Source organism: Achromobacter sp. GW823-FHT04E03 (genome assembly GCF_058796095.1).
The window spans coordinates 505,917-561,482 of sequence record NZ_JBXAIJ010000002.1 but is presented as its reverse complement, the minus strand read 5'-3'; the positions used below and the strand labels follow the sequence as shown (position 1 = coordinate 561,482).

General features: G+C 65.7%; 58 protein-coding genes (2 of these 58 running past the window's edge). 41 read left to right on the top strand and 17 right to left on the bottom strand.

Translation table 11 applies throughout. The features are described 5' to 3' along the window. From cyoE to AC1RHV_RS13920, 4 genes are all read right to left on the bottom strand, one after another. Positions 1–426 carry the 5' portion of a heme o synthase gene (gene cyoE / locus AC1RHV_RS13935; RefSeq protein WP_492301099.1) on the bottom strand. The gene continues 468 nt to the left of window position 1, outside the view, so the window shows 426 of its 894 coding nt (coding positions 1–426); its start codon is at positions 424–426; its stop codon lies beyond the left edge, outside the window. 13 nt (positions 427–439) lie between these two features. Further along, positions 440–1,474, bottom strand: coding sequence for a COX15/CtaA family protein (locus AC1RHV_RS13930; protein WP_054455925.1), 1,035 nt, complete (start codon positions 1,472–1,474; stop codon positions 440–442). Between the two features lie 71 nt (positions 1,475–1,545). Further along, complete coding sequence (locus AC1RHV_RS13925) at positions 1,546–2,127, bottom strand: SCO family protein (protein WP_054455444.1); 582 nt, start codon at positions 2,125–2,127, stop codon at positions 1,546–1,548. Positions 2,128–2,217: 90 nt separating this feature from the next. Continuing rightward, on the bottom strand, positions 2,218–3,024 hold the full coding sequence (locus AC1RHV_RS13920) for an SURF1 family protein (protein ID WP_054455446.1): 807 nt from the start codon (positions 3,022–3,024) through the stop codon (positions 2,218–2,220). A 39-nt stretch (positions 3,025–3,063) separates the two neighbouring features. On the opposite strand from AC1RHV_RS13920, the gene AC1RHV_RS13915 reads away from it, so the two are divergent. After that, positions 3,064–3,264, top strand: a complete 201-nt coding sequence (locus AC1RHV_RS13915; RefSeq protein WP_006224570.1) for a twin transmembrane helix small protein — start codon at positions 3,064–3,066, stop codon at positions 3,262–3,264. A 101-nt stretch (positions 3,265–3,365) separates the two neighbouring features. Here the strand turns inward: AC1RHV_RS13915 and AC1RHV_RS13910 are convergent, their stop codons facing one another. The 5 genes from AC1RHV_RS13910 to coxB form a co-directional block, all read right to left on the bottom strand. Further along, entirely contained in the window at positions 3,366–4,241 is an 876-nt protein-coding gene (locus AC1RHV_RS13910; protein WP_042795688.1) for a cytochrome c oxidase subunit 3, read from the bottom strand. Between the two features lie 38 nt (positions 4,242–4,279). Continuing rightward, positions 4,280–4,504 carry a DUF2970 domain-containing protein gene (locus AC1RHV_RS13905; RefSeq protein WP_013390978.1) on the bottom strand — a complete coding sequence of 75 codons (225 nt, stop codon included), beginning with the start codon at positions 4,502–4,504 and terminating at the stop codon, positions 4,280–4,282. A gap of 9 nt (positions 4,505–4,513) precedes the next feature. Next, entirely contained in the window at positions 4,514–4,639 is a 126-nt protein-coding gene (locus AC1RHV_RS13900; protein ID WP_013390977.1) for a cytochrome oxidase small assembly protein, read from the bottom strand. Between the two features lie 31 nt (positions 4,640–4,670). Further along, positions 4,671–6,278, bottom strand: coding sequence for a cytochrome c oxidase subunit I (gene ctaD, locus AC1RHV_RS13895; RefSeq protein WP_054455447.1), 1,608 nt, complete (start codon positions 6,276–6,278; stop codon positions 4,671–4,673). A gap of 104 nt (positions 6,279–6,382) precedes the next feature. Then, positions 6,383–7,540, bottom strand: a complete 1,158-nt coding sequence (gene coxB / locus AC1RHV_RS13890) for a cytochrome c oxidase subunit II (RefSeq protein WP_054455449.1) — start codon at positions 7,538–7,540, stop codon at positions 6,383–6,385. A 288-nt stretch (positions 7,541–7,828) separates the two neighbouring features. Here coxB and AC1RHV_RS13885 point away from each other — a divergent pair, with 288 nt between their 5' ends. Then, a complete protein-coding gene (locus AC1RHV_RS13885; RefSeq protein WP_054455451.1) occupies positions 7,829–8,641 on the top strand; it encodes an NUDIX hydrolase in 813 nt (270 codons plus the stop codon). Between the two features lie 28 nt (positions 8,642–8,669). Here AC1RHV_RS13885 and AC1RHV_RS13880 read toward each other — a convergent pair whose 3' ends face one another. After that, positions 8,670–11,384 (bottom strand): cation:proton antiporter, encoded by a 2,715-nt coding sequence (locus AC1RHV_RS13880; protein ID WP_054455453.1) that lies wholly within the window; start codon positions 11,382–11,384, stop codon positions 8,670–8,672. Between the two features lie 184 nt (positions 11,385–11,568). Between AC1RHV_RS13880 and cpdA the strand changes: the two genes are divergently transcribed. After that, positions 11,569–12,408, top strand: a complete 840-nt coding sequence (gene cpdA, locus AC1RHV_RS13875) for a 3',5'-cyclic-AMP phosphodiesterase (protein ID WP_054455455.1) — start codon at positions 11,569–11,571, stop codon at positions 12,406–12,408. A gap of 343 nt (positions 12,409–12,751) precedes the next feature. On the opposite strand, the gene rpoH is transcribed toward cpdA, so the two are convergent. The 3 genes from rpoH to fghA form a co-directional block, all read right to left on the bottom strand. Then, on the bottom strand, positions 12,752–13,636 hold the full coding sequence (rpoH, locus tag AC1RHV_RS13870; protein WP_492301096.1) for an RNA polymerase sigma factor RpoH: 885 nt from the start codon (positions 13,634–13,636) through the stop codon (positions 12,752–12,754). A gap of 213 nt (positions 13,637–13,849) precedes the next feature. Beyond that, a complete protein-coding gene (locus tag AC1RHV_RS13865; RefSeq protein WP_054455459.1) occupies positions 13,850–14,539 on the bottom strand; it encodes a hypothetical protein in 690 nt (229 codons plus the stop codon). A gap of 93 nt (positions 14,540–14,632) precedes the next feature. Then, the gene (gene fghA, locus AC1RHV_RS13860) at positions 14,633–15,499 is read right to left on the bottom strand and encodes an S-formylglutathione hydrolase (protein WP_125472879.1); all 867 of its coding nucleotides are present in this window, start codon (positions 15,497–15,499) and stop codon (positions 14,633–14,635) included. Positions 15,500–15,734: 235 nt separating this feature from the next. On the opposite strand from fghA, the gene AC1RHV_RS13855 reads away from it, so the two are divergent. The 4 genes from AC1RHV_RS13855 (at position 15,735) to AC1RHV_RS13840 (ending at position 23,911) form a co-directional block, all read left to right on the top strand. Then, positions 15,735–16,496, top strand: a complete 762-nt coding sequence (locus AC1RHV_RS13855; RefSeq protein ID WP_119449865.1) for a hypothetical protein — start codon at positions 15,735–15,737, stop codon at positions 16,494–16,496. A gap of 366 nt (positions 16,497–16,862) precedes the next feature. Continuing rightward, on the top strand, positions 16,863–21,602 hold the full coding sequence (locus AC1RHV_RS13850; RefSeq protein WP_054455466.1) for a glutamate synthase-related protein: 4,740 nt from the start codon (positions 16,863–16,865) through the stop codon (positions 21,600–21,602). A gap of 8 nt (positions 21,603–21,610) precedes the next feature. Further along, positions 21,611–23,077, top strand: coding sequence for a glutamate synthase subunit beta (locus AC1RHV_RS13845; RefSeq protein WP_054455468.1), 1,467 nt, complete (start codon positions 21,611–21,613; stop codon positions 23,075–23,077). A gap of 195 nt (positions 23,078–23,272) precedes the next feature. Further along, complete coding sequence (locus AC1RHV_RS13840; RefSeq protein ID WP_054455471.1) at positions 23,273–23,911, top strand: OmpW/AlkL family protein; 639 nt, start codon at positions 23,273–23,275, stop codon at positions 23,909–23,911. 34 nt (positions 23,912–23,945) lie between these two features. On the opposite strand, the gene AC1RHV_RS13835 is transcribed toward AC1RHV_RS13840, so the two are convergent. Continuing rightward, positions 23,946–24,818 (bottom strand): LysR family transcriptional regulator, encoded by an 873-nt coding sequence (locus AC1RHV_RS13835; RefSeq protein ID WP_192330600.1) that lies wholly within the window; start codon positions 24,816–24,818, stop codon positions 23,946–23,948. A gap of 65 nt (positions 24,819–24,883) precedes the next feature. Between AC1RHV_RS13835 and AC1RHV_RS13830 the strand changes: the two genes are divergently transcribed. The 26 genes from AC1RHV_RS13830 to AC1RHV_RS13705 all read left to right on the top strand — a co-directional run bounded on the left by AC1RHV_RS13830 (position 24,884) and on the right by AC1RHV_RS13705 (position 44,971). Then, positions 24,884–26,107 carry a YbfB/YjiJ family MFS transporter gene (locus AC1RHV_RS13830; protein ID WP_192353711.1) on the top strand — a complete coding sequence of 408 codons (1,224 nt, stop codon included), beginning with the start codon at positions 24,884–24,886 and terminating at the stop codon, positions 26,105–26,107. Between the two features lie 25 nt (positions 26,108–26,132). Next, complete coding sequence (locus AC1RHV_RS13825) at positions 26,133–27,110, top strand: Bug family tripartite tricarboxylate transporter substrate binding protein (protein ID WP_175212848.1); 978 nt, start codon at positions 26,133–26,135, stop codon at positions 27,108–27,110. A gap of 18 nt (positions 27,111–27,128) precedes the next feature. Beyond that, positions 27,129–28,190 (top strand): NAD(P)H-dependent flavin oxidoreductase, encoded by a 1,062-nt coding sequence (locus AC1RHV_RS13820; RefSeq protein ID WP_192353710.1) that lies wholly within the window; start codon positions 27,129–27,131, stop codon positions 28,188–28,190. 242 nt (positions 28,191–28,432) lie between these two features. After that, complete coding sequence (locus AC1RHV_RS13815) at positions 28,433–29,269, top strand: ABC transporter ATP-binding protein (RefSeq protein WP_054455481.1); 837 nt, start codon at positions 28,433–28,435, stop codon at positions 29,267–29,269. Further along, positions 29,266–30,054, top strand: a complete 789-nt coding sequence (gene mlaE, locus AC1RHV_RS13810) for a lipid asymmetry maintenance ABC transporter permease subunit MlaE (protein WP_054455483.1) — start codon at positions 29,266–29,268, stop codon at positions 30,052–30,054. Before AC1RHV_RS13815 ends, mlaE begins: the two co-directional genes overlap by 4 nt. A gap of 12 nt (positions 30,055–30,066) precedes the next feature. Beyond that, a complete protein-coding gene (gene mlaD, locus AC1RHV_RS13805; RefSeq protein ID WP_054455485.1) occupies positions 30,067–30,564 on the top strand; it encodes an outer membrane lipid asymmetry maintenance protein MlaD in 498 nt (165 codons plus the stop codon). An 81-nt stretch (positions 30,565–30,645) separates the two neighbouring features. Beyond that, positions 30,646–31,452: an MlaA family lipoprotein gene (locus AC1RHV_RS13800; RefSeq protein WP_054455487.1), complete on the top strand. Its 807-nt coding sequence runs from the start codon at positions 30,646–30,648 to the stop codon at positions 31,450–31,452. A gap of 37 nt (positions 31,453–31,489) precedes the next feature. Then, on the top strand, positions 31,490–32,119 hold the full coding sequence (locus AC1RHV_RS13795; protein ID WP_054455489.1) for an MlaC/ttg2D family ABC transporter substrate-binding protein: 630 nt from the start codon (positions 31,490–31,492) through the stop codon (positions 32,117–32,119). A gap of 169 nt (positions 32,120–32,288) precedes the next feature. Next, positions 32,289–33,101, top strand: a complete 813-nt coding sequence (locus AC1RHV_RS13790) for an ABC transporter ATP-binding protein (protein ID WP_054455490.1) — start codon at positions 32,289–32,291, stop codon at positions 33,099–33,101. Beyond that, positions 33,098–33,910 (top strand): ABC transporter permease, encoded by an 813-nt coding sequence (locus AC1RHV_RS13785; protein ID WP_042795704.1) that lies wholly within the window; start codon positions 33,098–33,100, stop codon positions 33,908–33,910. The genes AC1RHV_RS13790 and AC1RHV_RS13785 overlap by 4 nt, the downstream gene beginning before the upstream one ends. Positions 33,911–33,915: 5 nt before the next feature. Beyond that, on the top strand, positions 33,916–34,161 hold the full coding sequence (locus tag AC1RHV_RS13780; protein ID WP_013390953.1) for a BolA family protein: 246 nt from the start codon (positions 33,916–33,918) through the stop codon (positions 34,159–34,161). Then, positions 34,161–35,426: a UDP-N-acetylglucosamine 1-carboxyvinyltransferase gene (murA, locus tag AC1RHV_RS13775; RefSeq protein ID WP_192352929.1), complete on the top strand. Its 1,266-nt coding sequence runs from the start codon at positions 34,161–34,163 to the stop codon at positions 35,424–35,426. Before AC1RHV_RS13780 ends, murA begins: the two co-directional genes overlap by 1 nt. Then, positions 35,423–36,100, top strand: coding sequence for an ATP phosphoribosyltransferase (gene hisG / locus AC1RHV_RS13770; RefSeq protein ID WP_054455497.1), 678 nt, complete (start codon positions 35,423–35,425; stop codon positions 36,098–36,100). Before murA ends, hisG begins: the two co-directional genes overlap by 4 nt. A gap of 53 nt (positions 36,101–36,153) precedes the next feature. After that, positions 36,154–37,458 carry a histidinol dehydrogenase gene (gene hisD, locus AC1RHV_RS13765; protein ID WP_054455499.1) on the top strand — a complete coding sequence of 435 codons (1,305 nt, stop codon included), beginning with the start codon at positions 36,154–36,156 and terminating at the stop codon, positions 37,456–37,458. Next, on the top strand, positions 37,455–38,543 hold the full coding sequence (gene hisC / locus AC1RHV_RS13760) for a histidinol-phosphate transaminase (RefSeq protein WP_492301090.1): 1,089 nt from the start codon (positions 37,455–37,457) through the stop codon (positions 38,541–38,543). The genes hisD and hisC overlap by 4 nt, the downstream gene beginning before the upstream one ends. Position 38,544: 1 nt before the next feature. Further along, a complete protein-coding gene (gene hisB / locus AC1RHV_RS13755) occupies positions 38,545–39,132 on the top strand; it encodes an imidazoleglycerol-phosphate dehydratase HisB (protein ID WP_492301089.1) in 588 nt (195 codons plus the stop codon). A gap of 35 nt (positions 39,133–39,167) precedes the next feature. Then, entirely contained in the window at positions 39,168–39,863 is a 696-nt protein-coding gene (hisH, locus tag AC1RHV_RS13750) for an imidazole glycerol phosphate synthase subunit HisH (protein ID WP_054455503.1), read from the top strand. 56 nt (positions 39,864–39,919) lie between these two features. Beyond that, positions 39,920–40,660 (top strand): 1-(5-phosphoribosyl)-5-[(5-phosphoribosylamino)methylideneamino]imidazole-4-carboxamide isomerase, encoded by a 741-nt coding sequence (gene hisA, locus AC1RHV_RS13745; protein ID WP_054455505.1) that lies wholly within the window; start codon positions 39,920–39,922, stop codon positions 40,658–40,660. After that, a complete protein-coding gene (gene hisF / locus AC1RHV_RS13740) occupies positions 40,657–41,475 on the top strand; it encodes an imidazole glycerol phosphate synthase subunit HisF (RefSeq protein ID WP_054455507.1) in 819 nt (272 codons plus the stop codon). The genes hisA and hisF overlap by 4 nt, the downstream gene beginning before the upstream one ends. Positions 41,476–41,758: 283 nt before the next feature. After that, entirely contained in the window at positions 41,759–42,163 is a 405-nt protein-coding gene (gene hisI, locus AC1RHV_RS13735; RefSeq protein WP_054455509.1) for a phosphoribosyl-AMP cyclohydrolase, read from the top strand. Then, the gene (locus tag AC1RHV_RS13730; RefSeq protein ID WP_054455510.1) at positions 42,160–42,510 is read left to right on the top strand and encodes a phosphoribosyl-ATP diphosphatase; all 351 of its coding nucleotides are present in this window, start codon (positions 42,160–42,162) and stop codon (positions 42,508–42,510) included. The genes hisI and AC1RHV_RS13730 overlap by 4 nt, the downstream gene beginning before the upstream one ends. A gap of 17 nt (positions 42,511–42,527) precedes the next feature. Beyond that, entirely contained in the window at positions 42,528–42,896 is a 369-nt protein-coding gene (locus AC1RHV_RS13725) for a histidine triad nucleotide-binding protein (RefSeq protein ID WP_492301085.1), read from the top strand. A 14-nt stretch (positions 42,897–42,910) separates the two neighbouring features. Further along, a complete protein-coding gene (gene tatA / locus AC1RHV_RS13720; protein ID WP_054455514.1) occupies positions 42,911–43,141 on the top strand; it encodes a Sec-independent protein translocase subunit TatA in 231 nt (76 codons plus the stop codon). Positions 43,142–43,212: 71 nt separating this feature from the next. Beyond that, positions 43,213–43,737 (top strand): Sec-independent protein translocase protein TatB, encoded by a 525-nt coding sequence (tatB, locus tag AC1RHV_RS13715; RefSeq protein WP_054455516.1) that lies wholly within the window; start codon positions 43,213–43,215, stop codon positions 43,735–43,737. Next, positions 43,734–44,525, top strand: a complete 792-nt coding sequence (gene tatC, locus AC1RHV_RS13710) for a twin-arginine translocase subunit TatC (RefSeq protein WP_054455518.1) — start codon at positions 43,734–43,736, stop codon at positions 44,523–44,525. Before tatB ends, tatC begins: the two co-directional genes overlap by 4 nt. A gap of 77 nt (positions 44,526–44,602) precedes the next feature. Continuing rightward, on the top strand, positions 44,603–44,971 hold the full coding sequence (locus tag AC1RHV_RS13705; protein ID WP_054455520.1) for a helix-turn-helix domain-containing protein: 369 nt from the start codon (positions 44,603–44,605) through the stop codon (positions 44,969–44,971). 26 nt (positions 44,972–44,997) lie between these two features. Here the strand turns inward: AC1RHV_RS13705 and AC1RHV_RS13700 are convergent, their stop codons facing one another. Further along, the gene (locus AC1RHV_RS13700; protein WP_054455522.1) at positions 44,998–46,158 is read right to left on the bottom strand and encodes a trypsin-like peptidase domain-containing protein; all 1,161 of its coding nucleotides are present in this window, start codon (positions 46,156–46,158) and stop codon (positions 44,998–45,000) included. A gap of 19 nt (positions 46,159–46,177) precedes the next feature. Here AC1RHV_RS13700 and AC1RHV_RS13695 point away from each other — a divergent pair, with 19 nt between their 5' ends. The 3 genes from AC1RHV_RS13695 to AC1RHV_RS13685 all read left to right on the top strand — a co-directional run bounded on the left by AC1RHV_RS13695 (position 46,178) and on the right by AC1RHV_RS13685 (position 49,231). Then, the gene (locus AC1RHV_RS13695) at positions 46,178–46,954 is read left to right on the top strand and encodes a Nif3-like dinuclear metal center hexameric protein (RefSeq protein ID WP_492301081.1); all 777 of its coding nucleotides are present in this window, start codon (positions 46,178–46,180) and stop codon (positions 46,952–46,954) included. Positions 46,955–47,222: 268 nt separating this feature from the next. Then, positions 47,223–47,849, top strand: coding sequence for a glutathione S-transferase family protein (locus AC1RHV_RS13690; RefSeq protein ID WP_492301080.1), 627 nt, complete (start codon positions 47,223–47,225; stop codon positions 47,847–47,849). A gap of 50 nt (positions 47,850–47,899) precedes the next feature. Continuing rightward, positions 47,900–49,231 (top strand): MFS transporter, encoded by a 1,332-nt coding sequence (locus AC1RHV_RS13685; protein ID WP_175180346.1) that lies wholly within the window; start codon positions 47,900–47,902, stop codon positions 49,229–49,231. Between the two features lie 33 nt (positions 49,232–49,264). On the opposite strand, the gene AC1RHV_RS13680 is transcribed toward AC1RHV_RS13685, so the two are convergent. Continuing rightward, on the bottom strand, positions 49,265–50,293 hold the full coding sequence (locus AC1RHV_RS13680; protein WP_054455530.1) for an AraC family transcriptional regulator: 1,029 nt from the start codon (positions 50,291–50,293) through the stop codon (positions 49,265–49,267). Positions 50,294–50,437: 144 nt separating this feature from the next. Between AC1RHV_RS13680 and AC1RHV_RS13675 the strand changes: the two genes are divergently transcribed. Further along, positions 50,438–51,205, top strand: coding sequence for an aldolase (locus tag AC1RHV_RS13675; RefSeq protein WP_054455532.1), 768 nt, complete (start codon positions 50,438–50,440; stop codon positions 51,203–51,205). Between the two features lie 117 nt (positions 51,206–51,322). Here AC1RHV_RS13675 and mscL read toward each other — a convergent pair whose 3' ends face one another. Beyond that, complete coding sequence (mscL, locus tag AC1RHV_RS13670; RefSeq protein ID WP_042795720.1) at positions 51,323–51,769, bottom strand: large conductance mechanosensitive channel protein MscL; 447 nt, start codon at positions 51,767–51,769, stop codon at positions 51,323–51,325. 140 nt (positions 51,770–51,909) lie between these two features. Between mscL and petA the strand changes: the two genes are divergently transcribed. The 4 genes from petA to AC1RHV_RS13650 form a co-directional block, all read left to right on the top strand. Further along, the gene (petA, locus tag AC1RHV_RS13665; RefSeq protein ID WP_054455534.1) at positions 51,910–52,545 is read left to right on the top strand and encodes a ubiquinol-cytochrome c reductase iron-sulfur subunit; all 636 of its coding nucleotides are present in this window, start codon (positions 51,910–51,912) and stop codon (positions 52,543–52,545) included. Positions 52,546–52,619: 74 nt separating this feature from the next. Beyond that, positions 52,620–54,008, top strand: coding sequence for a cytochrome b (locus AC1RHV_RS13660; protein ID WP_054455536.1), 1,389 nt, complete (start codon positions 52,620–52,622; stop codon positions 54,006–54,008). Between the two features lie 23 nt (positions 54,009–54,031). Next, on the top strand, positions 54,032–54,883 hold the full coding sequence (locus AC1RHV_RS13655) for a cytochrome c1 (protein ID WP_054455538.1): 852 nt from the start codon (positions 54,032–54,034) through the stop codon (positions 54,881–54,883). 154 nt (positions 54,884–55,037) lie between these two features. After that, on the top strand, positions 55,038–55,566 hold the 5' portion of the coding sequence (locus AC1RHV_RS13650) for a glutathione S-transferase N-terminal domain-containing protein (RefSeq protein WP_006388039.1). The gene runs 83 nt beyond the window's last position; 529 of the gene's 612 nt are visible here — the first part of the coding sequence; it begins with the start codon at positions 55,038–55,040; its stop codon lies off the right edge, out of view.

The following is a 55,566-nucleotide window of genomic DNA, read 5'->3' as shown; positions in this document are numbered from 1 at the left end:
CGGCGTACGCGGCTTCAGGATGACGGTATAGATGACGGCGTAACCCACGAAGGTGGCGAAGGTCAGCCACATGGTCAGCGGGTTGACCAGGTGATACAGCACGAACATGCCGGCGCCGCCCAGCAGGCCGGACATGCTCAGCACCTGGAAAGCCGAAATCGTGCCGCGCGCCGTGCCGCGGCGCGCGGTACGCAGCATGCGGGCGTCGATTTCCTGTTCGATCAGGCAATTGATGGCGAAAGCGGCCGCGGCCAGCAGCCAGATGCCCAGGGTGCCGAACAGCACGCGGCGCATGTCCGGAATGCCGGGCGCCGCCAGGAACATGCCGATCACGGCGCAAAACACCGCCAACTGCGTCACACGCGGCTTGGTGAGGACGAAATACTGGCGGAACAATCCGGGCTGGGGAGCGGCAATACTGGTCATAGTGGGCCCTATTTTAAACGCGCACCGAATTGGGGCCGTAGCCCCCGGCGGGCGCACGTCCAGCTGTGGACAAACGCACCATCAACACCACCGCGGCCAGGGTCAGGCCGGCGGCGCCTCCATTGTGCAGCACCGCGATCAACAGCGGCCACTGGAAAAAGATCGTGGTCAAGCCGGTCAGCAGCTGCGCGCCCAGCAGCGCCAGCATCAGCGTGGCCGGTCCGCGCAAGCCGGGCTCGGCGCGCAGGCGCCAGGCCAGTATGCCCAGGTACAGGAACACCACGAAGGCAAAATTGCGGTGGACCCAGTGGATCGCGGTCAGCGCCGGCTGGGAAATCATCTCGCCCGATGGCAATTCGCCCAAGGCCCGGATGATCGAATAGCCGCCATGGAAATCCATTTCCGGCACCCAGGCTCCGTGGCACATGGGGAAATCCATGCAGGCCAGCGCGGCGTAATTGGTGCTGACCCAACCGCCCAGGGTCACCTGCACCAGCAGCAGCGCAAACCCCCCGGCCACCCAGGGTTTCCAGCGTGCGGCCGCAGCCGCCACGGCCAGGTGCGGACGCTCGCGCGCCGACAGCCAGGTCATCAGCGCCAGCACCGACAGGCCGAACACCAGGTGCGCGGTCACGACAACGGGCATCAGCTTGTGGGTCACGGTCCAGGCGCCGAACGCGCCCTGCACGCAAACCGCAATCAGCGTCACGACGGCCAACTTGGGCGAACGGCCCAGCTGGCCGCGGTAACGCCACGCCATGTAGACGATGCCGATGATCAGCATGCCCAGGATGGTGCCGACATAGCGGTGGATCATTTCGATCCAGGCCTTGGACAAGGTGACCGGGCCGAAAGGCATGGCCTGCGATGCCTCGTGGATGTCGCCCATCGCGCCCAGCGGCGTCACGCTGCCGTAGCAGCCGGGCCAATCGGGGCAACCCAGGCCGGAATCCGTCAACCGCACGAAAGCGCCGAACATGATGAGGTCCAGCGTCAGGAACCAGGTAAAGAAAACAAGCTTGCGATAACGCGCTTTGATGCGTTCGATTTCCATAAACATCCAATCTGCAACGCCGCGCGCGATGCGCGCGACGCATTGAAACCATGCCAGCCCGAGGCTCAGCCTATTCTCGAGCTGTAGACCAGCTTGCTGATGTCCTTGCGCACCTTCACGCCATCGGCCTCGGCAGGGTACTGCATCATCAGGTTGCCCAGCGGGTCGATCACCCAGATCGGCGCCTCCAGCCCGGGCTGGCCCGCCGCAGTATCGCGCGCCAGCAGGAACCGCGCCAATTGGTCTGGATTGGCGCGCACCATGACCGTGCCTTTGTAGGCTTCCAGCACCTTGTCCGGCACGGGCGCATCGTCGGTGATGAACCAGACGCGCGCCAGCCGGTCAACGTTCTTGCCCTGGCTGGCATGGCTGTTGCGCGCGATGAAGAGCTTGCGGGCGCAGCTTTCCGGGCAGGCGCCGCCATCGGCGGCCACCAGCAACCATTTGCCCTTCAGGCTCTGCAGGTCGAAGGGCTGGCCGTCCAGCGTGGTCAGGCGCAACTCCGCGGCCGCGGGCATGGGCCGCTGCGGATTCAGGAGCGCGCCGTAATTGCTGGACTCATCGGGCCACCATTGCGGATTCATGTAGACCACGACCGCCGCGACGATGGGTGCGAGCGAGCACAGGAACACCAGCAGCATCGGCATCAGGGAGCGCTTGCGTGCGGGCTTGGTAGAGGAAAGGTCGCGAGCCACTGTGTATCCTGTCGTCTTGCGGGTTAAGAGTCGGCGTCCCGGTCAGGCGCCCGGCGCGTTCTGCGCGCGCCGCATGCGCCGGATGGCGCCCCCCAGCACCACCAGCCATGCGACGGCGGCAATCGAGGCAAAAGCAAACCACTGTACGGCATAGGACGTGTTCTGCTGAAAGTCCACGGACGGCTGCGGCCAGTCGCGCACCAGGCCATCGTCCGCGTTGCCCGCGGCCTGCGACAGCACCGTGGGCAGCAGGGCCAGGCCGGTGGATTTGGCGTATGCGTCCAGCGGCAGGTTCTGCACCTGCGGCAAGACGCCGCCCGCCACGGGCAGCGAGGCCGGCAAGGCGGACTGCTCCGACCCTCCCAGCGACCAGATCTCGAACAGACGCGGCACGCGAGGCGACAGCTCGCCCGTCACCGTCTGCGGCCCTTCGGGCGTGACGGGCAGCGGCGGCTGCGAGGGGCCCTGGCCCTGAACCCCCATGACGCGCGGAATCCAGCCGCGCAGCACCAGTACGGCGCGGCGCGCATCGGCGTCCAGCAGCAGCGGCGTGGCCAGCCAATAGCCGGGCTTGCCGTCATGGTTGCGGTTGTCCAGCAGTACACTGAATTGCGGCAGCCAGACCCCGGTAGCCTGGGCCGAACGCCAGGCAGTCATATCGGCGGGGTCGGTAGCCGGGCTCAAGGGCAGCGGCGCTTGCTTGCGGCCCGCTTCGATAGCGGCCAGAATGGCGCGTCGCTCATCGCCGCGGCGCAATTGCCATTGCCCCAGCGATGCCAGGATGACCACGGCGGCACCCAGCAACAGCAAGGCGGCTACCGTGTATCGGGTTGAATGCGGTCGGGCCATATTTCTACAATAACTACTCTGATTCGTCCGGAGACCACCATGCGCGTTTTCGTCGTCCTGGCCTTTATCGGGATTCTGGCCAGCCTGGCATCGGCCCTGGTCTACCTGATGCGGGACAAGGGAACCACCAGCCGAACGGTCAACGCGCTGACGGTGCGCATCGGATTATCGGTGGCCCTGTTCCTGTTCGTGCTGTTCGCCCATCACATGGGCTGGATCGAAAGCACAGGCCTTAGATAGGCATACGGGCCGCGGGTTCCCGCAAGTGCACGATCGCAGATGAGTAAAACGCGCCAGTTCTCGCACAAGAACTGGCGCGCTTCATTGGTTCCGCGTAACGATCAGAACCAGTACACGAACAGGTACAGGCCCAGCCACACCACGTCCACGAAGTGCCAGTACCAGGCGGCGCCTTCGAAACCGAAGTGATGGTCGGCCGTGAAATGCCCGCGGATCAGGCGGATCAGAATGACCGTCAGCATGGTGGCGCCCAGCAGCACGTGGAAGCCGTGGAAGCCCGTCAGCATGTAGAACAGCGACCCGTAGGCGCCCGAATTGAACTTCAGGTTCAGTTCGGTATAGGCGTGGTGGTATTCGTAAGCCTGACAGGCCACGAAGACGAAGCCCAGGACCACGGTGGCCAGCAGCCAGAAGATGGTCTTGCCGCGATGGTTTTCGCGCAGCGCATGGTGGGCAATGGTCAGCGTGACGCCGGAGCTCAGCAGCAGCGCCGTGTTGATGGTGGGCAGCCAGAACGGACCGACGGTCTGGAAGTGCTCGACCACGCCCGCAGGACCGAAGTTCGGCCACACGGCCTGGAAGTCGGGCCACAGCATCAGGCGGTGGTCCATGTCGCCCAGCCACGGCGTGGTGATGGTGCGCGTGTACCAGAGGGCGCCGAAGAACGCCGCGAAGAACATGACTTCCGAGAAGATGAACCAGCTCATGCCCCAACGGTAGGAACCGTCGATGCGCTTGCTGTTCAGGCCGATCTCGGATTCGTGGATGGCGTCGCCAAACCAGTAGTACAACACCACGATCAAACCGATGAAGCCCGCCAGCAGGGTCCATTTGGCCCAGCTGACGCCGTTGATCCAGGCCGCGGCGCTCAGGCCCATGAACAGCAGCGCCACAGCCGTACGCACGGGATGACCCGAGTCGGCGGGCACGAAGTAATACGGTGCCTCTTTACCTTGAACCGAGTGGCTTGCACTCATGGCTTTCTCCCTGGTACAGATTTATAGAATTAAGTGATTCAAGTCAGGCTGGAAACGGCCCAACGCACAATTAATACCAGCACAGTAACGAAGATAGCCGCTGCCAGCAGCCCCGCCACGATCACATGGACCGGGTTGAGCTTGGCGACGTCTTCCCGATGGCCCGCCCCCTTGCGCACGCCGAAGAACCCCCACGCCACCGCCTTCATCGTCTGAAGGAAACTCAGCTTGCGCTGGGAGGTTTCGCGCAGGTCGTCGCTCATGGCCCGCGCCTAACTGACAGCGACGCCCGACAGCAGGGCCGAGCCGCGCAGCACGGTCCAGGCAAACACGGCAATGACGAATGCCAGCAGGACCAGACCTGCGATCTTGTTGCGGCGGCGCTGCTCGGGTGTCATTGCTGTGCTACCTGAAACATGAAAGGCTGCCTTACTTCACTTCGGGCGGAGTTTCGAACGTATGGAACGGCGCCGGCGACGGCACGGTCCATTCCAGGCCTTCGGCGCCTTCCCACGGCTTGGCCGCGGCGGGTTCGCCCTTGCCCATGTAGCAACGCACCATCGCCCACAGGAAGATCAGCTGCGACAGGCCGAACCAGAATGCGCCGATGGTGGCCATCTGGTGGAACGTCGTGAACTGGCCCGCGTAGTCGGCGTAGCGGCGCGGCATGCCTGCCAGGCCCAGGAAGTGCATCGGGAAGAAGGTGACGTTGAACGAGATCAGCGTCGACCAGAAGTGCAGCTTGCCCAGCTTTTCGCTGTACATGCGGCCCGTCCACTTGGGCACCCAGTAGTAGGCGCCGGCGAAGAGAGCAAACAACGAGCCCGCCACCAGCACGTAGTGGAAGTGCGCGACCACGTAGTAGGTGTCGTGGACCTGGATGTCGATCGGGGCCACCGACAGGATCAGGCCGGTGAAACCGCCCATGGTGAACACGAAGATGAAGCCGATCGAGAACAGCATGGGGGTCTCGAACGTCATGGAGCCGCGCCACATGGTGGCGACCCAGTTGAACACCTTCACCCCGGTCGGGATGGAGATGAGCATGGTGGCGTACATGAAGTAGAGCTGACCCGTGACCGGCATGCCGGTGGTGAACATGTGGTGCGCCCACACGATGAAGGACAGCACGGCGATGGAAGCCGTCGCGTAAACCATCGAGGCGTAGCCGAACAGCTTCTTGCGGGCGAACGCGGGCACGATGGCCGACACGATACCGAACGCCGGCAAGATCATGATGTAGACCTCGGGGTGCCCGAAGAACCAGAACACGTGCTGGTACAGCACCGGGTCGCCGCCAGCGGCCGCGTTGAAGAAGCCCGTGCCGAAATGACGGTCGGTCAGCACCATGGTGATGGCAGCGGCCAGCACCGGCATCACGGCCAGCAGCAGGAAGGCGGTGATCAGCCAGGTCCAGCAGAACAGCGGCATCTTCATCAGCGTCAGGCCGGGCGCGCGCATGTTCAGGATCGTGACGATGATGTTGATCGCGCCCATGATGGACGAGGCGCCCATGATGTGCAGCGCGAAGATCGCCAGGTCCATGCCGGGGCCCATCTGCAGCGACAGCGGCGCGTACAGCGTCCAGCCGGCCGCGGTGGCGCCGCCGGGCACGAAGAACGAGGCGGTCAGCATGATCGCGGCCACCGGCAGCAGCCAGAAGCTGAAGTTGTTCATGCGGGCGAACGCCATGTCGGAGGCGCCGATCTGCATCGGGATCATCCAGTTGGCGAAGCCCACGAAGGCCGGCATGACCGCGCCGAACACCATGACGAGGCCGTGCATGGTGGTGAACTGGTTGAAGAGTTCGGGGCGGAAGAACTGCAGGCCCGGCTCGAAGAGCTCGGTGCGCAGCAGCAGTGCCAGCGTGCCGCCTTCCAGCAGCATGACGAACGAGAAGATGAGATACATCGTCCCGATGTCTTTGTGGTTCGTGGCGAAAAGCCAGCGGCGCCAGCCGGTGGGGATGGCGTGGTGGTGGTCATCGTGACCGTGGCCGTGGCCCGGCGACACGTGGTCTACAGTGACGCTGCTCATGATGGACTCCTTCCTGCTGAGTGCCGGGCCCGATCGACGGGGCCGGCAGGGTATCTCTAACTAAACGGAACCGGTTCTGCGAGGGTGTGCCGAGGCGCGCGCAATCAGCGCGCAGCCTGCACGTCCTTCGGTAGAACCGTCGGGTCCTGCCCCTTGCCTGCATTGCTCCAGGCATGGCGCGTATAGCTGATGACCGCTGCGATTTCGACATCGTTGAGCTGCCCGCCGAATGCCGCCATCGCGGTGCCGGGCTTGCCCTTCAGCACGGTGTTGATCTGTTCGGCCTTCGGGCCCAGAACAACCTTGTCTCCGTCGAGCGGGGGGAAACTGCCCGGGATGCCCTTGCCGTTGGCCTGGTGACAGGCAACGCAATTCGCCGCGAAAACCTTTTCGCCGCGGGCAACCAGTTCGGCTTCCGTCCACTCTTTATTGGGATCGTCGGCGTTTGCCGCCATCTTCTTCTTTTGGTCTTCAACCCACTTGTCGTAGTCGGCCTGCGCCATGACTTCCACGACGATGGGCATGAACGCGTGATCCTTGCCGCACAGTTCCGCGCACTGGCCGCGGTAGATACCGGGCTTGTCGGCGTTGAACCAGGTGTCGCGCAGGAAGCCGGGGATGGCGTCCTGCTTCACGCCGAAGTCCGGAATCATCCACGAGTGGATGACGTCGGCTGCGGTCAGCACGATGCGGACCTTCTTGTTCGCCGGGACGACCAGATGATTGTCCACTTCCATCAGGTAGAACTCGCCCTTGGGTTCGCGGTTCTCGATCTGAGCGCGCGGGGTCGAGAGCGTGGAGAGGAACTTGATGCCGGTGGCCGAGCCGTCGAGGTACTCGTAGCCCCACTTCCATTGGTAGCCGGTGACCTTCACGGTGAGGTCGGCGCTGGAAGTGTCTTTCATCGCAACCACCGTCTTGGTGGCCGGCAGCGCCATGGCGATGACGATGATGAACGGGATGACGGTCCAGGCGACTTCCACGCCCAGATGTTCATGGAAGGTCGCGGCCTTGTGGCCACGCGATTTGCGGTGCGCCCAGATGGAGTAGAACATCACTCCGAAGACGCCGATGAAGATCACGATACAGATCGTGAGCAGCATCCAATGCAACCACATGATGTCGCGCGAAATTGCCGTGACACCTTCATGCAGGTTGAGCTGATTGACCTTCGGGCCGCCGGGCATGTCTTGCACCTGAGCACCTGCCACGCTGCCAATCAGCATCGCACAAGCCCCCAGTATCCCTCTCCACTTCTTCATGCTTACCTCGAAACACGGCGCGAAGGTCCGTTCGCTAGTGGCGGAAGTCGCCGGAACCGGGCAACGCGCAATTATTAGATGGTAGGGCGTGACGGGGAGATAGAGCGGCCCCTGTCGTTCCCACTCGAAATCACAAAGAAACTGGCGGATTATAGCGGACGCGCAAACAGATGTAAGTTAGTGCCCTTGAATTCATCCGGCCCGCCCCCATCTGGCCGCGCCCCTTGACCACGCGCCGTAAACAGGGTGGCATAAAATCGTCGGCAACATCATCACCACGGTTTCACGATGCCCAAGCAGTTGTCCGACTTGTACGCCGACCTGCGCGCCCGCGCGCAAGAGCCCGCCCCGGAAGGCGCGCGCGCTTTATATATAGCGGGGCGTCGCTGCGGCTGGGCCACGCATGCGGCGTGCGATGCATTGCGCGATGCGCCCGGCATCGCAACGGACGGCGCGAGCCTGCGCATCGGCGCGGACCTGCAGCCCGGCGCAAACCTGAACGGCGTGCTTGAACAGGCCGCGCAACTGTTGCGCCAAGCCAACTGCCTACGCGGCTGGCGCGACGAATTGCTGGATGTTCTGGACGGCGACGAGCCGCTGGGCGTGATCGAACGCGCGGCGGTGCGGCCGCTGGGCCTGCTCACCAAGGCCGTGCACCTGAACGCATGGACGCCGGACGGCCGCCTGTGGGTAGCGCGCCGCGCGCTCAGCAAATCCACCGATCCCGGTATGTGGGACACCTTGGTCGGCGGCTTGGCCGGCAGCCGCGAGGACCTGGAACTGGCGCTGGTGCGCGAATGCGGCGAAGAGGCGGGGCTGGACGCGCCCGACCTGACGCAGCGTTCGCCCCTGCGCACCATTCTGCGTATCCATCGCCGCCTGCCCGAGGGCTATCAGGTCGAGGATGTCCTGACCAGCACCTGCGTGCTTGCGGCTGACGTGCGCCCCGCCAACCGGGACGGCGAGGTGATGGAGATCGCCACCATCGACGCGGCCACGGCCGTGCGCCAGGTGGCGGAAGGCGAATTCACGCTTGAGGCAGCGCTGGTGATCGTCGAAGACATCATGCAGCGCCGCGCGGCCGGCGAGATCCCGGCCTGAGCCTCGAGGGCAGCCCCGCCCCCCTGAATCAACGTGGAACGATGCCCGGCTCGCCCAACGCCGGGTTGTCCGTGACGTTGCCGGCGAGATTCCCGGGGAGGTCGCTTGCAGGCGGCGCATCCGCCCCCGCGGCCTCGCGCGCCGCTTGGGTATCAGTGCCGGACGCCGCGCCCGCCGCTTCCGCGGCTTCGGCGGCCTGCGCCGGGCTGGGCGCCGACGCCGGCGCGGGGACCGGAGCGGGCGCGGCATTGGCCTGCGAAAACTGCTTCCACACTTCGATCGCGCGCAGGCGTTGCTTGGCCACGACCTGGATGCGTTCGCGCAGATGCTCGTCGCGCGCCAGCAGGGCGTGGAAATCGCGCGAGGACAGCATCAGCAGCTTGCTGTAGCCCAGCGACGTCACCTCGGGCATCAGCTGCTCTTCACCGAGCAGGCCAAGTTCGCCGAAGAATTCGCCGCTGCCCAGTTCGATCATGGTGTTGTCCGGCAGATGCACTGCCACGGCGCCCGAAGCCACGAAACACATCTCTTCGCCATGGCGGCCCTTGGTCAGCACGCGCTGGTCCGGCAACGCCAGTCGCGGCTTGAGCAGCTTGCTGATGGCCCGCAAGGAATCGGCGGACAGGCCTTCGAACAGCGGCACGCGTTTGATCAGGTCGGCCGCGCTCATTTCGATGTCCAGCGGCGGGTGCTTGTCGATGTGGGCCCAGCGGCTCTTCAACTGCGCCATCAGGTCGGCGTAGACCTCGCCGCTGATCAGGAACTGCTCAAGCATGTCGCGGTAACGGATGCGCTCCATTTCGCGGGCCACGCGGCCCAGGTAGCTTTCCTGCAGCCACTGGGCGTAGGACGGATATTGCAGGTTCAGGGCCTGCATGGCGTTTTCGATCAGGTCCAGGCGGCGCTGGTGCAGGGACACGATGCGCTGCGTGGCTTCCTCGCCCAGCAGGGGGGTGATCTGTTCGCGCGCGAAGGCAATCAGGCGCTGCGCGACCGACCGCTTGCTCATCAGGTTGGCGAAGCGCTGGCCCAGTTCGCGCGCCAGCCAGCCCTGGAAGCCGAACAGGTAATGCAGGCGCAAGGCCAGCCGGAAACCGGTGGAATAGCGCACGTCGGCGACGATGGCGCGCTCAAAGCCCGGAATGCCCCCCAGCCGGATCGCGTCCTCCAGCCGTTCGGCCCGCGCCAGCAAGGTTTCGGCCATGCGCCAGTCCACGATCTGCGCCTTCAGGATGTCGAAGAACATTTCCTCTTCGCGCTGCGCCACGATGGCCAGTCCCACCGCCACGCGCTGGTCGTCCGTCATCTGGCTGACCTGGCCGTCGTGCACGCTGGTCAGGCTGGCGTCGAACACGGCGCGGATGCGGTCGCGGACCTCGGTGCCGATATGCTCGGTCTTGGCGACTTCTTCGGTCTTGCCCTGCAGGTCTTCCAGCGCCACGGCCAGGGCCTGGTTGCGGATGGTGCGCTCCACCGGGGACAACTGGTTCAGGCCCAGCATGCGGATCAGCGGCCGCAGGCTGATGCCGTTGATGAACAAGGTCAGCAGCACGTAGCTGGTGGTGGCCACCGCGATGAACTGGCGCGCCTCTTCGGCCACCCCGGTCTGCTCCGTCACGGCCAGCGCCAGCGCCAGCGAGACGGCGCCGCGCAGGCCGCCCCACAGCATGACGACCTTATAAGGATTGCTGACCTTGGTCCCCAGCCGGGTCAGCCCCAGCAAGGGCAGCAGGCCGAAGACCACAATTGCGCGCGCCACCAGCGTGGCAACGAACACCACCGCCACCAGCGCCAGTTCCTGCCAGTCGGCGGCCGCCATCAGCTTGGGAATCAGCATGGCCGCGAACAGGAAGATCAGCGAGTTGGCCCAGAAGCCGAACTGCTCCCAGGCGCTGGACAAGTATTCGAACGTGGTGGGCGACATGCGCGTGCGGCCGGTGGAGCCCACCACCAGGCCGGCGATCACGGTGGCGACCACGCCCGACACGTTCAGGTAGTGCTCGGAAATGAAGAAGGACAGATAGGCCAGCGTCAGGGTCAGCGTGATTTCCGCGGTGGGAAAGCCGCGCAGCCAGGCGAACAGGAAGCAAGCCAGCCGGCCCATGGCGAAACCCGCCACGCCGCCGCCGATGAAGTGCACGATGAAGTCGTTGAAGATGCCGCTGGCGGTAAGTTCGCCATGGCCGCCCAGCACGGCCAACAGCACGGAGTACAAGGCAATGGAGGCCGCGTCGTTGAAGAGGCTTTCGCCTTCGACCAGCGTGGTCAGGCGCTTGGGCGCGCCCACTTCGCGGAAGATGCCCACCACCGCCACGGGGTCGGTGGTGGCGACGATGGCGCCCAGCAGCAGGCAGACCACCAACCCGTAGGGCGAAATGGCATCCAGCGTGACCCCGACCACCACGGTGCAGACGACCACGGCCACGATCGCCATCATGAGGATAGGGCCGATGTCGTCCATCAGGCGCCGCACGTTCATGGACAACGCGGTCTCGAACAGGAGCACCGGCAGGAACACCATCAGGAAGGTTTCGGACGAAATCTCGAAGCGTTCCAGCGAATCCAGGAAGTCACCGATCCAGCTGGGCGCCCAGCCGTGAACGTGCACGATGATGCCGAGCAGACAGCCGACAATGGCCAGCAGCACCGAATAGGGCAGCTTGAGGCGGCCGGCCAGGGGCGGCATGAAGCAGACCAGCGTCAGCAGACCTGCCAGGCCGAATACGAGAAAACCTACATCCATGTTCTGTGGGCGGAGCTTATGTGAAGTTCCACAAGAATAGCGGCTTTTTCCTCCGGGACCGGCGCAGGAACTGCCAGGAATCGAGGAGAATGCACGTTTCGTTACCCCAATGCGGACAAGCGATACGCGTCGCGCCATGTTTTTTGGGTAATGTGGAATCGCACAAACTTTGCAGGAGCGGCACTTGGCCCGGATCCATTCCCTGACCCGGCGCGACGATGCGCCCGCCATGCTGGTCCAGCTGACCGACAGCCATCTGTTTGGCGAACCTGAAACCTCGATGCTGGGCGTCAACACGGACGCCAGCCTGCGCGCGGTGCTGCGCCAGATCGAGGCGGACGGCAAGCACCCCGATCTGCTGCTGGCGACCGGCGACATGTCCCAGGACGGCGAGGCCGCGGCCTATCGCCGGCTGGCGCGCGTCCTGTCCGAGGCGCCCGCCCTGGCGCAGGCCAGCATCCGCTGCCTGCCAGGCAACCATGACCTGCCGGCCGTGATGCGCCAGGAACTGCCGCAATGGTCGGTTCCGGTGACGGACGTGGGCGCCTGGCGCGTGGTCGCGCTGGACACCACCGTGCCCGGTTCCAACGCCGGCCATCTGCCCGCGAGCCAGCTCGATCTGCTGGAGGCCGCGCTGGCCGAAGCTCCGGGCCGCCACACGCTGATCGCCATGCATCACAACCCCATGCAGATCGACAGCCACTGGCACGATTCGATGATGATCGACAACCCCCAGGCCCTGTTCAAGCTGTTGACGCGCTGGCCGCAGGTCCGCGTGCTGCTGTGGGGCCATGTGCACCACGAGTTCGACCGCCGCCGCCACAATCTGCGCATGCTGGCCACGCCCTCGACCTGCTTCCAGTTCAGCATCCGCGACGGCAAGCATGTGGTGGACAACATGGCGCCCGGCTACCGCTGGATCAAGCTGTACCAGGACGGTTCGATGGCAACGGGCGTGCGGCGCGTGCAGGACGCGCTGTGGCATGGCGCCAGGACGGCCGCGGACAACGCCCAGGCGGCCTAGCCAGGCCGCGCCTCTTGCTTCGTCAGCGCACGGCGTTTGCCGCTTGAGTCGACTGCAAGCGCGAACCGGACGCGCATAAAAAACGGGGCACCAGATATGCATGGTGCCCCGCAAGCATCCGTCTCATAGGGGAGGGGAAAGAGGAGAAGCCGAGACGGATGACAAGACTGCTAACCGAAGTTCGCGGTCTACATGAAGTTAGGCGGTGCGATCCTCATTAAGTTTCTCGCGCCGCGCAAAATTTCAGCCCAAATTTGTATCAATTTATTCATGTGCGGCCGCGGCCCACCAGAAAAGCAAAAGGGCCGCTGATCGCGGCCCTTCGCATGGTTCGGCAACCGCCTCAAGAGACAAGATTGCCGCGCATCTTCTTCAGGGCGGCCGCTTCGATCTGGCGGATGCGCTCGGCCGACACGCCGAACTCCTGGGCCAGTTCGTGCAGCGTGGCGCCGCCGTCGTCCTGCAGCCAGCGGGCTTCGACGATGCGGCGCGAACGCGGATCCAGCGCTTGCAGCGCGTCGGTCAGGCCAGCGCTTTGCAACTGGTCGCGGGCGGCGCGTTCCAGCACCCGGGTGGGTTCCTGGCGGCCCTCGTCGGACAGGTAGGCGATGGGCGCGTAGCTGTCGTCGTCATCGTCCTGGTTTTCAAGCGACATGTCGCGGCCGGACAGGCGCACTTCCATTTCGCTCACGTCTTCGCGGCGCACGTTCAGTTCGCGCGCGATGTGGTCGACCTGTTCCGGATCCAGCGTCTGGCCGTCGGGGCGCATGCTGCGCAGGTTGAAGAACAGCTTGCGCTGGGCCTTGGTGGTCGCGACCTTCACCAGGCGCCAGTTGCGGATGATGTATTCGTGGATTTCAGCCTTGATCCAGTGCACGGCGAATGACACCAGGCGCACGCCGCGCTCGGGGTCGAAACGCTTGACGGCCTTCATCAGGCCGACGTTGCCTTCCTGGATGAGGTCGGCATGCGGCAATCCATAGCCCAGGTACTGGCGCGCCACCGACACCACCAGGCGCAGGTGCGACAGAATCAGTTCGCGCGCGGCGCCCAGGTCTTCCTGGTCGCGCAGGCGGCGGCCAAGCTCGGTTTCACGTTCCGCGGACAGGACCGGCAGGCGGTTGACCGAGGAGATATAAGCGTCGATCGTGCCAAGTGCGCCCGGATTGGCAATGGCCAACGCCAGGGCGTTGCCGGAAGCGGCCAACGAGGTACTGGGTTGCTTCATAGCGGGGGTCTCCGGATGGCGAAGGGATAACGACATGGATTCGATGTTAGCACTCTAGTATTGGGAGTGCTAATTCGACTATTGCGGCGCGTCAAAGTTTCATTCGTCGCATTATGTCCCCGTTTATTTTTTTAGAGTGGGGCGCCGCCGTGGGCAACCGAGCGCTGGCGGCAGATGGCCAGCCCCTGAATCCGGGCGCGGCCGCGGCTTGTCCTACCAACCCAGGCGCTTCAAGCCTTCGGCCGTAGCCTCGCCGTCGGGCCGCACGAACAGCGCCCCGCGCGGATCCATCAGCACCTGGTAGCGGGCGCCGTCGAACAGCGGCATGTACGCAGCGCTGCCAAATTGGACATCGACGAACGGGAACCAGTTCGGGAAATTCTTCTTCAACGATGCCAGGTCCGGCGCCGGCCAGTCATCCAGCGCGTGGACCGAGCGCGTGGCGGAGGCCTCGCGCGCGGCATCGCTATAACGGCCCGACAGGCGCTCCAGCCGGTATAGCGGCGGCACGCCGGCCATCAGCGCCGGCAGCCGCCAGCGCACGACCCGGGCATCGATCTGCCACTGGTCCCCATAGAGGACATACTGCCTGGTGCCCGTGCCAGGCGCGCTGGCGCTGACCTGGAACTGGCCGTCGGCCACCTGGCGCACTTCAACATGCGCCACCGGCTCGTCGGTCGTCAGGCGGAAGAATTGCACCAGCGAAAGGGCCAGAAGGCCCGACACGCATCCCAGCAGCACCAGCATCAGGCCGAACAGGCGGCGCACCGGCCGGAACTGGAACACCCTGCGGCCGCGCTCGTCGCGCGGGCCGCCGCGGCCCAGCAGCATGACGATGCCCGGCAGCAGGACGACGACGGCGCCCAGCAGTATCCAGACGAAGGGAGCGATTCCGTTGATCAAATCAGGCGTTCCTATTGAGCACAGACCGCAGGCGGCGCGCCGGGGCGCGCAAGCAGCCTGCCGCGGCAGGCCCGCCAGTATAGAAGCGCGCCCTCAGGGCGCCGGTTTTCCAAGCCGCTCGACGTGAAACCGGATGTGATCCTCGATGAACGTCGAGATGAAGTAGTAGCCGTGGTCATAGCCCGGGTGGCGCCGCAGGTCCAGCGGCTGGCCCGCAGCGGCGCAGGCGGCCTCGAATACCTCGGGATACAACTGTGCGGCCAGGAATTGGTCCGACTCGCCCTGGTCGATCAGGATGCCGGCGGGAAACGGGTTGGTGGCGCCGCGCATCAGCGCGGACGCGTCGTAAGCGGCCCAGTCCTCTGTCTTGTCGCCCAGATAGGCGCCGAACGCCTTCTTGCCCCAGGGGCATTGGCTGGGCGCGGCGATGGGCGCAAATGCCGACACCGAGCGGAACTTGCCGGGGTTGCGCAGCGCGAGCACCAGCGCGCCATGGCCGCCCATGGAATGGCCGAAGATGCCGGTGCGCGACGCGTCGCCGGGCAGGGCCTCGCCCGTGACGATGCCGTGCAGTTCCTGCGTCACGTAGCTGTACATGCGATAGTGGTCCCGCCAGGCGGGGGTGGTGGCGTCCAGGTAGAAGCCCGCGCCCGTGCCCAGGTCCCAGCTTTCGTCCTCGCCAGCCACGTTGGCGCCGCGCGGGCTGGTATCCGGGGCGACCAGCATGACACCGAGTTCCGCAGCCAGCCGCTGGGCGCCCGCCTTGATCATGAAGGTCTCTTCCGTGCAGGTCAGGCCGGCCAGATAAAACAGCACCGGGACCGGACCGTCTTCGGCCTGCGGCGGAATGTAGACGGAGAAGCGCATGGGCAGGCCGATCTCCGCGGACTCGTGGCGGTAATAGCGCTGCCAGCCGCCGAAGCAGCGATGCTGCGAAATGAGTTCCAGGGCGACTGCCATTGCTTTCCTCCGATCGGAATGATGCGAAAAAAACGTCTCGCGGATTAGGGGATATCCACGGTACGACGTTCCGTCGCCGAATGTTAACCTGGGCTTTATAGGGTACGAACGACAGAAAAAAAGCGATTTCCTGCCCTGACCATGATCACGGGACTTGACCAGCGCCCACCGTGGCACTATTTATATACCGTGAGCGAAGACAACCCGTTCTTCCAAATACGCAAGTCCTGACACTATGGCCCGTCTGCCCCGTCTGTACGCCCCTGGGCTGCCCCAACTGGTGCAGGCCAACTTCATCCAGCCGCTGGCGGCGCCGTCGCAACCCGCGCCGGCCGACATACTGAATCAACTGGCCACGTGGCTGGGCGAATCCGCCCAACGCCACCGAGTCTCGGTTCACGGCTGGCTGCTTGCCAACGACCGCATCCTGCTGCTGGCCACGCCCGCCGACGAGGAAGGCCTGCCGCGCCTGATGCAGACGCTGGGCCGCAACCTGGCGGCGCGCTTGCGCGGCGGCCGGGTCTTCGCCGGTCGCTACCGATCCGCCTTGCTGGAACCGGGCGCCTGGGTGCTGCCGTCGCTGGTCTGGCTCGAAACCTATCCGGTGCGCAGCGGCGCCTCGCAGGATCCCGATTCCTGGCCGTGGTCCTCCGCTTCCAGCCATACCGGCAACACCACCGCCGCGCCAGCGCAGTGGCAGTCGGACCACGCGGACTACTGGGCCTGTGGCAATACCCCGTTCGACCGCCAGGCCAATTACCGCAAGCGCTTGCAGGACGGTCTTTCGCGCGAGGAAACCCAGCGCATCGACCAGGCGGTCTCCGGACAATGGGCGCTGGGCGGTCCCGCTTTCATTGCCAGCCTGGCCCATACCGCCAGCCGCCGGGTTGCTCCCGGCCAGCGCGGACGTCCGCGCAAGAAGCCAGCCGCAGCGTCGTCCGATGCCGAACCCAGTTCTGCGCCGCCCACCACGACGCCCACGTCGACCTCTTCCTGATTACGAACCCGCCTGAACGGCGGGTTCTTCACTTTTGCGGGCCACGCCGTTCGGGCCGGCCTGCGCATTTGCGTTTCCGCAACGTCGACTCAGGCTCAGGCTGCTGAAAATCGCCAAATAATTAGGGACATATAATAAGAAAAACCGCGTTTTATCGGGCGCGCACGCACCCTGCTGGTGCATACCCCCCTGGGGAGGCCCATTTCGTGCGGCTCTTGATGCGTCACCGAATTAAAGACCGATGACGGGTAACATCAAAAATAAGGGACACACCCTATTTATTCCTATTGCACCCTACTCATGTCGGGGGTATTGTCCGTCTCCTGCACTGCAACATTACGACGCAGGCCCACTGCGGAGCGCGCCATGCCCCAAATTACCCCGATCGACTCCTGTCCCCCGCCCAAGGCGACCCCCATCGATGCCAGCCGCATCGGACTGCCGTCTGCCCAGGGCCTGTACAACCCGAAGAACGAGCATGACGCCTGCGGCGTCGGTTTCGTCGCCCATATCAAGGGCAAGAAAAGCCACGCCATCATCCAGCAGGGTCTGAAGATCCTGGAAAACCTGGACCACCGCGGCGCGGTCGGCGCGGACAAGCTGATGGGCGACGGCGCCGGCATCCTGATCCAGATTCCCGACACGCTCTACCGCGACGAGCTCGGCCATCAAGGCATCACGCTGCCGCCTCCCGGCGAGTACGGCGTGGCCATGGTGTTCCTGCCGAAGGAAACGGCCTCGCGTCTGGCCTGCGAACAGGAACTGGAACGCTCCGTGCGCGCCGAAGGCCAGGTGGTCCTGGGCTGGCGCGACGTGCCGGTGGACGTCGACATGCCCATGTCGCCTGCCGTGCGCGCCTGCGAACCCGTGATCCGCCAGCTGTTCATCGGCCGCGGCGCCGACGTGATGGTGCCGGACGCGCTGGAGCGCAAGCTGTACGTGATCCGCAAGACCGCCAGCCACGCCATCCAGAACATGCATCTGGCGCACGGCAAGGAATACTTCGTGCCCTCGGCCTCCGTGCGCACCGTGGTCTACAAGGGCCTGCTGCTGGCCGACCAGGTCGGCCGCTACTACCGCGACCTGGCCGATCCGCGCACGGTGTCGGCCCTGGCGCTGGTGCACCAACGCTTCTCGACCAACACGTTCCCCGCCTGGCCGCTGGCCCACCCGTACCGCATGATTGCCCACAACGGCGAAATCAACACGGTCAAGGGCAACTTCAACTGGCTGCGCGCCCGCGAAGGCATGATGCAGTCGGCCGTGCTGGGCGAGGACCTGAAGAAGCTGTACCCCATCGTCTACGAAGGCCAGTCGGACACCGCCACGTTCGACAACTGCCTGGAACTGCTGGTGAATTCGGGCTACTCGCTGGCCCACGCCATGATGATGATGATCCCGGAGGCCTGGGAACAGCACACGCAAATGGACGAAAGCCGCCGCGCTTTCTACGAGTACCACGCGGCCATGATGGAACCGTGGGACGGCCCCGCCGCGGTCGCGTTCACCGATGGCCGCCAGATCGGCGCCACGCTGGACCGCAACGGCCTGCGCCCGGCCCGCTACCTGGTCACCGATGACGATATGGTCATCCTGGCTTCGGAGGCCGGCACGCTGTCCATCCCCGAAAACCGCATCGTCAAGAAGTGGCGCCTGCAACCGGGCAAGATGTTCCTGATCGACCTGGAACAGGGCCGCATCATCGACGACGCCGAGATCAAGCTGCAGCTCGCCAACAGCCGGCCGTACCGCCAGTGGATCGAACGCCTGCAGATCAAGCTGGAATCGCTGCCGGCGCCGCGCCAGGCTGCCGTCGCCACGCAGTCGTCCGTGTCGCTGCTGGATCGCCAGCAGGCTTTCGGCTGGACCCAGGAAGACTACAAGTTCATCCTGGAACCCATGGCCACGACCGGCGAAGAAGTCATCGGCTCGATGGGCAACGACGCCCCGCTGGCCGTGCTGTCCGACCGCGCCAAGCCGTTCTACAACTACTTCCGCCAATTGTTCGCGCAGGTCACGAACCCGCCGATCGACCCCATCCGCGAACAGCTGGTGATGTCGCTGGTGTCCTTCATCGGCCCCAAGCCGAACCTGCTGGACATCAACAACGTCAACCCGCCGCTGCGCCTGGAAGTGTCGCAGCCGGTGCTGGATTTCGCCGCCATGGCGCAGATCCGCGACATCGAGCAGGTCACGGGCAAGAAGTTCCGCAGCTTTGAGCTGGACATCACCTATCCCGCCGCCTGGGGTCCCGAAGGCATCGAAGCCCGCGTGGCCGCGCTGTGCGCGCGCGCCGTGGACGCGGTGCGCAGCGGCTACAACATCCTGATCGTGTCCGACCGCCTGGTCGACAGCGAGCGCGTGGCCATCCCCGCGCTGCTGGCGACCTCCGCGGTCCACCAGCACCTGATCCGCGCCGGCCTGCGCACCAACACCGGTCTGGTCGTGGAAACCGGCTCGGCGCGCGAGGTGCACCACTTCGCGCTGCTGGGCGGCTACGGCGCCGAAGCCATCCACCCCTACCTGGCGCTGGAATCGCTGGGCAAGATGAACGACCCCGAAAAGGCGGTCAAGAACTTCATCAAGGCGATCGGCAAGGGCCTGAACAAGGTCATGTCCAAGATGGGCATTTCCACGTACATGTCCTACACCGGCGCGCAGATCTTCGAAGCCGTGGGCCTGCAGACCGCGCTGGTGAACAAGTACTTCACCGGCACCGCCTCCAACATCGAAGGCATCGGCATCTTCCAGGTGGCCGAGGAAGCGCTGCGCCAGCACCGCGCCGCCTTCAGCACCGATCCGGTGCTGGCCAACGACCTGGACGCGGGCGGTGAATACGCCTATCGCGTGCGCGGCGAAGAGCACATGTGGACGCCGGATTCCATTGCTAAGCTGCAGCACGCTTCGCGCGCCAACAACTACCGCACGTACAAGGAGTACGCGCAGATCATCAACGACCAGAGCCGCCGCCACATGACGCTGCGCGGGCTGTTCGAGTTCCGTTTCGATCCGTCGCGCGCGATTCCGCTGGATGACGTCGAATCCGCCAAGGAAATCGTCAAGCGCTTCGCCACCGGCGCCATGTCGCTGGGCTCGATCTCCACCGAGGCGCACTCGGTGCTGGCCGTGGCCATGAACCGCATCGGCGGCAAGTCCAACACCGGCGAAGGCGGCGAGGACGAACTGCGCTACCGCGCCGAAATGCGCGAAGGCAAGAGCACCATCAAGGACGGCGACACGCTGGCCTCGGTGCTGGGCTCGGACCGCATCGAAGCGGACGTCGAACTGAAGAAGGGCGACTCGCTGCGCTCCAAGATCAAGCAGGTGGCCTCGGGCCGTTTCGGCGTGACCGCCGAATACCTGTCGTCGGCCGACCAGATCCAGATCAAGATGGCGCAAGGCGCCAAGCCCGGCGAAGGCGGCCAGCTGCCCGGCCACAAGGTGTCGGAATACATCGCCAAGCTGCGCTACTCGGTACCGGGCGTGGGCCTGATCTCGCCCCCGCCGCACCACGACATCTACTCGATCGAAGACCTGGCCCAGCTGATCCACGACCTGAAGAACGTGAATTCCAAGGCTTCGGTGTCGGTCAAGCTGGTGTCCGAAGTGGGCGTGGGCACGGTGGCCGCGGGCGTCGCCAAGGCCAAGGCCGATCACGTCGTGATCGCCGGCCATGACGGCGGCACGGGCGCATCCCCGGTGTCGTCCATCAAGCACGTGGGCACGCCCTGGGAACTGGGCCTGGCCGAAACGCAGCAGACGCTGGTGCTCAACCGCCTGCGCAGCCGCATCCGCGTGCAGGCCGACGGCCAGATGAAGACCGGCCGCGACGTCGTCATCGGCGCGCTGCTGGGCGCCGACGAATTCGGCTTCGCGACCGCGCCGCTGGTCGTGGAAGGCTGCATCATGATGCGCAAGTGCCACCTGAACACCTGCCCGGTGGGCGTAGCCACGCAAGACCCGGTCCTGCGCAAGAAATTCCAGGGCAAGCCCGAACACGTCGTGAACTTCTTCTTCTTCATCGCCGAGGAAGTCCGCGAAATCATGGCCCAGCTGGGCATCCGCAAGTTCGACGACCTGATCGGCCGCGCCGACCTGCTGGACATGCGTTCGGGCGTGGAGCACTGGAAGGCCCAGGGCCTGGACTTCGCCCGCGTGTTCCATCAAACGCAATCCGACGCCGACGTGCGCCAGACCGAAGAGCAGGACCACGGCCTGGCCGGCGCGCTGGACCACCAGCTGATCGAGCGTAGCAAGCCCGCGCTGGAACGCGGCGAGAAGGTGTCCTTCATCGTCCCCGTGCGCAACCGCAACCGCACCATCGGCGCCATGCTGTCGGGCGCGGTGGCCGCGCGCTACGGCCATGAGGGCCTGCCGGACGACACCATCCACATCCAGTGCAACGGCACGGCCGGCCAAAGCTTCGGCGCGTTCCTGGCCCACGGCATCACGATGGACCTGGTGGGCGAAGGCAACGACTATGTCGGCAAGGGCCTGTCGGGCGGCCGCATCATCGTGCGCTCGCCCAACGACTTCCGCGGCTTCGGCCCGGACCACATCATCGCCGGCAACACCGTGCTGTACGGCGCGCTGGCGGGCGAGGCGTTCTTCAACGGCGTGGCCGGCGAACGCTTCGCGGTGCGCAACTCGGGCGCGGCCACCGTCGTGGAAGGCACCGGCGACCACGGCTGCGAATACATGACCGGCGGCACCGTCGTGGTGCTGGGCACGACCGGCCGCAACTTCGCGGCAGGCATGTCGGGCGGCGTGGCCTACGTGTGGGATCCGGAACGCACGCTCAAGCAGCGCGCCAACCTGTCCATGGTCGAACTGGAAAGCATCGTGCCGCACGCGGAACAGCTCGCCCAGAACAACATCGACGTCTGGCACAGCGCGCAGCGCGGCGGTGAACGCGAAACGGACGAAACCATCCTGCGCCGCCTGGTGGAAGATCACTTCCGCTACACCGGCAGCTTCCGCGCCCGCGAGATCCTGGGCGACTGGGAAGCCTCGCGCGGCAAATTCGTGAAAATCATGCCGACGGACTACCGCCGCGCATTGGGTGAAATGTGGCGTGCAGCCAACCCGCAACAACTGGCTGCGTGAGGGATACCATGGGAAAGATTACCGGCTTTATGGAATTTCAGCGTCTGCAGGAGGCCTCCGAGGCCCCGCAGAAGCGGCTGAAGAACTGGCGCGAATTCGTGCTGCACCTGAGCGACGATCAGGCCAAGCAGCAGGCGGCACGCTGCATGGACTGCGGCATCCCGTTCTGCAACAACGGCTGCCCGGTCAACAACATCATCCCGGACTGGAATGACCTGGTGTACCGGCAGGACTGGAAGCGCGCGCTGGACGTCCTGCACTCCACCAACAACTTCCCCGAGTTCACCGGCCGCATCTGCCCGGCGCCGTGCGAAGCTGCCTGTACCTTGAACATCAACAGCGACGCTGTCGGCATCAAGTCCATCGAACACGCCATCATCGACAAGGGCTGGGCCGAAGGCTGGGTGTCGCCGCAGGTGCCGGCGCGCAAGACCGGCAAGAAGGTTGCCGTGGTGGGCTCCGGCCCCGCGGGCATGGCATGCGCGCAGCAGCTGGCCCGCGCCGGCCACTCGGTGACGCTGTTCGAAAAGAGCGACCGCATCGGCGGCCTGCTGCGCTACGGCATCCCCGACTTCAAGCTGGAAAAGCACCAGATCGACCGCCGCATCTCGCAGATGGAAGCCGAGGGCGTGGAATTCGCGCCGTCGACCTACATCGGCAATCCCAGCGACCCCGTGGCCGACGGCCTGACGGTGCGCACGCCGGAATCGCTGCTGGCCGAGTTCGACGCGGTGGTGATGAGCGGCGGTTCGGAAACCCCGCGCGACCTGCCGGTGCCTGGCCGCGAGCTGTCGGGCGTGTACTTCGCCATGGACTTCCTGCGCCAGCAGAACAAGGCGGTGGCGGGCGACCGGCTCACCAACCAGACGCTGGCCAAGGGCAAGCACGTGGTGGTGATCGGCGGCGGCGACACGGGTTCCGACTGCGTCGGCACCAGCAACCGCCATGGCGCGGCCTCGGTCACGCAGTTCGAGCTGATGCCCCAGCCGCCGGAAAGCGAGAACAAGACCATGACGTGGCCGTACTGGCCGCTGAAGATGCGCACCTCGTCCTCGCACGAAGAAGGCTGCGAGCGCGACTGGTCCGTGACCACCAAGCTGCTCCAGGGCAGCAATGGCAAGGTCGAAAAGCTGATCGGCGCACGCGTCGAATGGTTCAAGGACGAAGCCACCGGCCAGATGAAGATGCGCGAAGTCGAAGGCTCTGAATTCGAGATCAAGGCCGACCTGGTGCTGCTGGCCATGGGCTTCGTGTCGCCCGTGCAGACGGTGCTGGACGCCTTCGGCGTGGACCGCGATGCCCGCGGCAACGTACGCGCCAATACCGACGACTACCGCACCAACGTCGAGAAAGTCTTCACGGCCGGCGACATGCGCCGCGGCCAGTCCCTGGTGGTCTGGGCCATCCGCGAAGGCCGCCAGTGCGCGCGCTCTGTGGACGCCTACCTCATGGGCAGCAGCGAACTGCCGCGCTGATCGCCACGATCAGGCCGGCCCGGATCGCCGCCGAGCGCATTGCGCCGGCGGCGATTTTTTTTTCCCGCGCCCCCGCCTGTTGCAACATAACCACTTTTCGATTGCGGTCTTTTCACGATTTGACACACATCAAGCGGGCCGGACGCCAGGTTTGAGAACCTGTCGTCTCACCCAATGGAAAGATCGGAGAAGAGAATGTTTTCGCTGAACGGCCGTATCCGCGCCACCGCCATCGCCGGCCTGATCGCCGCTGGCACGCTCGCCGCCCCCGCGCACGCCCACGAAGCGGGCGACGTGCTGTTCAAGGTCGGCGTGACGCAGGTCCGCCCCTCGTCCAACAATGGCACCGTGCTCAACGGCAGCGTCGGACTCGACGTCAACAACAACGTACGCCCGAGCTTCACGCTGACCTACATGGCCACGCGCAACATCGGTATCGAACTGCTGGGCGCCTGGCCCTTCCAGCATGACGTCAGCGGTAGCGGCCTGGGCAAGATCGGCTCGACCAAGCAATTGCCGCCGACGCTCAGCCTGCAATGGCACATCCTGCCTGACAGCATGATCCAGCCGTACATCGGCGTGGGCATCAACTACACCCACTTCTTCGACACCAAGGCGGAAGGCGCGCTGAAGGGTTCGGACCTGAAGCTGGGCGATTCCTGGGGCGTGGCCGCTCAACTGGGCGCGGACTTCAAGATCAACGAGCGCTGGTTCATGAACGCAGACATCCGCTACATCGACATCCGTTCCAAGGTGAAGCTGGACGGCCAGCACATCGGCACCGCGCGCATCGATCCGTGGGTCGCGACGATCGGCGTCGGCTACCGCTTCTAAAGGCAAAAGGGCCGCGCGCCAGGCGCGGCCTTCCTCAGCCTTGCGGCGCCTCCAGCTTGTGCCGCAGGGCCTGCAACGCCGGCGTGTCGTCGTCGGCGCGCCAGACCAGCTGGGTCAGGGCCCGGCCATGCGAGCCGGACAGGGCGCCGATGCGCACCGTGTGCTCCGCCCCCAGCACCGCCAGCACCGAACGCGGCACAATCGCCACGCCCGAGCCCGCCGCCACGCAGGCGACGATGGCGTGGTACGAGGCGAACTCCATCACCTTGCCGGGCGCGATACCTTCCTGGTTGAGCCAGGATTCCAGGATGCGCCGGTATGAGCATCCCGACGCGAAGGCAATCACACTGCGGTCGCCCAGGTCCTTGGGACTGTCGATCGGATCCCAGGCCAGCGGCGAGATCAGCGCCAGTTCTTCCTTGAAGGCATCCATGGCCGCCAGCCCTTCGGCCGGAAACGGCTGCGCCACGAACGCGGCCTCGATTTCGTAGTTGCGCACCTTGGCCGCCAGCGCGGCCGACGTGCCGGTCACCAGTTCGATCCGCACCTGCGGCCAGGCCGCGTGATAGGCCGCCAGGATCGGCGGCAGGCGCGCGGCCGCCGTGCTTTCCATGGTGCCGATGCGCAGCACGCCCTGCGGCGAGCCGTCGCGTACCGCGGCCTGGGCTTCGTCCGCCAGGCGCAGCAGCCGGTCGGCGTAGGACAGCAGCACCCGCCCCTGGTCAGACAGCACCAGCCGGCGATTCTGGCGGCGGAACAGCGGCGCCTCCAGCGAGGCCTCCAGCTGCTTCAGGCGCGTCGACACGTTGGACTGCACGCGGTTCAGATGGGCAGCGGCGCGCGCCACGCCGCCCTGGTCGGCAACCGCCTTGAAGATCTGCAGCGCATCCAGGTCCAAGTTTCTCATTTTGAGAACTCACTATCTTAATAATTCACTATTAATGATATTAGTACAGCCGTAGAGTAAGGGCCATGTCAACGCCCAATTACCCTTCCTCGTCACGCAGCGCTGCCGCCCTGGCATGGCCGGCGGCGCTGGCCCTGGCCGCCGCCATGGGGATAGGCCGGTTCGCCTTCACGCCGGTCTGGCCCCTGATGGCCCAGGAAGCCGGCCTGTCGCTATCCCAGGGCAGCTGGCTGGCTTCGGCCAACTACGCGGGGTATCTGCTGGGCGCGCTGGCTGCGGTCGCCTGGCCCATCCGCCGGCTGCGGGGCACGCTGGCGGCCAGCCTGCTGGCAGTGGCCCTGCTGACGCTGGCCATGCCTGTCTGGCATGGCATGGCGGTCTGGTGCGCGCTGCGACTGGCCGCCGGCTACGCCAGCGCCAGCGCCTTCATCTGCGTGGCGGCGTGGCGGGCGGTACCCGCGGGCGATCCGCGCGAGGCGGGCGCGTCCGCAGTGACCTACGCCGGCGTGGGCGCGGGCATTGCGCTGACGGGGCTGGCCTGCCTGGCGCTGGCAGCCTGGGACGCGCGCGCCGACACGGTCTGGTTCGCGCTGGGGGGGCTGGCGCTGGCCCTGTCCGCGATCGCCTGGCCGGGGTTGCGCCGCCAGGCGGCGCCAATGCCAGCGCAATCGGCCAGCGCCGCCGCACCCGCCGCCCGGCTGCCACGCGACATCCCCGCGCTGGCGCTGCACTATGGCGCGTTCGGCGTGGGCTACATCATTCCGGCCACTTTCCTGCCAGCGATGGCGAAGGAAATCATTCCCGACCCGGCCATCTTCGGCTGGGCCTGGCCCCTGTTCGGCATGGCCGCAGCGGTGTCCTGCCTGCTGGTGCCCCGCCTGGCACGGGGCCGCGACAGCGTGCAAGTCTGGCGCGCCGCCCAGGCGCTCATGGCGCTGGGCATGCTGGCCGTGGCGCTATGGCACCACATCGCCGCCGTGATCGTGGCCGCGGTGCTGGTGGGCGGCACCTTCATGGTGATTACGCAGGCGGGAATGCTGGCCGCCAGGCGTTCGGCCGGCGCCGCCGCGCCGCGCGCGGCGGCCCTCATGACCGCGGCTTTCGCCGCCGGCCAGATCCTGGGACCGCTATTGGCGTCCTGGGCGGCGCATTGGGGCGCCGGGCTGCCGCAAGTGCTGGCGGCCAGCGCGGCACTGTTGGCGTTGTCCGCATGGCGTTTGGGAAAGATCACGACAGATGACGTGGCCGCTGGGCATAATGCGATCGGCCCGCGGGCCCGTTCACATTAAAAAAACAAAACCAGGAGTCATCTGTATGAAAGCATTGCGTCCCCTTATTGCCGCCCTGGCAGCCACCGCCGCCTTCGGCGGCGCCGCCCAGGCCCAGACCGCCGACTGGCCGGCCAAGCCCATCACCATGATCGTGCCCTACGCGCCGGGCGGCTTCGCCGACACCCGCGTACGCCTTTTGGCGCGCAAGCTGGGCGACACGCTGGGCCAGCCCATCGTGGTCGAGAACAAGGCAGGCGCCGGCGGCGTGGTCGGCACCAACCTGATCGCGCGCGCGGCGCCGGACGGCTACACCATCGGCACCGGCAATCTGGCGCCCATGGCGGTCAACCCGACGCTGATGAAGGACATGCCCTACGATCCGCAAAAGGATCTGGCCCCGATCATCCTGATCGAAAACAGCCCGCTGGTGCTGAGCGTGAACAACGAACTGCCGGTGAAGACGCTGGCGGACCTGATCGCGCTGGCCAAGAAGCAGCCCGGCAAGCTGTCCTTCGGCTCGTCCGGCGTAGGCGGCGCACACCACCTGTCCGGCGAAATGTTCCGCGAACAGGCCAAGATCGACATCGTCCACGTCCCGTACAAGGGCGGCAGCCTGGCCGCGACGGACCTCATGGGCGGCCATATCTCGATGATGTTCGAAATGGGCTATTCCGCGTTGCCCGCGATCCAGGGCGCCAAGATCCACCCCATCGCGGTCACGTCCGCCAAACGCCTGGCCGTGCTGCCCGACGTGCCCACCATGGCCGAATCCGGCCTGCCGGGCTTCGAGTCCTACAACTGGCAGGGCATCGTCGCCCCCGCCGGCACGCCCGCGCCCATCATCGCCAAGCTCAACGCCGAGTTCAACCGCATCCTGAAGGAACCGGACGTGCAGAAGGCCATCGCCGACACCGGCAGCCAGGCGGGCGGCGGCACGCCCGAGGAATTCGGCGCCTTCATCAAGAGCGAAACCGAGAAGTGGGCCCACGTCATCAAGGCTGGGAACATCCAGCTTCAGTAACCTTCCAGGAGTAATTCCATGGCTACCCGTCTGATTGATCTGCTCAAGCTGCACCATCCCATCGTCCAGGCCCCCATGGCCGGCGGCGCCACGACGGTGGAACTGGTTTCCGAAGCATCGAAGGCGGGAGTCCTGGGTTCGCTCGGGGCGGCCTATATGAGTCCCGAGCAGATCGAGGCGGCGGCGCGCGACATCCGTGCGCGCACGCCGCTGCCGTTCGCCATCAATCTGTTCGCATCGGTGCCGGAAGAACCCATGCGCGGCGACGCCAGTCGCATGCTGGCGCTGATGGCGCGCTACCACCAGCAGTTGGGCCTGCCGGCGCCCGCCGCGCCCGGCCCGCAAGCCGATCCGCTGCCGCAGCAGATCGAAGCCATCCTGCGGGTGCGTCCGGCCGTCTTCAGCTTCACGTTCGGCCGCATGCCGGCCGCGGCCATCGCGCGCTGCCGCGAACTGGGCATTCTGACCGTGGGCACCGCGACCACCGTGCGCGAAGCGGTGACCCTTGAAGCGGACGGCGTGGACGCCATCGTGGCGCAAGGCGCCGAGGCCGGCGGCCACCGCGGCACCTTCCTGGACGGTTTCGAGGAATCGCTGATCGGCACCATGGCGCTGGTGCCCCAGGTGGTCGACGCAGTCTCTGTCCCTGTTATTGCATCTGGCGGCATCATGGACGGCCGCGGTATCGCCGCCGCCTTGGCCCTGGGCGCCGATCTGGCACAAATGGGGACGGCTTTCTTGACGACCGAGGAATCCGGCATCAATGAAGCCTACAAGGCGCTGCTGCCCGCCTCCCGGGCGGAACAGTCGCGGGTGACCCGTGCGTTTTCGGGCCGGCCTGCCCGCGGCATCGAAAACGCCTTCATGCGCGAGGCCGACGCGATTGCGGCCGACATCCTGCCTTACCCCCTGCAGAACGCGTTGACGCGCCCCATGCGCACGGCGGGCGGCAAGGCCGGCAACACCGACATGCTGTCCCTGTGGGCCGGCCAGGGCGCGCCGCTCGCGCGGCGCGAGACCACCGCCGACCTGGTCGCGCGGCTGGCCCGGGAGACCGCGGCGGCGCAGGCGCGCCGCTGAGCATATTGTTCCCTGAACCGAAAACACTGTTCCACGCGCGGGCTCTCGCGTTGTGATTACAAAGCGTCGGGCTACAATGGCGCCTCGCCGCCGGGAGCCCAGGCCCGACCTCGCCCCCGGCATATGAGTAACAGGGCGCTTCCCGACGCCGCCTGTCTTCGCCGCGCCGGCCATGAATTTTGCCGGTCGCATCGACCGGACAGCAGGGCAAGCTCCGCCGCCGAAACACCCTTTCGTTGCCCATGCCCGCTCAAACCAGCAAGACCCCGGAATTCGCCCTGCGCCTGGAAGGTGTGGCGCTAGGCTATGGTGATTTCACCGTCTTGCGCGACATTTCCATGGACGTGCGCGCCGGCCAGGTGGTCGCCATCATGGGCGGCTCGGGTTCGGGCAAGACCACGCTGTTGCGCGCGGCCACCGGCCAGCTCACCGCGCAGCGGGGCCGGGTGCTGGCCTTCGGCCAGGACATGGCCCACGTCAGCCGCACAGAACTGCAATCGCTGCGCACGCGCATGGGCGTCCTATTTCAGCAGGGCGCGCTTTTCACTGACCTGAACGTTTTCGAGAACGTGGCCTTCCCGCTGCGCGAACACACCAAGCTGGCGGAGCCCGAAGTCACCGAGCGCGTGCTGGACAAGCTCGACGCCGTCGGCCTGCGCGCAGCCGCGCACCTGAAAGTGGCGGAAATCTCCGGCGGCATGGCCCGGCGCGTGGCGCTGGCCCGCGCCGTCGTGCTGGAACCCGAACTCATTCTGTATGACGAGCCGTTTGCGGGGCTGGACCCGATCTCGCTGGGCATTACCGCGCGCCTGATCCGCAACCTGGCCGACCGCCTCGGCTGCGCCTCGGTGCTGATCACGCACGACGTGCATGAATCGTTTGCCATCGCGGACCAGGTGTACCTGGTCGGCCAGGGCAAGCTTGCCGCGGCCGGCACCCCCGAAATGCTGTCGGCCTCGCAAGACCCCTACGTGCAACAGTTCCTCAAAGGGGAGCCCGACGGCCCCGTCGCGTTCCAATATCCCGAGACGCCCGCTTTCAAGAAGTGGCTTTCGCAACAGGAGGGCCGCCGCGCATGAGCGGATCCAACAACGCCATCGGCGCGCTGGGCGGCTGGGTGCGCAACCGCGTTTCCGGCATCGGCTACTTCACCCGGTTCTTCGGCGCCATGCTCGCTCGCAGCGGCATTGCGCTGTCGCGTCCGCGGCTGGTGTCGCAGCAGGTCCATTTCATCGGCAACTACTCGCTGCTCATCATTGCCGTTTCCGGCATGTTCGTGGGCTTCGTGCTGGGGCTGCAAGGCTATTACACGCTGAACCGCTACGGCTCTGAAGAAGCGCTGGGCTTGCTGGTGGCCCTGTCGCTGGTGCGGGAACTCGGGCCCGTGGTCACGGCGCTGCTGTTCGCGGGCCGTGCGGGCACCTCTCTCACGGCCGAAATCGGCCTGATGAAGGCCGGCGAGCAACTCGCAGCCATGGAAGTCATGGCCGTCGACCCCATCCGCCGCGTGCTGGTGCCGCGTCTGTGGGGCGGCATCATCGCCATGCCCATCCTGGCGGCGGTGTTCTCCATGGTGGGCATCCTGGGCGGCTGGGTCGTGGGCGTGCTGCTGATCGGCGTGGACGCCGGCGCGTTCTGGTCGCAGATGCAAAACGGCGTCGACGTCTGGAAAGACGTGGCCAATGGCGTCATCAAGAGCCTGGTCTTCGGCGTCACCGTGACGCTGGTCGCGCTCTATGAGGGCTGGCAAGCCAAGCCCACCCCCGAAGGCGTTGCCCGCGCGACCACGCGCACCGTGGTGGTGGGCTCCCTGGCGGTACTTGGGCTGGACTTCCTGCTCACCGCCTTGATGTTTGGAAATTGATACGGATCGATCATGTCTCGCGAAAAAACCGACTTCTGGGTAGGCCTGTTTGTATTGCTGGGCGCGGTCGCGCTGGCGTTCCTGGCGTTGCGCGCCGGCAACTTGAGCACCTTTTCTTTCGCCCCGACCTATACGCTGACGGCCAACTTCGATAACGTAGGCGGCCTCAAGGTGCGCGCGCCCGTCAAGAGCGCGGGGGTCGTCGTGGGCCGGGTCGCCGGCATCTCGTTCGATGACAAGACCTTCCAGGCGATCGTCTCGGTCAACCTGGAAACGGCCTATCAGTTCCCCAAGGACACTTCGGCGTCCATCCTGACGTCGGGCCTGCTGGGTGAACAATACCTGGGCCTGACCGCGGGCAGCGAAGAGGAAAACTTTGTCGACGGCGGCAAGATCCGCTACACGCAAAGCGCCGTGGTGCTTGAACAACTGATCAGCCAGTTCCTGTACGGGTCGGCCGAGAAGCAAGGCTCGAGCGCGCCGGAACCCGCCGCGAAAACGCCAAATTAAAGACAATGCGACAGACGCGGTAACAGCAGCGCGTCCAAGGTACGCAATATCATAAGAATCGTTGATAGGGATGCCCTGATCATGAATAAGAAAACCATTTGCAGGATTGCCACCGTTGCCGCCGCGGGCGCGCTGATGGCAGGCTGCGCCGCGCCGCAGAACCCGGATCCCCGCGATCCCTGGGAAGGCTTCAACCGGGGCGTCTACAAATTCAACGACACCGTCGACCGTGCCGTCTTCAAGCCGGTGGCGCAGGCCTACACCTTCGTCACGCCGCAGCCGGTGCGCAGCTGCGTGCACAACATCTTCAGCAACGTCGGTGACCTCTGGTCCGGCGCCAACAGCTTCCTGCAGGGCCGCGGCCACGACTTCGTCAACACGCTGGGCCGCTTCCTGTTCAACACCACCATGGGCGTGGGCGGCTGCTTCGACGTCGCCTCGGCCAACGGCGCGCGCCGCATCCCGAACGACTTCGGCACCACGCTGGGCGTGTGGGGCTTCAGCCAGGGTCCGTACCTGGTGCTGCCGTTCTTCGGCTCGTCGTCGGTACGCGACGGCGCTGGCCTGATCGGCGACTACGCGGGCACCACCTACGGCTACATGGGCGTCGATTCCATCGACAACGTGCGCCTGCGCAACTCGCTGTGGGGCCTGCGCGTGGTGGACACGCGCGCCAGCCTGCTGAGCGCCACCGACACCATCGACCGCGTCGCGCTCGATCCCTACAGCTTCGTGCGCGACGCCTATCTGCAGCGCCGCGCCGCCATGGTGCTGGGCCAGAAGGTGGACGACGAGTCCTCGCTGCCCAACTACGAAGACGACGAGGACGACGCCGCCCCCGCCGCGCAGCCGGCGGCTCAACCCGCGGCGCAACCTGCGGCCAAGTAAGCCGCGGGGTGCGCCCCAGTACAAGTAAGGAGTTTTGATGCGAGTTTCCTTTGTTTCCCTGCTGCAGCGTCTGGTTTTCACGGGCCTCGTGGCCCTGGGCCTGAGCGCCGGCGCGCAGGCCAAACCCGACCCCAACGGTTCTCCCGACCAGTTCGTGCTCGCCGCGGCCAACGAGGCCCTGGACGTGCTGAAGGCCGATGGCGCCGTCAAGGCGGGCAACACCGCCCGCATCAACCAGGTCGTCAACGAGCACATCCTGCCCTACGTCAACTTCCAGAAGACCACGCGCCTGGCCGCCGGCCGCTACTGGCGCCAGGCCAACGATGTGCAGAAAAAGGAACTGGCCGAGGCCTTCCGCGGCACGCTGGTGCGCACCTACAGCGGCGCGCTGACCCGCGTCACGTCCAGCACCACGGTGCGCGCACTGCCGTTCCGCGGCGACCCCAAAGCCGACGACGTGGTCGTGCGCACCCTGATCTCCCAGGGCAACGACCAGCCGGTGGGCGTCGACTACCGCCTGGAAAAGACGGCCCAAGGCTGGAAGATCTATGACATGAACGTCGAAGGCATCTGGCTCATCGAGAACTACCGCAACCAGTTCGCGCAGCAGATCAACCGCGACGGCATCGACGGCCTGATCAAGGCGTTGAACCAACGCAACCAATGATCGGCCTTGCGGCTGTCGCGGCCCGGCGCGCCCCAGTGGCCCGCCGGGCCGATTCTTTTAGGGACAGACCAGTCGGATACCCGGGGGAATGCCAGGGCTACCGGCCGGAACGGCAGCGACGCGCTTATATAATGATCAATTCGCTCTTTTCGGGCCATCTCCCGCCGTCATGTCCGCCGTCAGTCTAGAAAACGTCTCCAAGGTCTACTCCCCGCGCCAGCGCGGCTGGCAGAAGCTGCTCGGGCGCGCGCCCGCCGCCGGCTTCCAGGCGCTGGACAATGTCAGCCTGAATATCGAGCACGGCGAGTTCTTCGGCCTGCTCGGCCCCAATGGCGCCGGCAAGACCACGCTGATCTCGATCCTGGCCGGCTTGGCGCACGCCAGTTCGGGCCGCGCCACGGTCTGTGGATACGACGTCGTGGCCGACTACAAGTCGGCGCGGCGGGCTTTGGGCGTGGTGCCGCAAGAGCTGGTCTACGACCCGTTCTTCACGGTGCGCGAGACCCTGCGCATCCAGTCCGGCTATTTCGGCCTGCGCAAGAACGACGACTGGATCGACGAAATCCTGTTCAACCTGGGGCTGGCCGACAAGGCCAACTCCAATATGCGGGCGCTGTCCGGCGGCATGAAGCGCCGCGTGCTGGTGGCCCAGGCGCTGGTGCACCGCCCGCCCGTGATCGTGCTGGACGAACCCACCGCCGGCGTCGACGTGGACCTCCGGCGCACGCTGTGGGAATTCATTTCGCGCCTGAACAAGGCCGGCCACACCATCATGCTGACCACCCACTACCTGGAAGAAGCGGAAGCCCTGTGCGGCCGCATCGCCATGCTCAAGCGCGGCCGCATCGTGGCGCTGGACACCACCCAGGCCTTGATGGCCCGCGTCGGCGGGGTCGACCTGGAAGACGCCTTCGTGCGCATCATGCACGAAGGCGACGAGCAACCCGCGCCCGCCCTGCAACCCGAAGAGATCTCGTCATGACCCAGCCCGCCGCGACCGCCAGCCAGCCGCTGGTGCAGCCCCGCCTGGATGCGGGCTCCGGCTTCCCGACCTTGCTGCGCAAGGAATTGCTGCGCTTCTGGAAAGTCAGCTTCCAGACCATCGCCGCGCCCGTCATCACCGCGCTGCTGTACCTGCTGGTCTTCGCCCACGTGCTGGAAGGGCGCGTCATGGTGTATGGCAGCGTGCCCTACACGGCGTTCCTGATTCCCGGGCTCATGATGATGAGCATGCTGCAGAACGCCTTCGCCAATCCCTCGTCGTCGCTGATCCAGAGCCGCATCACGGGCAACCTGGTCTTCATGCTGCTGCCGCCGCTGTCGCACCGCGACATCTTCGCCGCCTATGTGCTGGCGGCGATCGTGCGCGGCCTCGCGGTCGGGCTGTGCGTGTGGGTGGTGGCGCTGTTCTTCGTGTCGCTGATTCCCGCCCACCCGCTGTGGCTGGCCGTCTTCGCCGTGCTGGCCTGCGGCATCATGGGCGTGCTGGGCCTGATCGCGGGCCTCTGGTCCGAAAAATTCGACCAGCTCGCGGCCTTCCAGAACTTCCTCATCATGCCGGCCACCTTCCTGTCCGGCGTGTTCTATTCCATCCACACGCTCCCCGCCTTCTGGCAGGGCGTGTCCCATTGGAACCCCATCTTCTACACCATCGACGGCTTCCGCTACGGATTCTTCTCGGTGTCGGACGTCTCCCCCTGGCGCAGCCTGGCGGTGGTGACGGGGGTGTTCCTCGCGCTATCGCTCTATGCGCTGCGGCTACTGGCCAGCGGCTACAAACTCAGGAACTGACGTCCATGCTTCCCACTCCCGCGCAAGTCCGCCAATACATCGCGGACGGCCTGCCCTGTGAACATCTCGACGTGCAAGGCGACGGCTCGCATTTCGACGCGGTCATCGTCAGCACTGCCTTCGAAGGCAAGCGCCTGATCCAGCGCCACCAGCTGGTCTATGCCGCGCTCGGCGACCGCATGAAGGCCGAGATCCATGCGCTGTCCATGCGCACCCTGACTCCCGCCGAATACCAGCAAGCAGGCAAGTAATGGACAAGCTACGCATCACCGGAGGTTCGCGCCTGCAAGGCGAAATCTCCATCTCCGGCGCCAAGAACTCGGCCCTGCCCATCCTGTGCGCAGGCCTGCTGACCGCCGACGTGCTGACCCTCAGCAACGTGCCGCACCTGAACGACACGGCCACCATGCTGCGCCTGCTGGGCCGCATGGGCATGCGCGCCGAGCGTGACGCGGACGGCACGGTCACGCTGCAGGCCAACCAGGTCGACAAGCTGGAAGCTCCCTACGATCTGGTCAAGACCATGCGGGCCTCCATCCTGGTGCTGGGCCCTCTGCTGGCGCGCTTCGGCGAAGCCCGCGTCAGCCTGCCCGGCGGCTGCAGCATTGGCCAGCGCCCCGTGGACCAGCACATCAAGGGCCTGGCCGCGCTGGGCGCGGAAATCAGCATCGAACACGGCTTCGTGGTGGCGCGCGCCAAGCGCCTGAAGGGCGCCTCCGTGCGCACCGACATGGTCACCGTCACCGGCACCGAGAACCTGCTGATGGCCGCCGTACTGGCCGAAGGCCGGACCGTGCTGGAAAACGCCGCCTGCGAACCGGAAGTGGTGGACCTGGCCGAACTGCTCATCAAGATGGGCGCTCGCATCCAGGGCCACGGCACCAGCCGCATCGTGATCGACGGCGTCGAGCGCCTGCACGGCGCCGAACACCGCGTCATCTCCGACCGCATCGAAGCCGGCACCTTCCTGTGCGCCGTCGGCGCGGCGGGCGGCGACATCGTCCTGCGCAATACCGACGCGGACATCCTCGGCGCCACGCTGGGCAAGCTGACCGAGGCCGGCCTCACCATCGAGACCGGCCCCGACTGGATCCGCTGCGCCATGTCCTCGCGCCCTCGCGCCGTGGGCTTTCGCACGCTGGAGTACCCCGGCTTCGCCACCGACATGCAGGCCCAGGTCATGGCGCTGAACGCCGTGGCCGAAGGCACCTCGGTCGTCGTCGAGACCATCTTCGAAAACCGCTACATGCACGTGCAGGAACTGCGCCGCATGGGCGCGGACATCGACATCGACGGCCACACCGCCATCGTGCGCGGCGTGCCGAAGCTGTCGGGCGCCACCGTCATGGCCACCGACCTGCGCGCCTCGGCCAGCCTGGTCATCGCCGGCCTCGCGGCCGAAGGCGAAACCCTGGTCGACCGCATCTACCACCTGGATCGCGGCTACGACCAGATGGAAGTCAAACTGCGCGCCCTGGGCGCGAACATCCAACGCGTCACCAAGGAACAGGCATGAACGATGCCACCGTCATCCCCCCCTTGACCCTGGCCCTGTCCAAAGGGCGCATCTTCGAAGAAACCATGCCGCTCTTGGCCGAGGCCGGCATCGAAGTCCCCGAGAATCCCGAAAGCTCGCGCAAGCTGATCCTGCCCACCAGCGACCCCGGCCTGCGCCTGATCATCGTGCGCGCCTCGGACGTGCCCACCTATGTGCAGTACGGCGCGGCCGACCTCGGCATCGCGGGCAAGGACGTGCTCATCGAGCACGCCAAGGAGCAGCCCGGCGGCCTGTATCAGCCGATCGACCTGAACATCGCCAAGTGCCGCCTGGCCGTGGCCGTGCGCAAGGGCTTCGACTACGAAGGCGCCGTCCACCAGGGCGCGCGTTTGCGCGTGGCCACCAAATACGTGCAGTCAGCCCGTGAACACTTCGCGGCCAAGGGTGTGTACGTGGACATCATCAAGCTGTATGGTTCGATGGAACTGGCGCCGCTGGTGGGACTGGCCGACTGCATCGTGGACCTGGTGTCCACCGGCGGCACCCTGCGCGCCAACGACCTGGTCGCGGTGGAAGACATCATGCCGATCTCCTCGCGCCTGATCGTCAACCAGGCCGCGCTGAAGACCCGCGGCGCCCGCCTGCAACCGCTGCTGGACGCCTTCGAAAGAGCCGCTGCCCGCAACGCCTGACCCTCGCCCGCCGCGACGCCGCGGCGGCCGTTACCTGCTTGCTCCATGACGCCATGGCCCTGATCAATCGTCTCGACTCCCGCGATCCCGGATTCAAATCCGCCCTGTCCACGCTGCTGGCCTTCGAAGCCACCGAGGACGAATCCATCGACCGCGCCGCGGCCGGCATCCTGGCCGACGTGCGCGCCCGCGGCGACGCCGCGCTGGTGGAATACACGCAGCGCTTTGACCGCATGCCCGGCGCATCGGCCCAGACGCTGGAGATCCCCAAGGCGGACTGGCAGGCGGCCCTGGCCGCGCTGCCCGCCGCTCAGCGCAACGCGCTGGAAGCCGCCGCCGACCGCGTGCGCAGCTACCACGAACGCCAGCGCGCCGAGACCTGGACCTACACGGATGCCGACGGCACCATGCTGGGCCAGCAGGTGACTCCGCTGGACCGCGTGGGCCTGTATGTGCCCGGCGGCAAGGCCGCCTATCCGTCCTCGGTGCTGATGAACGCCATTCCGGCCAAGGTCGCGGGCGTGCAGGAACTGGTCATGGTCACGCCCACGCCGGACGGCGTGCGCAATCCCATCGTGCTGGCCGCCGCGGCCATCGCCGGCGTGGACCGCGTCTTCGCCATCGGCGGCGCGCAGGCCGTGGGCGCGCTGGCCTACGGCACCGCCACCGTGCCGGCCGTGGACAAGATCGTCGGCCCGGGCAACGCCTACGTCGCCGCCGCCAAGCGCCGCGTGTTCGGCGTCGTCGGCATCGACATGATCGCCGGCCCCAGCGAAATCCTGGTCATCTGCGACGGCAAGACGCCGGCCGACTGGATCGCCATGGACCTGTTCTCCCAGGCCGAGCACGATGAACTGGCGCAATCCATCCTGCTGTGCCCGGACGCCGCCTTCATCGAAGAAGTGCAGGCCTCGATCGAACGCCTGTTGCCCACCATGCCGCGCGCCGACATCCTGCGCGTCAGCCTGGCCAACCGCGGCGCGCTGATCCTGGTCCAGGATCTCGAAGAAGCCTGCCGGATCGCCAACGACATCGCGCCCGAGCACCTCGAGATCTCCACCGAGAACCCCGAAAAATGGACCGCGCAGATCCGCCACGCAGGCGCCATCTTCATGGGCCGCTTCAGCTCCGAATCGCTGGGCGACTACTGCGCCGGTCCCAACCACGTGCTGCCGACCTCGCGCACTGCGCGCTTTTCCTCGCCGCTGGGCGTCTATGACTTCCAGAAGCGCTCCAGCCTGATCCAGGTTTCGCACCAGGGCGCCCAGAAGCTGGGCCGCATCGCCGCCGAACTGGCGCTGGGCGAGGGCTTGCAGGCGCATGCCGCCAGCGCCCAATACCGGATCGACCAGCCATGACCGTGCCGGGCCGCATCGCCGGCACCGTCCGGGCGGACATCCGCGAGCTGGCCGCCTATCCCGTGGCCCATGCCGAGGGCTGCATCAAGCTCGACGCCATGGAATGCCCCTACGAACTGCCCGAGGCGGTTCGCGACGACATCGCCCGCGCCGTGCGCGACACGCCGCTGAACCGTTACCCCGCGGCTGACCTGTCGGCGCTGCAAGCGGCCGTGAAAACGGCCTTCGGCGTGCCGGATGGGGCAGACGTGCTGTTCGGCAACGGCTCGGACGAGCTCATCCACATCGTGGTGCAGGCCTGCTGCAATCCGGGTGACACGGTGCTGTCGCCCTGGCCGTCGTTCGTCTACTTCGACATGGCCGCGCGCTTCGACCACGCCCGCTTCGTCGGCGTGCCGCTGACGGCCGACCTGACCCTGGACTTGCCGGCCATGCTGGCCGCCATCCAGGAACACCAACCCAAGGTGGTGTTCCTGGCCGTGCCCAATAACCCCACCGGCGGCCTCTGGTCCGATGAGGATGTAGCGGCCATCATCGCCGCCGCCCCCGGCCTGGTGGTGCTGGACGAGGCCTACCAGCCCTTCGCCGACCACACCTGGATGCCGCAGGTGCTGGACGCGCCGAACGTGGTCGTCATGCGCACGGTGTCCAAGATCGGCCTGGCCGGCCTGCGCTTCGGCTACCTGGCCGGCCACCCAGCCTGGATCGCGGAACTGAACAAGGTCCGCCCGCCCTACAACCTGGACGTGCTGACCCAGGCCACGCTGTCGGCCGTGCTGCGCCACAAACCGGTGCTGGACGAACAGGCCGCCCGCCTGCGTGCAGACCGCGAACCGCTGGCCGCCGCCCTGGCCCAACTGCCCGGGGTGCGGGTATTCCCTTCCGCCGGCAACTTCGTTCTTGCCCGCTTTTCCGGCAAGCTGGACGGCAACGCCGTGCATCTTGCCCTGAAAACGCGCAAAATATTGATTCGCAACTTCTCCAACGCCCATCCGCTGCTGGCCGACTGCCTGCGCATCTCGGTGGGCGCCCCGGCCGAAAACGCCGCCTTGCTATCCGCCCTGCAAGAGATTTTGAGTGCTTAACATGCGTACCGCTGAGATCACCCGCAACACCAACGAAACCCGCATCCGCGTGGCCGTCAATATCGACGGCACCGGCAAGCAGACGATCGACACCGGCGTGCCGTTCCTGGACCACATGCTGGACCAGATCGCCCGCCACGGCCTGATCGACCTCGACATCAAGGCGGAAGGCGATCTGCACATCGACGCGCACCATACGGTGGAAGACGTGGGCATCACGCTGGGCATGGCCATCGCCAAGGCGGTCGGCACCAAGGCCGGCCTGCGCCGCTACGGTCACGCCTACGTGCCGCTGGACGAAGCGCTGTCGCGCGTGGTCGTGGACTTCTCCGGCCGCCCGGGCCTGGAATACCACATCCCCTTCACCCGCGCCCGCATCGGCGACTTCGACGTGGACCTGACGCGCGAATTCTTCCAGGGCCTGGTCAACCACGCCCTGATCACGCTGCACATCGACAACCTGCGCGGCGTCAACGCCCACCACCAGGCGGAAACGGTCTTCAAGGCCTGTGGCCGCGCCCTGCGCATGGCCATGGAAGCCGATCCCCGCATGGGCGACGTCGTGCCCTCCACCAAGGGCGTGCTGTAACACCTCCGCCATCCACCCGCAGCAGGCAGAAAGAAGTGACCACTATCGCCATCGTCGACTACGGAATGGGCAATTTCCATTCCGTCGCCCGCGCCCTGAAATACGCCGCCCCCGATGCCGACATCCGCATCTGCAGCCAGCCCCAGGAAATCGCCGCGGCCGACCGCGTCGTATTTCCCGGCCAGGGCGCCATGGCGGACTGCATGCGCACCCTGAACGAATCCGGCCTGCGCGAGGCCGTGGTGCGCGCCGCGCGCGAGAAGCCTCTGCTGGGCGTCTGCGTGGGCGAACAGATGCTGTTCGATTCCAGCGAGGAAGGAGGCACCTCCTGCCTGGGGCTGTTCCCCGGCGTGGTGCGCCGCTTCTCGGGCCCCGGCTTTGCCGATCCCGTCAGCGATGACGCGGCCTGCCTGACCGACGCCGGCGGCGCCGGACTGGCCGACACCCGCCCCGAGCGCCTCAAGGTCCCGCACATGGGATGGAACAAAGTGCGCCAGACGCGCTCTCATCCTATCTGGGCCGGCATTCCGGACGAAACGCACTTCTATTTCGTCCATAGCTACTACGCCGACCCGGAAGATCCGGACCTGACTGTTGGTGAAACCGAGTATGGCCTTGCCTTTACCTGCGCGGTGGCGGCAGCTAACATTTTCGCGGTGCAGTTTCATCCCGAAAAGAGCGCCGAGCACGGTTTGCGCCTGTATCGCAATTTTGTAGACTGGCAGCCGTAGGCTCCGAGCCCACGCCCGCCAGCCCTTTCAACCCATATATTTTTTCGCTGCCCACCATGCTGCTGATCCCCGCCATCGATCTCAAAGACGGGCGCTGCGTGCGCCTGCGCCAGGGTGACCTGGACGATGCAACGGTGTTCTCTGAAGACCCCGCCGCCATGGCCACACGCTGGCTCGACCAAGGCGCTCGCCGCCTGCATCTGGTCGACCTGAACGGCGCCGTCGCCGGCAAACCCAAGAACGAAGCCCCCATCAAGGCGATCCTGGACGCTGTCGGCGACGACATCCCCGTGCAGATCGGCGGCGGCATCCGCGACCTCGACACCATCGAACGCTACCTCGACGCCGGCATCTCCTACGTGATCATCGGCACGGCCGCGGTCAAGAATCCCGGCTTCCTGCAGGACGCCTGCGGCGCCTTCCCGGGCCAGATCATCGTCGGCCTGGACGCCCGCGACGGCAAGATCGCCACCGACGGCTGGAGCAAGCTGACCCGCCACGACGTGCTCGACCTGGCCAAGAAGTTCGAGGACTACGGCTGCGAAGCCATCATCTACACGGACATCGGCCGCGACGGCATGCTGTCCGGCGTCAACGTCGAAGCCACGGTCCGCCTGGCCCAGCACGTGCGCATCCCGGTCTACGCATCGGGCGGCATCGCCGGCATCCAGGACATCGAAGCTCTCTGCGCCGTCGAGGAAGACGGCGTCGAAGGCGCCATCCTGGGCCGCAGCATCTACGAAGGCACGCTCGACTTCCAAGCGGCGCAGGCACGCGCCGACGAACTGGCAAAATGACCACCTCCAGCAGCACCCCCGCGGCCGGCGCGCCCGTGCAAAGCGCGCTGACCCGCCGCATCATTCCCTGCCTTGACGTCACCGCGGGCCGCGTCGTCAAGGGCGTGAACTTCGTCAACCTGCTCGACGCGGGCGACCCCGTCGAGATCGCCCGCCGCTACAACGAACAGGGCGCCGACGAACTCACCTTCCTCGACATCACCGCCACCAGCGACGGCCGCGACCTGATCCTGCCCATCATCGAGCAGGTGGCCTCGCAGGTCTTCATTCCGCTGACGGTGGGCGGCGGCGTGCGCCAGGTGTCCGACATCCAGCGCCTGCTGAATGCCGGCGCCGACAAGATCAGCATCAACAGCGCCGCCGTGGCCAATCCGGAACTGGTCCGGGCCGCCTCGGACTACCACGGCTCGCAATGCGTGGTGGTGGCGATCGACGCGCGCCGCGTCTCGGCCGCGGGCGAACCCGCCCGCTGGGAAGTCTTCACCCACGGCGGCCGCAAGGCCACCGGGCTGGACGCCGTGGCCTGGGCGCGCCGCATGGCCGCCTACGGCGCCGGCGAAATCCTGCTGACCAGCATGGACCGTGACGGCACCAAGTCCGGTTTCGACCTGGAACTCACCCGCGCCGTCTCGGACGCCGTGCCCGTGCCCGTCATCGCCTCCGGCGGCGTGGGCAACCTGCAGCATCTGGCCGACGGCGTCACCACCGGCCGCGCCAGCGCGGTGCTGGCCGCCAGCATCTTCCACTTCGGCCAGCACACTGTGGGCGAGTGCAAGCGCTTCATGGCTGAGCAGGGCATCCCGGTCCGGATGTAGCCCCCCCGAAGCGCCTGCGGCGCTTCCCCCCCAGGGGGGCGCCGCAGCGGACCGGCAGAGCCCGGCTCCGCGCGGCCCCGCTTGTGTGGCGCCTCGAATTGCATAGGCCGGATTGCTTGGCACGCATTGAAAAACCCAGCTCGGCTGGCCTGGATTGGGGATAGTCTGGATCAGTTTGGGAAGCCCCTCTCAGGCGTGCAACAAGGTATTGCCGTAAGATTATGAGTCCCCACGCGCCAGTGGCGGCCTGCAAGGCGCAGCGCGAGGACAACGGATGAATGAGATGAGCAACGAACCCGCCTGGATGGCCGATGTCGTCTTCGACGAAAACGGCCTGATACCCGCCATCGCGCAGGACGCCGAAAACGGCCAGATCCTGATGGTGGCCTGGATGAACCGCGAATCGCTCGCCGAAACGGCCGCCACCGGGCGCGCCGTTTACTGGTCGCGTTCCCGCCAGCGCCTCTGGCGCAAGGGCGAAGAGTCCGGCCATGCCCAGGAAGTCCATGAACTGCGCCTGGACTGCGACGGCGACGTAATCCTGCTCAAGATCCACCAGCAAGGCGGCATCGCCTGCCATACCGGGCGCGCCAGCTGCTTCTACCGCCGCCTGGAAGGCCAGACCGACCAGGCATCCTGGATCACGGTGGACCCCGTGCTGAAAGACCCCGAACTGATCTACAAATGACCGCTCAAGCCGCAAGCGCCGCCGAAATCCTCGCGCGCATCGCCGATACCCTGGAAACCCGCCGTCCCGAAAACGGCGGCGATCCCCAAGCCTCCTATTCCGCCAAGCTGCTGGCCAAAGGCCCGGACGCCTTCCTCAAGAAGATCGGCGAAGAAGCCACCGAACTGGTCATGGCCGCCAAGGACGGCGTGCCCGACCGCATCGTCAGCGAAACCGCCGACCTGTGGTTCCATTGCCTGGTGGCCTTGACCCATTTCAAGCTTCGGCCCGAAGACGTACTGGCCGAACTGGCTCGCCGCGAGGGCCTGTCCGGCCTGGTGGAAAAGGCAAGCCGCCCGCAAGATTGAACACGGAACCCGGAAAAATGAGCAACAACTGTATTTTCTGCAAGATCGCCGCTGGCGACATCCCGTCCAAGAAAATCTACGAGGACGAGGACTTTGTTGCGTTCCACGACATTAATCCGGCCGCGCCGGTACATTTATTGCTGATCCCTCGACGTCATGTCATATCCATGCAGGATATTAAGGGGGAGGACGCAGAATGGTTGGGTAGAATGATGTCGTTAGCGCCGCGGTTAGCCGCTGAAAACGGTTGCAATCCGGGCCCTGATGGCGGATTTCGCATCATGATCAATTCTGGCGTCGAAGGCGGCCAGGAAGTCCCGCATCTGCATTTCCACATCATCGGCGGCTCGCGACCCTGGAAAGGGCGCGTGGCCCCCAACGCGTAATTCGGAGAAACATCATGGGTAGTTTCAGCATCTGGCATTGGTTGGTTGTCCTGGTCATCGTGGCGCTGATTTTCGGCACCAAGAAGCTGCGCAACATCGGCTCGGACCTCGGCGGCGCGGTCAAGGGCTTCAAGGAAGGCATGAAGGACGCCAACGGCGGCGACAAGCCGGCCGAACCGATCGCGCAACAACGCGTCTCCGGCGACACCATCGACGTGCAGGCCAAGGAAAAATCCAACTCCTGAGCGCCTGCTCGGCTCCCGGGCCGTCCTGAACAGGCCGGCCCTTATTGCATCCACTCCCGAGCGGCCGTCGAATGTTTGATGTCAGCTTCACTGAACTGATGGTGATCGGCGTCATCGCCCTGATCGTCATCGGCCCCGAACGCCTGCCCAAGGTTGCCCGCACCGTCGGCCACCTGCTCGGGCGCGCGCAGCGTTACGTCAATGACGTGAAATCCGATATCCAGCGCGAAATCGAGCTCGACGAACTGCGCAAGTTCAAGAGCGAAATGGAAGATGCCGCCCAGGGCGTGCAGAAGTCGCTGAACGAAACCCAGGCCTCGCTGCAGGAACCCGTCCAGCAGTTCCGCGCGGAACTCGACGAAGTCGCGCGCGAAGCCAACATCAAGGCCGAACCGGCCGTGGCCAGCGAAACGCCTGCCGATCCCGAGCGCAGCATCGCGCCGCCGCCCGGCCAGAACCACAGCCTGGACCTGGATCTGCCGCCGGTGGCTGCGCCTGCGCCTGCCGCAACCCAACAACCCGCGCCCAGCGCGCCCAAGGCCGACGACGCCGCGCCCGCCGCCAAGCCCGTTGCGCCCTCCGGAACCCCGACGTGACCCAGGACGCCTCCCAAGAAGAAGGCCAGCAGGAGACCTTCATCTCCCACCTGGTCGAGCTGCGCACCCGCCTGCTGCGCGCCGCCGCCGCCGTGATCGGCATATTCATCGTGCTGTTCATCTACCCCGGCGCGTCGGCCATCTACGACGTGCTGGCCCAGCCGATGCTGGCTTCGCTGCCCGAAGGCACGCGCATGATCGCCACCGGCGTCATCACGCCGTTCATGGTGCCCGTCAAGGTCACGATGATGGCTGCGTTCATCCTGGCGCTGCCTGTGGTGCTGTACCAGGCCTGGGCCTTCGTGGCGCCCGGCCTGTACCGGCATGAAAAGCGCCTGGCGCTGCCGCTTATCGTTTCCAGCACTTTTCTGTTCATCGCGGGCATGGCGTTCTGCTATTTCGTGGTGTTCCGCACGGTGTTCCACTTCATCGCCACGTTCGCGCCGCAGTCCATTACGCCGGCGCCGGACATCGAGGCCTACCTGAGCTTCGTCATGACGATGTTCATGGCCTTCGGCATCACCTTCGAAGTGCCCGTGGCCGTGGTGCTGCTGGTGAAGATGGGCGTGGTCGAACTGTCCAAGCTGAAGGCAGCGCGCGGCTACGTGGTGGTGGGGGCCTTCATCATCGCCGCCGTGGTCACGCCGCCCGACGTGGTCAGCCAGTTCATGCTGGCAGTGCCTTTGTGCCTGCTGTATGAGGTCGGGCTGATCTGCGCCCGGCTGGTCACGCCCAAACCAGAAGCAGAGAGCGAGGCCGGTTCGGACTCGCTGACAGAACGCCACTGATCCCTTCGGACGGTCCTGCCCACAAAGCAGGACCGTTTCACCTTGTGGGCGGCCTGCGGCAACTCTACATTGCCCTTATGTCACTCGCCCAAAGACTGCATACCCTGATGCGCTGGCGCGGCATCAAAAGCCAGAACCAGCTGGCGCGCATTTCCGGCGTGCCGCAATCGTGCATCCATCGGATCCTCATGCGCGAAGACTGCTACTCGCCGTCTCGCGCCACCTTGCTGCGGCTGGCGCGGGCGCTGGACACCAGCGTGCCGTGGCTGACCGACGGCGTGGGGCCGGGTGGGGATACACCGCAAGACAGCGCATTCCCGCCGGACCATGCCCCGGACGGCTATTGCACGGAAATATGGGCGCTGCTGCGCACCCAATCCGAAAGCACCAAGAAAGCCATCCTGTCGGCGGTGCGCCTGATGGCCAAAGACCCCGCCGCGACCTGAGCTCCGTTCGCGGACCCGGCCCCGTCCTAGCGCGGCTTGCCCGGGCGCGTACCCACCACCACGGCCAGCTCGGCCGGCTTGCCGCTGCGCAATATTCCCAGCTTGGCGCTCTGGCCCGGCGGCAGCTGCGCGATCTCCGACAGCAGGCTGGCGGTATCCATCATCCGCTTGCCGTTGACCGACTGCACGATGTCGCCCACCCGCAGGCCGCCGCGCGCCGCCGGCCCGTCGCGCATCACGCCAGCGATGATCACGCCGGTGGTGTCGCGGTCCAGCCCAAAGGCGCGTGCCAGCTCCGGGGTCACGTCCTGCGGCTCCACGCCCAGCCAGCCGCGCTTGACCGCGCCGGTCTTGACGATCTCGTCCATGACCTTGCGCGCGATCTCGATGGGGGTGGCGAAGCCTATGCCCATCGACCCGCCTGATTCGGAATAAATGGCGGTGTTGATGCCCACCAGATTGCCGGCGGCGTCGACCAGCGCGCCGCCGGAATTGCCGGGGTTGATCGCCGCGTCGGTCTGAATGAAGTTCTCGTAGGTGTTCAGGCCCAGTCCGTTGCGGCCCAGCGCCGACACGATGCCCAGCGTGGTGGTCTGCCCCACGCCGAACGGATTGCCGATGGCCAGCACCACGTCGCCCACGCGCAAGCCCCGGTCCGGCGCCAGCGTGGCAGCGGGCAGGGCGCGCAAGGTGGCCAGCTTCAGCACGGCCAGATCGGTGTCCGGATCCGCGCCCACCACTTTCGCGGTATCGCGGCGGCCGTCGGACAGCGCAACCTCGATCGCTTCCGCGGCCTGCACCACGTGGTAGTTGGTCAGCACGTAGCCGTCCTGGTTCACGATCACGCCGGACCCCAGGCTGGTCGAGGCCTGCCGCCGGGTCACGCCGGGCACCTGGCCAAAGAACTGGCGCAGCACCGGATCGTCGGGCAGCGGAATCAGCGGCACGTTAACGTGCTTGGTGGTGTATACGTTGACCACGGAAGGAGCCGCGCGGGCCACGCCCTCGGCATAGGACGCCGTGGCCTGGGTGCGCGCAGCGGGCGGTCTTGCGGCGGCCGCTGCGGACTGCGGCCCCGCCGCGGGTCCGGCCAGCCGCAGCAGGTCGGGCCGCAAGGTCGTCACGACGAATAGAATACCCAGGCAGACCGTGACGGCCTGAGCAAAGATCAGCCAATATCGGCGCATGATTCTGATAGGACTAGCTATGAGTAAAGTGGACTCCCACGTCCTGGCCAACTGGCTGGACGACACCCTGCAAGCGGCGCGCTTCAAGGACTATTGCCCCAACGGGCTGCAGGTGGAAGGCCGATCCGAAATCGCACACATTATCGCCGGAGTCACGGCCAGCGAAGCCCTGCTGCGCGTGGCGGTCGAGCGCGGCGCGGATGCGGTGCTGGTGCACCACGGCTGGCTCTGGCGCAACGAGGACCGCCGCGTCATCGGTACGCGCCGCGCGCGCATGGCCCTGGCCCTGAAAAACGACCTGAACCTGTACGCCTACCATCTGCCGCTGGACGCGCATCCTACGCTGGGCAACAACGCTCAGCTGGCGCGCGTGCTGGGCCTGGCGCCCGCGCTGCGCGACGATGGTGCGCCGCAAACCTGTGGCCCCGACAACCTGGTCTGGCTGGGCGCCGCGCAAGGCGTGGCGACGCTGGGCCAGTTGGGCGAGCGCGTGGCCGAGCGCCTGGGCCGCCAGCCGCTGGTGGTGGGCGACCCGGACATGCCGCTGGCGCGCGTGGCCTGGTGCACGGGCGGCGCGCAAGGCATGCTGGGCGATGCGGCGGACGCAGGCGCCAGCGCCTACATCACGGGTGAGGTCTCCGAATCCACGGTGCACCTGGCGCGCGAAACCGGCGTGGGCTTCATCGCCGCAGGCCACCATGCCACCGAACGCTACGGCGCGCAGGCGCTGGGCCAGGCGGTCGCGGAACATTTCGGTATCAAGGTCGAATTCGTCGACATCGACAACCCGGCATAACCGGCAGCGCCCCCAAAGACACGCCCCCGCAAGGGGGCGTTTTCATTGCACGGCGCGCTATGGCCGTGCGCGCCGCTCGCGCCCGAATCGGCAGGACTCGGCTAGGGGAAAACCAGAGGGCGCGATCAAGGCGGCGCCTGTGCGTCGCATCTGGTCAATCGCGGTTCTCTCCCTGTCAATTCCGCACCCAGTCCACAGCCCTAGCATTCCATGCAGCCGCCCGCTGCCGGCCCTTTCCGGCCGGGCCTCCTACACACGGAGCCATTGAATGCTGACCCTCTACGACCACCCGCGCTCCGGCAACTGCTACAAGGTGCGCCTCTTTCTTGCGCTCATCGGCCGGGACTACCAAAGCCGGTTCGTCGACGTGCTGGCCCGCAAGAACCAGACCGCGGAATTCGAGCGCGTCAGCGCCTTCCAGCAGATCCCCGCGCTGACCGATGGCGACACCGCCATCTGGGACAGCCACGCCATCCTGCTGCATCTGGCGCATCACTACGCCCCCGAATGGCTGGCGCCGCTGCCGCGCATCGGCGCCATGCATGCCTGGATGTCGGTATCCGCCAACGAGATCGCCAACAGCCTCCAGCCGCTGCGCCTGACACACGTCGTCAGCAACGCCGAAGCCGCGCACCACCTGGGCGTAAGCGAGGCCTTGCTCGACGTGCCTGGCATGCAGGCCCGCACCGACCGCGTGCTGCAACGCCTGGACCAGCGTCTTGCGGGCCACGCCTGGCTGGCGGGCGGCGATGCGCCGACCGTGGCCGACATTGCCTGCTACGGCTACCTGGCGCTGGCCGAGGAAGCCGCCGTCGACATCGACGCCTATCCCGCCATCGCGGCGTGGCGCAAGCGCATACAGCAGTTGCCGGGGTATGTGCCACCGGGTCCCTGAGGCCCGCGCACAACGACAAAAACCACTATTACAAGACAAGAGGGAACGACATGGACGCCATCCAGGCCGCGCAGCCTATAGCCCAATCACACAAGAAACCGAATCTGTTCCGGGTCGCCGTTGCCACGGTCATCGGCACCGCCGTGGAAGCCTTCGACTTCCTCGCCTACGGTACCGCCGCGGCGCTGGTGTTCAACAAGATTTTCTTCCCGCAGTTCGATCCCGCGACCGGCACGCTGGCCGCCTTCGGAGCCTTCGCCAGCGGCATGCTGGCGCGGCCCATCGGCGGCATCCTCTTCGGCCATTTCGGCGACCGCATCGGCCGCAAGTCCATGCTGACGCTCAGCCTGCTGCTGATGGGCATATGCACGGTGCTCATCGGACTGCTGCCGACCTATGAACAGATCGGCATCTCGGCGGCGGTGCTGCTGGTGGCGCTGCGCATCGGCCAGGGGCTGTCGTTCGGCGGCGAAATGGGCGGCGCCATGCTGATGGCGGTCGAACACGCGCCGCCCAAATGGAAGGCATTCTTCGGCAGCCTGCCGCTGGTGGGCGCGCCTCTGGGCATCCTGCTGTCGGTCGGTTCCTTCGCGCTGGTGACGCGGCTGCCGGAAGAGGACTTCCTGTCCTGGGGCTGGCGCCTGCCGTTCCTGGCCAGCGCCGTGCTCATCGTCGTCGGCCTGTTCATCCGCCACGGCATCGACGAATCGCCTGAATTCGAAGAGGTCAAGCGCGAGAAGGCGCGCAACAGACAGTCCGTGCAAGACAAGATGCCCCTGGGTGAACTGCTGCGCGCGCACGGCAAATCGCTGCTGCTGTGCATAGGCTGCAAGATCGCCGAGGTCACGCTGATCTACACATTCCTGGTGTTCTCGGTTTCCTACGCGGTGTCCAAGCTCGGCTTCAGCCGCGCCGACGCGCTGCATGCCTTGCTCTACGGCGCCGGCGTGCTGATGTTCACCATTCCGCTGTTCGGCGTGCTGGCCGACCGCATCGGCGCGCGCCGCGTCTGTGGCTGGGGCGGCATGCTGCTGGGACTCATGGCCATTCCGATCTTTCTCGCGGTCGGCAGCGGTTCGTTGATGGCATACAGTCTCGCCGTCTTCGTCGCCATGGCCTTCAACTACGCGATCATGATCGCGCCGCAATCCAGCCTCTACAGCGCGCAGTTTCCCGCAGAGCTGCGCTATTCCGGATTGTCCATCGGGGTCCAGTTCTCGGCCGCCATCGGCGGCGGGCTGGCGCCGCTGATCTCGGCCACGCTGGTGCAGAAATTCGACAGCATTCTTCCCGTCGGCGTCTATCTGGCCTTCCTCGGCATCGTGGCCGGCACCTCGGCGTTTCTCATGAAGCCCACGCCGCAGGACCTGCGCCGCGCCTGACGCGCAGGCACGGCAAGAGCAGGCGGCGCGACGCTACGCGCCGCCGTTGCCGCTTCTGGCAGTCTTGCGGTACAAGGCCGGCGACATGCCGAAGCGTTCATGGAAGCGGCGGATGAAATGGCTCGCGTGCTGAAAGCCGCAAGAGGCCGCGATCTCCTTGACCTCGACATGCGCACGCCGCGGATCCTCCAGCGCTTCCCTGGCCAGCTGCAGACGGCGTTCACGCACGTAGCTGGTGTATTGCAGCGAGCGCATCTTGAACAAGCGGTGCACCCAGCGCGTGGTCACGCGCAGCACATCCGCCACCGCCTGCACCGACAGTTCCGGATCGGTGATGTGGGCATCGATGTAGCTGGCCAGCACCTGCCAATTATCGGCGGGCCCGCGCGCATCGCCCGGTATCTTCTCCAGCGCCTGGCTGGTGTAGATCGAAGCCAACAGCGCCAACAGCGCCTGTTCGGCAAACAGCGACGACGTCGGGTTCGATTCCGCCTTGTCGAAGAACACATGATGCAGGCACCGATGGGCGGTCTGCACCATGGGCAGGACGGCCACGCCGCGCTGCGCGGTGAACTGCGACATCGCCAGGCTGTGCGCGCCCAACAGGCGCGACAGCGGCCCCTTGACCACCACAATGCGCGAATCGGTGTACATCCGGATTTCCGATGGCAGCGCGGTCGTGCGGAAGATGATGTCGCCGGGTTCCAGCGGCAGCGTCGCATCGTTCTGCACGATGACGCCGTGTCCGGCAATCACAAAGCTCGCCAGGAACTCCGCATGCTCCAGATCGGCCGCATGTTCCGCGCGGTGCTGCACGCTGATCGGCGTGGACTCCAGACTCACCACCAGCCCGCCCGCGCGCAGCCTGCAGGCCTGCAATAGCAGCCTGGGCGGTTCGGTCAGGGCCCTGAATTCGCCCGGCAGCACCAGCTTGTCCAGTTCGCGCTCGTAGCCAGCGATCTCCTGCGCATAGAAAGGGCGGAACTGGGGCGCAAAGTTCAGATCCGCCTCGGAACAGGCGGGCCGGGCGGATGGATTCACTGTCTGGCGGGCGCGTGGCATGCTCGGAACACTCAGTCGGGTCGGCCAACACTGGCCGAAAGGCGCCGGCCTTCCTGTCGCATTGAGTCAACCCTCGTTCGTGATCGGTCAATCGCTGGCGGCGGAGGCGGGCGTGTAATGGAGCCATTATCCCAAGGAGACCCCATGCTGGAAAAACAAGCCCATGCCGACGCCTTCTTTGCGCGCTCCGCGAACAAGCTCGACTTCGGGAACTGGAGCGAAGAAGAGAAGGTGGCCCTGAGCTGTCGCATTCTCGCCAGCGAAGGCCATTCGGAAACGCTGGCGGGCCAGATCACCGTACGCAAGGAAGACGGCACGTTCCTGACGACGCCCTTGGCCCAGGCCTTCGACGAGATCGTCCCGGCCTCGGTCATCCGCATCAACGACAACATGGAAGTGCTCGACGGCCCCGGCACGCCGAACCCTGCCGTGCGCTTTCACTTCTGGGTCTATCGCCAGCGTCCCGACGTGCAATGCATCATCCACACGCACCCGCCCCATGTATCGACGCTGTCCATGACGGGCCAGCCGCTGGTCGTCGCGCACATGGACGCGACGCCGTTCCACAACGACTGTGCTCATCTGAAGGAATGGCCCGGCCTGCCCATCGCCGACCAGGAAGGCGAGATCATCTCGGCGGCGCTGGGCGCCAAGCGCAGCATCCTGCTGGCCAACCATGGCTTTCTGGCGGCCGGCTCATGCATCGAGGAAGCGCTGTACCTGTCGGTGCTGATCGAACGCGCCGCCCGCAATCAGCTGCAGGCGGCCGCCGCCTATGGCGAGGTGAAACCGGTGGACGATGCGCTGGCCGCCGAATCGCACGACTTCCTGCTCAAGCCCAGCATCGTGCGCGCAAGCTTCGCCATGTTCGCTCGGCGCGTCGAACGGCAAATGGCTGCGGAACGGGACTAGGGGAAGAAAACAGGCAGCGGATCGTTCAGCGGGGGCCGGCGTGCGCCGGCGGGAACGTCCGCCAGCCGCCGCCCGGATCCGCGTCTGCGTGGATTCCGGGCCTGCGGCAGCATCGGATCAGGGCTTTTTGAGCAGATCGCGGATTTCGCGCAGCAGCGCCACGTCTTCGGGCGTCGCAGCGGGCGCCGGCGCTTCCTCGGCCTTGGTGCGGGCCTTGTAGATGGCCTTGACCATCCAGAAGATCACGAACGCCAGCAACACGAAGTTGATGATGATCGTGACGAAATTACCCCACGCAAAAACGTTGGCGCCAGCCTTGGTCAGGTCGGCGTAGGTCATGGGGCCGTTGTAGCCGGCCGGCATCGACAGAACCAGGAACTTGTTCGAAAAATCGACCGAGCCTCCGAGGATGAAGTTGACCAACGGCATGACGATGTCCTTGACCAGCGAATCGACGATCTTGCCGAACGCCGCGCCGATGATGACACCGACCGCCAGGTCCACTGCGTTGCCTTTGACAGCGAAATCTCGGAATTCTTTGACGAAACCAGTCGCTTTGCTCATAAAAGCACTCCCTTCGTGATACGCCCGTGAGTGGGCTGGCGCTATAATACGCGGTTGCTATGTTGTTACAAATTCCCGCGAACCCGATGCCGCAGAAGTGATGCTACTCGTAGAGCGGGCGCATCAACAAGGATAGGAAGATGAGTCAGGATACGCTGGTGCACGATGATGACGGTGCGGTTGATCCCAACCTGCCACCTGATCCTTCGCGACGTTTCTGGGTTACCACCGCCTGTGCTGTGGGTGGCGTAGCAGGTGTCGCAACGGCAGTGCCGCTTGTGAGCACGTTTTCTCCCTCCGAAAAGGCCCGCGCTGCCGGGGCTCCCGTTGAAGTGGACGTCGGCGACATTCCCGTCGGCACCATGAAGACGGTTGAATGGCGCGGAAAACCGGTCTGGATCATCCACCGGTCGCCTGAACAACTCGCTGGTCTCAAGACCCAGGACGCCTTGCTGGCCGATCCTGATTCCAAGCGCCCCGGCTTCACGCCCAAATACGCCGAAAACGAAGGCCGCTCGCGCAAGCCCGAGCTCTTCGTCTGCGTCGGCATCTGTACCCACCTCGGCTGCTCGCCCACGTCCCACTTCGAGAAAGGCGGCAGCCTGGGCGCCGACTGGCAGGGCGGATTCCTCTGTCCTTGCCACGGCTCCACGTTCGATCTGGCCGGCCGTGTCTACAAGAACAAGCCCGCTCCCGACAACCTCGAAGTCCCGCCGTACCAATATCTCACCGACACCCGCATCATCGTGGGCGTCGATGAAGACAACAAGGCCTGACGCGCGCGTCGCGCTTTTTTCCCGAATTACGTAAGTAAAACAAATACGCCACGTATTAGAGAAGGAGCCGTTACATGGCTGGCGAGAAAACCGTCGAGACGACAGGCCTGTTGGGCTGGCTGGACCGGCGCTTCCCGGTGACCTCCACCTGGAAAGCCCATCTGTCCGAGTACTACGCACCGAAGAACTTCAACTTCTGGTACTTCTTTGGCTCACTGGCCCTGCTGGTGCTGGTGCTGCAGATCGTGACCGGCATCTTCCTGGTCATGCACTACAAGCCGGACGCCGAACGCGCGTTCCAGTCCGTCGAATACATCATGCGCGAAGTCCCGTGGGGCTGGCTGGTGCGCTACATGCACTCCACCGGCGCGTCGATGTTCTTCGTCGTCGTGTACCTGCACATGCTGCGCGGGCTGCTTTACGGTTCCTACCGCAAGCCGCGCGAACTCGTGTGGATCTTCGGCGTCGCGATCTTCCTCTGTCTGATGGCGGAAGCCTTCTTCGGCTATCTGCTGCCCTGGGGCCAGATGTCCTACTGGGGCGCGCAGGTGATCGTGAACCTGTTCGCAGCCATTCCCTTCATCGGCCCTGAGCTGTCCATCTGGATCCGCGGCGACTACGTCGTGTCGGATGCCACGCTGAACCGCTTCTTCGCCTTCCACGTCATCGCCATCCCGCTGGTGCTGGTGGGCCTGGTCGCGGCCCACCTGGTGGCGCTGCACGAAGTCGGCTCGAACAACCCGGACGGCATCGAGATCAAGCAAGGCCCGAAGGACAAGTACGGCCGCCCGAAGGACGGCATCCCGTTCCACCCGTTCTACTCGGTCCACGACCTGATGGGCGTGGCCGGCTTCCTGCTCGTGTTCGCGTTCATCGTGTTCTTCGCGCCGGAAATGGGCGGCTACTTCCTCGAGTTCAACAACTTCATCCCTGCTGACTCGCTGAAGACGCCTCCGCACATCGCGCCGGTCTGGTACTTCACGCCGTTCTACTCGATGCTGCGCGCCACCACCGACGAGTTCACCTGGGTGCTGGCGGGCGCTTCCGTGCTGGGCGCCATCGCGCTGCTCGTCAAGAGCAACCTGAAGGGCTTCATGCGCATCGCCGTCCCCGGCATCCTGATCGTCGTGGCCGTGCTGCTGCGCGTGATCGACGCCAAGTTCTGGGGCGTGGTCGCCATGGGCGGCACGGTCGTCATCCTGTTCTTCCTGCCGTGGCTGGACCATTCCCCGGTCAAGTCGATCCGCTACCGCCCGACCTGGCACAAGTGGATCTACGGCATCTTCATGGTCAACTTCCTGGTGCTCGGCTACATCGGTACGCAGCCGCCCAGTCCGCCGTTGAACATCACGTCGCAAATCGGCACGCTGCTGTACCTGGCATTCTTCTTCCTGATGCCGGTATGGAGCCGCCTGGGCACTTTCAAGAAGGTGCCCGACCGCGTCACGTTCCACGCCCACTGAGCCCACCAGATAACGGATTAACCATGATCAAGAAGCTGATTGGTGCCGTGGCCTTGATGCTCACGTGTACCGCCACCCTTGCCGCCGGAGGCGGCTACCCCCTGGACAAGGCCCCGTACCGCGTCAACGACATGTCGTCGCTGCAGAACGGAGCCAAGCTGTTCGTCAACTACTGCCTGAACTGCCATAGCGCGTCCTCGATGCGCTACAACAAGCTCAAGGACATCGGGCTGACCGACCAGCAGATCAAGGAAAGCCTGCTGTTCACCGGCGAAAAGGTCGGCGACATGATGAACGTCGCCATGACCCCGAAGGACGCCAAGCAGTGGTTCGGCACGACGCCCCCGGACTTGTCCGTGATCGCGCGCGCCAAATCCGTGAACGCCGGCCCCTCGGGCGCCGACTACATCTACACCTACCTGCGCACCTTCTACCGCGACACGGCGCGTCCCACGGGCTGGAACAACCTGGTCTTCCCGTCGGTGGGCATGCCCCACGCGCTCTGGGAAGTGCAGGGTCCGCGCGAACTCACGACCGTCGCCATGCACGAGGTCGAAGGCAAGGCGGGCGCCCCCAAAACCTGGGAACGCGTCACCACGGTGTACGATGCACAGGGTTTTTCCACGGTCAAGGCCGAACCGGTAGCCAACTACCACGGCCATGCCACCTTCGATGCCAAATTCAAGGCCGCTAACCCGGCCCAAGTCGCAACATACGACAACGACGTCGCCGACCTGACTGCGTTCATGTCCTGGATGGCCGAACCCGTCCAGACATTCCGCGTCCGTCTCGGCGTCGGTGTCATGTTGTTCCTGCTGCTGTTCTTCCTGGTTACCTGGCGCCTCAACGCCTCGTACTGGAAACACGTGCGCTAACCGCAACGCCCCGCCAGGTTTTTATCCGTCCCTGATTGCAAATAGGGACGGCATCGGCGGATAGGGCTGTACGCCTATCCCGCCTGGCAATTGGGGCCAGCGCCTGCTAGATTAAGGCGCTGGCCTTTCGTTTTTCAATAAAGGACTTACCGCCATGATGGTGCTCTATTCCGGAACCACGTGTCCGTTTTCGCAACGCTGCCGCTTCGTGTTGTTCGAAAAAGGCATGGATTTCGAGATCCGCGACATCGACCTGTACAACAAGCCCGAAGACATCTCGGTGATGAACCCGTACGGTCAAGTGCCCATTCTGGTCGAACGCGACCTGGTCCTGTACGAGTCGAACATCATCAACGAGTACATCGACGAGCGCTTCCCGCATCCCCAGCTGATGCCCGCCGACCCGGTCATGCGCGCCCGCACCCGCCTGTTCCTCTACAACTTCGAGAAGGAACTGTTCGTCCACGTCTCGACGCTGGAAGACCGCAGCGCCAAGCCCGACGAAAAGAAGCTGGCCAACGCCCGCCAGAACATCCGCGACCGCCTGGCCCAGCTGGCCCCCATGCTGCTGAAGAACAAGTACATGCTGGGCGAGGAATTCTCCATGCTCGACGTGGCCGTGGCTCCGCTGCTGTGGCGCCTGGACCACTACGGCATCGAACTGCCCAAGAACGCGGCTCCGC

Coding starts and splice junctions, on each gene's coding strand:
- AC1RHV_RS13905 (WP_013390978.1), bottom strand. CDS start 4,504: ATGAGCGACGACCTGCGCGAAACCTCCCAGCGCAAGCTGAGTTTCCTT.
- coxB (WP_054455449.1), bottom strand. CDS start 7,540: ATGAAGAAGTGGAGAGGGATACTGGGGGCTTGTGCGATGCTGATTGGC.
- AC1RHV_RS13840 (WP_054455471.1), top strand. CDS start 23,273: ATGTTTTCGCTGAACGGCCGTATCCGCGCCACCGCCATCGCCGGCCTG.
- AC1RHV_RS13685 (WP_175180346.1), top strand. CDS start 47,900: ATGGACGCCATCCAGGCCGCGCAGCCTATAGCCCAATCACACAAGAAA.
- hisA (WP_054455505.1), top strand. CDS start 39,920: ATGCTGCTGATCCCCGCCATCGATCTCAAAGACGGGCGCTGCGTGCGC.
- AC1RHV_RS13725 (WP_492301085.1), top strand. CDS start 42,528: ATGAGCAACAACTGTATTTTCTGCAAGATCGCCGCTGGCGACATCCCG.
- mlaD (WP_054455485.1), top strand. CDS start 30,067: ATGTCTCGCGAAAAAACCGACTTCTGGGTAGGCCTGTTTGTATTGCTG.
- AC1RHV_RS13915 (WP_006224570.1), top strand. CDS start 3,064: ATGCGCGTTTTCGTCGTCCTGGCCTTTATCGGGATTCTGGCCAGCCTG.
- rpoH (WP_492301096.1), bottom strand. CDS start 13,636: ATGAAGCAACCCAGTACCTCGTTGGCCGCTTCCGGCAACGCCCTGGCG.
- hisC (WP_492301090.1), top strand. CDS start 37,455: ATGACCGTGCCGGGCCGCATCGCCGGCACCGTCCGGGCGGACATCCGC.
- AC1RHV_RS13920 (WP_054455446.1), bottom strand. CDS start 3,024: ATGGCCCGACCGCATTCAACCCGATACACGGTAGCCGCCTTGCTGTTG.
- AC1RHV_RS13900 (WP_013390977.1), bottom strand. CDS start 4,639: ATGACACCCGAGCAGCGCCGCCGCAACAAGATCGCAGGTCTGGTCCTG.
- tatA (WP_054455514.1), top strand. CDS start 42,911: ATGGGTAGTTTCAGCATCTGGCATTGGTTGGTTGTCCTGGTCATCGTG.
- AC1RHV_RS13885 (WP_054455451.1), top strand. CDS start 7,829: ATGCCCAAGCAGTTGTCCGACTTGTACGCCGACCTGCGCGCCCGCGCG.
- AC1RHV_RS13830 (WP_192353711.1), top strand. CDS start 24,884: ATGTCAACGCCCAATTACCCTTCCTCGTCACGCAGCGCTGCCGCCCTG.
- AC1RHV_RS13880 (WP_054455453.1), bottom strand. CDS start 11,384: ATGGATGTAGGTTTTCTCGTATTCGGCCTGGCAGGTCTGCTGACGCTG.
- AC1RHV_RS13845 (WP_054455468.1), top strand. CDS start 21,611: ATGGGAAAGATTACCGGCTTTATGGAATTTCAGCGTCTGCAGGAGGCC.
- AC1RHV_RS13910 (WP_042795688.1), bottom strand. CDS start 4,241: ATGAGTGCAAGCCACTCGGTTCAAGGTAAAGAGGCACCGTATTACTTC.
- AC1RHV_RS13700 (WP_054455522.1), bottom strand. CDS start 46,158: ATGCGCCGATATTGGCTGATCTTTGCTCAGGCCGTCACGGTCTGCCTG.
- ctaD (WP_054455447.1), bottom strand. CDS start 6,278: ATGAGCAGCGTCACTGTAGACCACGTGTCGCCGGGCCACGGCCACGGT.
- hisF (WP_054455507.1), top strand. CDS start 40,657: ATGACCACCTCCAGCAGCACCCCCGCGGCCGGCGCGCCCGTGCAAAGC.
- hisG (WP_054455497.1), top strand. CDS start 35,423: ATGAACGATGCCACCGTCATCCCCCCCTTGACCCTGGCCCTGTCCAAA.
- AC1RHV_RS13675 (WP_054455532.1), top strand. CDS start 50,438: ATGCTGGAAAAACAAGCCCATGCCGACGCCTTCTTTGCGCGCTCCGCG.
- AC1RHV_RS13730 (WP_054455510.1), top strand. CDS start 42,160: ATGACCGCTCAAGCCGCAAGCGCCGCCGAAATCCTCGCGCGCATCGCC.
- AC1RHV_RS13850 (WP_054455466.1), top strand. CDS start 16,863: ATGCCCCAAATTACCCCGATCGACTCCTGTCCCCCGCCCAAGGCGACC.
- AC1RHV_RS13835 (WP_192330600.1), bottom strand. CDS start 24,818: ATGAGAAACTTGGACCTGGATGCGCTGCAGATCTTCAAGGCGGTTGCC.
- hisB (WP_492301089.1), top strand. CDS start 38,545: ATGCGTACCGCTGAGATCACCCGCAACACCAACGAAACCCGCATCCGC.
- petA (WP_054455534.1), top strand. CDS start 51,910: ATGAGTCAGGATACGCTGGTGCACGATGATGACGGTGCGGTTGATCCC.
- tatB (WP_054455516.1), top strand. CDS start 43,213: ATGTTTGATGTCAGCTTCACTGAACTGATGGTGATCGGCGTCATCGCC.
- hisI (WP_054455509.1), top strand. CDS start 41,759: ATGAGCAACGAACCCGCCTGGATGGCCGATGTCGTCTTCGACGAAAAC.
- AC1RHV_RS13780 (WP_013390953.1), top strand. CDS start 33,916: ATGCTTCCCACTCCCGCGCAAGTCCGCCAATACATCGCGGACGGCCTG.
- hisD (WP_054455499.1), top strand. CDS start 36,154: ATGGCCCTGATCAATCGTCTCGACTCCCGCGATCCCGGATTCAAATCC.
- AC1RHV_RS13800 (WP_054455487.1), top strand. CDS start 30,646: ATGAATAAGAAAACCATTTGCAGGATTGCCACCGTTGCCGCCGCGGGC.
- mscL (WP_042795720.1), bottom strand. CDS start 51,769: ATGAGCAAAGCGACTGGTTTCGTCAAAGAATTCCGAGATTTCGCTGTC.
- AC1RHV_RS13825 (WP_175212848.1), top strand. CDS start 26,133: ATGAAAGCATTGCGTCCCCTTATTGCCGCCCTGGCAGCCACCGCCGCC.
- murA (WP_192352929.1), top strand. CDS start 34,161: ATGGACAAGCTACGCATCACCGGAGGTTCGCGCCTGCAAGGCGAAATC.
- AC1RHV_RS13655 (WP_054455538.1), top strand. CDS start 54,032: ATGATCAAGAAGCTGATTGGTGCCGTGGCCTTGATGCTCACGTGTACC.
- mlaE (WP_054455483.1), top strand. CDS start 29,266: ATGAGCGGATCCAACAACGCCATCGGCGCGCTGGGCGGCTGGGTGCGC.
- AC1RHV_RS13815 (WP_054455481.1), top strand. CDS start 28,433: ATGCCCGCTCAAACCAGCAAGACCCCGGAATTCGCCCTGCGCCTGGAA.
- AC1RHV_RS13820 (WP_192353710.1), top strand. CDS start 27,129: ATGGCTACCCGTCTGATTGATCTGCTCAAGCTGCACCATCCCATCGTC.
- AC1RHV_RS13925 (WP_054455444.1), bottom strand. CDS start 2,127: ATGCCGATGCTGCTGGTGTTCCTGTGCTCGCTCGCACCCATCGTCGCG.
- AC1RHV_RS13790 (WP_054455490.1), top strand. CDS start 32,289: ATGTCCGCCGTCAGTCTAGAAAACGTCTCCAAGGTCTACTCCCCGCGC.
- fghA (WP_125472879.1), bottom strand. CDS start 15,499: ATGGCAGTCGCCCTGGAACTCATTTCGCAGCATCGCTGCTTCGGCGGC.
- AC1RHV_RS13690 (WP_492301080.1), top strand. CDS start 47,223: ATGCTGACCCTCTACGACCACCCGCGCTCCGGCAACTGCTACAAGGTG.
- AC1RHV_RS13705 (WP_054455520.1), top strand. CDS start 44,603: ATGTCACTCGCCCAAAGACTGCATACCCTGATGCGCTGGCGCGGCATC.
- AC1RHV_RS13660 (WP_054455536.1), top strand. CDS start 52,620: ATGGCTGGCGAGAAAACCGTCGAGACGACAGGCCTGTTGGGCTGGCTG.
- AC1RHV_RS13680 (WP_054455530.1), bottom strand. CDS start 50,293: ATGCCACGCGCCCGCCAGACAGTGAATCCATCCGCCCGGCCCGCCTGT.
- AC1RHV_RS13855 (WP_119449865.1), top strand. CDS start 15,735: ATGGCCCGTCTGCCCCGTCTGTACGCCCCTGGGCTGCCCCAACTGGTG.
- AC1RHV_RS13785 (WP_042795704.1), top strand. CDS start 33,098: ATGACCCAGCCCGCCGCGACCGCCAGCCAGCCGCTGGTGCAGCCCCGC.
- AC1RHV_RS13695 (WP_492301081.1), top strand. CDS start 46,178: ATGAGTAAAGTGGACTCCCACGTCCTGGCCAACTGGCTGGACGACACC.
- AC1RHV_RS13795 (WP_054455489.1), top strand. CDS start 31,490: ATGCGAGTTTCCTTTGTTTCCCTGCTGCAGCGTCTGGTTTTCACGGGC.